The organism is Photorhabdus cinerea (assembly GCF_011189575.1).
In the GTDB taxonomy this organism is placed as follows: Bacteria; Pseudomonadota; Gammaproteobacteria; order Enterobacterales; family Enterobacteriaceae; genus Photorhabdus; species Photorhabdus cinerea.
Genome location: NZ_PUJW01000005.1, coordinates 173015 through 230685, shown reverse-complemented (window position 1 = coordinate 230685; position 57671 = coordinate 173015). Strand labels below are relative to the sequence as shown.

Annotated in this window: 54 protein-coding genes (2 of these 54 running past the window's edge); 41 read left to right on the top strand and 13 right to left on the bottom strand. The window is 40.8% G+C overall.

Features of this window, described 5'->3' with window-relative positions; all coding sequences use genetic code 11:
- Positions 1–361, top strand: partial view of an MFS transporter gene (locus tag C5469_RS06875; protein ID WP_339413863.1) — the end only. The gene continues 890 nt to the left of window position 1, outside the view; the window shows 361 of its 1251 coding nt (coding positions 891–1251); the start codon falls outside the window, past its left edge; the stop codon is at positions 359–361.
- 145 nt (positions 362–506) lie between these two features.
- On the opposite strand, the gene C5469_RS06870 is transcribed toward C5469_RS06875, so the two are convergent.
- The 3 genes from C5469_RS06870 to C5469_RS23505 all read right to left on the bottom strand — a co-directional run bounded on the left by C5469_RS06870 (position 507) and on the right by C5469_RS23505 (position 1549).
- The gene (locus C5469_RS06870; protein WP_166304171.1) at positions 507–1019 is read right to left on the bottom strand and encodes a GNAT family N-acetyltransferase; all 513 of its coding nucleotides are present in this window, start codon (positions 1017–1019) and stop codon (positions 507–509) included.
- Positions 1016–1297, bottom strand: a complete 282-nt coding sequence (locus C5469_RS06865) for a type II toxin-antitoxin system TacA family antitoxin (RefSeq protein WP_166304168.1) — start codon at positions 1295–1297, stop codon at positions 1016–1018. The genes C5469_RS06870 and C5469_RS06865 overlap by 4 nt, the downstream gene beginning before the upstream one ends.
- 108 nt (positions 1298–1405) lie before the next feature.
- A complete protein-coding gene (locus tag C5469_RS23505; protein WP_242689409.1) occupies positions 1406–1549 on the bottom strand; it encodes a hypothetical protein in 144 nt (47 codons plus the stop codon).
- Positions 1550–2146: 597 nt separating this feature from the next.
- Here C5469_RS23505 and C5469_RS06855 point away from each other — a divergent pair.
- The gene (locus tag C5469_RS06855; protein ID WP_166304165.1) at positions 2147–2746 is read left to right on the top strand and encodes a lytic polysaccharide monooxygenase; all 600 of its coding nucleotides are present in this window, start codon (positions 2147–2149) and stop codon (positions 2744–2746) included.
- A gap of 75 nt (positions 2747–2821) precedes the next feature.
- On the opposite strand, the gene C5469_RS06850 is transcribed toward C5469_RS06855, so the two are convergent.
- Both C5469_RS06850 and C5469_RS06845 read right to left on the bottom strand, forming a co-directional pair.
- Positions 2822–3412 (bottom strand): LysE/ArgO family amino acid transporter, encoded by a 591-nt coding sequence (locus tag C5469_RS06850; protein WP_242689408.1) that lies wholly within the window; start codon positions 3410–3412, stop codon positions 2822–2824.
- Positions 3413–3422: 10 nt separating this feature from the next.
- Positions 3423–4136, bottom strand: coding sequence for a 4Fe-4S cluster-binding domain-containing protein (locus tag C5469_RS06845; RefSeq protein WP_242689407.1), 714 nt, complete (start codon positions 4134–4136; stop codon positions 3423–3425).
- A 595-nt stretch (positions 4137–4731) separates the two neighbouring features.
- Between C5469_RS06845 and C5469_RS06840 the strand changes: the two genes are divergently transcribed.
- Together C5469_RS06840 and tus are read left to right on the top strand one after the other, a co-directional pair.
- Positions 4732–5838: a hypothetical protein gene (locus C5469_RS06840; protein ID WP_242689406.1), complete on the top strand. Its 1107-nt coding sequence runs from the start codon at positions 4732–4734 to the stop codon at positions 5836–5838.
- A gap of 557 nt (positions 5839–6395) precedes the next feature.
- On the top strand, positions 6396–7322 hold the full coding sequence (tus, locus tag C5469_RS06835; RefSeq protein WP_166304160.1) for a DNA replication terminus site-binding protein: 927 nt from the start codon (positions 6396–6398) through the stop codon (positions 7320–7322).
- An 88-nt stretch (positions 7323–7410) separates the two neighbouring features.
- On the opposite strand, the gene C5469_RS06830 is transcribed toward tus, so the two are convergent.
- Entirely contained in the window at positions 7411–7782 is a 372-nt protein-coding gene (locus C5469_RS06830; protein ID WP_166304157.1) for a VOC family protein, read from the bottom strand.
- Between the two features lie 307 nt (positions 7783–8089).
- Between C5469_RS06830 and parS the strand changes: the two genes are divergently transcribed.
- A complete protein-coding gene (parS, locus tag C5469_RS06825) occupies positions 8090–8539 on the top strand; it encodes a type II RES/Xre toxin-antitoxin system antitoxin (protein ID WP_166304154.1) in 450 nt (149 codons plus the stop codon).
- Positions 8536–9006, top strand: coding sequence for a type II RES/Xre toxin-antitoxin system toxin (locus C5469_RS06820; RefSeq protein WP_166304151.1), 471 nt, complete (start codon positions 8536–8538; stop codon positions 9004–9006). Before parS ends, C5469_RS06820 begins: the two co-directional genes overlap by 4 nt.
- Before the next feature lie 72 nt (positions 9007–9078).
- Here the strand turns inward: C5469_RS06820 and fumC are convergent, their stop codons facing one another.
- Positions 9079–10473 (bottom strand): class II fumarate hydratase, encoded by a 1395-nt coding sequence (gene fumC / locus C5469_RS06815; RefSeq protein ID WP_166304148.1) that lies wholly within the window; start codon positions 10471–10473, stop codon positions 9079–9081.
- 232 nt (positions 10474–10705) lie between these two features.
- Here fumC and manA point away from each other — a divergent pair, with 232 nt between their 5' ends.
- The 3 genes from manA (at position 10706) to add (ending at position 14646) form a co-directional block, all read left to right on the top strand.
- Positions 10706–11881, top strand: coding sequence for a mannose-6-phosphate isomerase (gene manA, locus C5469_RS06810; protein ID WP_166304145.1), 1176 nt, complete (start codon positions 10706–10708; stop codon positions 11879–11881).
- Between the two features lie 135 nt (positions 11882–12016).
- Positions 12017–13567: a YdgA family protein gene (locus tag C5469_RS06805; protein WP_166304142.1), complete on the top strand. Its 1551-nt coding sequence runs from the start codon at positions 12017–12019 to the stop codon at positions 13565–13567.
- 77 nt (positions 13568–13644) lie between these two features.
- On the top strand, positions 13645–14646 hold the full coding sequence (gene add / locus C5469_RS06800) for an adenosine deaminase (protein ID WP_166304140.1): 1002 nt from the start codon (positions 13645–13647) through the stop codon (positions 14644–14646).
- Between the two features lie 58 nt (positions 14647–14704).
- Here the strand turns inward: add and C5469_RS06795 are convergent, their stop codons facing one another.
- Positions 14705–14977, bottom strand: a complete 273-nt coding sequence (locus tag C5469_RS06795) for a hypothetical protein (RefSeq protein ID WP_278249748.1) — start codon at positions 14975–14977, stop codon at positions 14705–14707.
- A gap of 79 nt (positions 14978–15056) precedes the next feature.
- Here C5469_RS06795 and C5469_RS06790 point away from each other — a divergent pair, with 79 nt between their 5' ends.
- The 3 genes from C5469_RS06790 to C5469_RS06780 all read left to right on the top strand — a co-directional run bounded on the left by C5469_RS06790 (position 15057) and on the right by C5469_RS06780 (position 16324).
- Entirely contained in the window at positions 15057–15278 is a 222-nt protein-coding gene (locus tag C5469_RS06790) for a bacterioferritin-associated ferredoxin (protein WP_242689405.1), read from the top strand.
- A gap of 178 nt (positions 15279–15456) precedes the next feature.
- Positions 15457–15777: a hypothetical protein gene (locus C5469_RS06785; RefSeq protein ID WP_166304137.1), complete on the top strand. Its 321-nt coding sequence runs from the start codon at positions 15457–15459 to the stop codon at positions 15775–15777.
- Positions 15778–15922: 145 nt separating this feature from the next.
- Positions 15923–16324, top strand: coding sequence for a hypothetical protein (locus C5469_RS06780; RefSeq protein WP_166304134.1), 402 nt, complete (start codon positions 15923–15925; stop codon positions 16322–16324).
- A gap of 74 nt (positions 16325–16398) precedes the next feature.
- On the opposite strand, the gene C5469_RS06775 is transcribed toward C5469_RS06780, so the two are convergent.
- From C5469_RS06775 to C5469_RS06765, 3 genes are all read right to left on the bottom strand, one after another.
- Positions 16399–16683 (bottom strand): hypothetical protein, encoded by a 285-nt coding sequence (locus C5469_RS06775; protein ID WP_166304131.1) that lies wholly within the window; start codon positions 16681–16683, stop codon positions 16399–16401.
- A gap of 298 nt (positions 16684–16981) precedes the next feature.
- Positions 16982–17959: a bile acid:sodium symporter family protein gene (locus C5469_RS06770; protein WP_166304128.1), complete on the bottom strand. Its 978-nt coding sequence runs from the start codon at positions 17957–17959 to the stop codon at positions 16982–16984.
- A gap of 70 nt (positions 17960–18029) precedes the next feature.
- Positions 18030–19067 (bottom strand): oxidoreductase, encoded by a 1038-nt coding sequence (locus C5469_RS06765; protein ID WP_166304125.1) that lies wholly within the window; start codon positions 19065–19067, stop codon positions 18030–18032.
- A gap of 186 nt (positions 19068–19253) precedes the next feature.
- On the opposite strand from C5469_RS06765, the gene C5469_RS06760 reads away from it, so the two are divergent.
- The 8 genes from C5469_RS06760 to nth all read left to right on the top strand — a co-directional run bounded on the left by C5469_RS06760 (position 19254) and on the right by nth (position 26204).
- Complete coding sequence (locus C5469_RS06760) at positions 19254–19694, top strand: DUF2569 domain-containing protein (RefSeq protein WP_166304122.1); 441 nt, start codon at positions 19254–19256, stop codon at positions 19692–19694.
- A 108-nt stretch (positions 19695–19802) separates the two neighbouring features.
- Entirely contained in the window at positions 19803–20384 is a 582-nt protein-coding gene (gene rsxA, locus C5469_RS06755) for an electron transport complex subunit RsxA (RefSeq protein ID WP_015834256.1), read from the top strand.
- Positions 20384–21016: an electron transport complex subunit RsxB gene (gene rsxB, locus C5469_RS06750; protein ID WP_166304119.1), complete on the top strand. Its 633-nt coding sequence runs from the start codon at positions 20384–20386 to the stop codon at positions 21014–21016. The genes rsxA and rsxB overlap by 1 nt, the downstream gene beginning before the upstream one ends.
- Complete coding sequence (rsxC, locus tag C5469_RS06745; RefSeq protein ID WP_166304116.1) at positions 21009–23141, top strand: electron transport complex subunit RsxC; 2133 nt, start codon at positions 21009–21011, stop codon at positions 23139–23141. The genes rsxB and rsxC overlap by 8 nt, the downstream gene beginning before the upstream one ends.
- Before the next feature lie 12 nt (positions 23142–23153).
- The gene (gene rsxD / locus C5469_RS06740; protein WP_166304113.1) at positions 23154–24233 is read left to right on the top strand and encodes an electron transport complex subunit RsxD; all 1080 of its coding nucleotides are present in this window, start codon (positions 23154–23156) and stop codon (positions 24231–24233) included.
- 9 nt (positions 24234–24242) lie between these two features.
- Positions 24243–24872 (top strand): electron transport complex subunit RsxG, encoded by a 630-nt coding sequence (rsxG, locus tag C5469_RS06735; protein ID WP_166304110.1) that lies wholly within the window; start codon positions 24243–24245, stop codon positions 24870–24872.
- The gene (locus C5469_RS06730) at positions 24869–25567 is read left to right on the top strand and encodes an electron transport complex subunit E (protein WP_166304107.1); all 699 of its coding nucleotides are present in this window, start codon (positions 24869–24871) and stop codon (positions 25565–25567) included. Before rsxG ends, C5469_RS06730 begins: the two co-directional genes overlap by 4 nt.
- Position 25568: 1 nt before the next feature.
- Positions 25569–26204, top strand: a complete 636-nt coding sequence (gene nth, locus C5469_RS06725; RefSeq protein ID WP_166304104.1) for an endonuclease III — start codon at positions 25569–25571, stop codon at positions 26202–26204.
- Between the two features lie 428 nt (positions 26205–26632).
- Here the strand turns inward: nth and C5469_RS23220 are convergent, their stop codons facing one another.
- Complete coding sequence (locus tag C5469_RS23220) at positions 26633–26830, bottom strand: hypothetical protein (protein WP_207628803.1); 198 nt, start codon at positions 26828–26830, stop codon at positions 26633–26635.
- 304 nt (positions 26831–27134) lie between these two features.
- Here C5469_RS23220 and C5469_RS06720 point away from each other — a divergent pair, with 304 nt between their 5' ends.
- Complete coding sequence (locus C5469_RS06720) at positions 27135–29078, top strand: exoribonuclease II (protein ID WP_166304225.1); 1944 nt, start codon at positions 27135–27137, stop codon at positions 29076–29078.
- Positions 29079–29164: 86 nt separating this feature from the next.
- Here the strand turns inward: C5469_RS06720 and C5469_RS06715 are convergent, their stop codons facing one another.
- Positions 29165–31162, bottom strand: coding sequence for an alkyl/aryl-sulfatase (locus C5469_RS06715; RefSeq protein ID WP_166304101.1), 1998 nt, complete (start codon positions 31160–31162; stop codon positions 29165–29167).
- A gap of 639 nt (positions 31163–31801) precedes the next feature.
- Between C5469_RS06715 and C5469_RS06710 the strand changes: the two genes are divergently transcribed.
- The 20 genes from C5469_RS06710 to C5469_RS06615 all read left to right on the top strand — a co-directional run.
- Positions 31802–32251: a phage tail protein gene (locus C5469_RS06710; protein WP_166304098.1), complete on the top strand. Its 450-nt coding sequence runs from the start codon at positions 31802–31804 to the stop codon at positions 32249–32251.
- 136 nt (positions 32252–32387) lie between these two features.
- The gene (locus tag C5469_RS06705) at positions 32388–33458 is read left to right on the top strand and encodes a phage tail sheath family protein (protein WP_166304095.1); all 1071 of its coding nucleotides are present in this window, start codon (positions 32388–32390) and stop codon (positions 33456–33458) included.
- Between the two features lie 56 nt (positions 33459–33514).
- Positions 33515–34810 (top strand): phage tail sheath family protein, encoded by a 1296-nt coding sequence (locus C5469_RS06700; RefSeq protein WP_166304092.1) that lies wholly within the window; start codon positions 33515–33517, stop codon positions 34808–34810.
- 64 nt (positions 34811–34874) lie between these two features.
- Positions 34875–36056, top strand: coding sequence for a phage tail sheath family protein (locus tag C5469_RS06695; protein WP_166304035.1), 1182 nt, complete (start codon positions 34875–34877; stop codon positions 36054–36056).
- An 18-nt stretch (positions 36057–36074) separates the two neighbouring features.
- Positions 36075–36533 (top strand): phage tail protein, encoded by a 459-nt coding sequence (locus C5469_RS06690; RefSeq protein ID WP_166304031.1) that lies wholly within the window; start codon positions 36075–36077, stop codon positions 36531–36533.
- Positions 36530–36709 (top strand): DUF5908 family protein, encoded by a 180-nt coding sequence (locus tag C5469_RS06685; protein WP_166304028.1) that lies wholly within the window; start codon positions 36530–36532, stop codon positions 36707–36709. Before C5469_RS06690 ends, C5469_RS06685 begins: the two co-directional genes overlap by 4 nt.
- Positions 36696–37379 carry a CIS tube protein gene (locus C5469_RS06680; RefSeq protein WP_166304025.1) on the top strand — a complete coding sequence of 228 codons (684 nt, stop codon included), beginning with the start codon at positions 36696–36698 and terminating at the stop codon, positions 37377–37379. Before C5469_RS06685 ends, C5469_RS06680 begins: the two co-directional genes overlap by 14 nt.
- Entirely contained in the window at positions 37376–38980 is a 1605-nt protein-coding gene (locus tag C5469_RS06675) for a phage baseplate assembly protein V (protein ID WP_166304022.1), read from the top strand. The genes C5469_RS06680 and C5469_RS06675 overlap by 4 nt, the downstream gene beginning before the upstream one ends.
- Positions 38981–38992: 12 nt before the next feature.
- Entirely contained in the window at positions 38993–39415 is a 423-nt protein-coding gene (locus tag C5469_RS06670) for a GPW/gp25 family protein (protein ID WP_166304020.1), read from the top strand.
- Positions 39412–39828: a hypothetical protein gene (locus C5469_RS06665; protein WP_166304017.1), complete on the top strand. Its 417-nt coding sequence runs from the start codon at positions 39412–39414 to the stop codon at positions 39826–39828. Before C5469_RS06670 ends, C5469_RS06665 begins: the two co-directional genes overlap by 4 nt.
- An 84-nt stretch (positions 39829–39912) precedes the next feature.
- Positions 39913–43980 (top strand): hypothetical protein, encoded by a 4068-nt coding sequence (locus tag C5469_RS06660; protein ID WP_166304015.1) that lies wholly within the window; start codon positions 39913–39915, stop codon positions 43978–43980.
- A 27-nt stretch (positions 43981–44007) separates the two neighbouring features.
- Positions 44008–47043 (top strand): hypothetical protein, encoded by a 3036-nt coding sequence (locus tag C5469_RS06655; RefSeq protein ID WP_166304012.1) that lies wholly within the window; start codon positions 44008–44010, stop codon positions 47041–47043.
- A 95-nt stretch (positions 47044–47138) separates the two neighbouring features.
- Positions 47139–48560 (top strand): contractile injection system tape measure protein, encoded by a 1422-nt coding sequence (locus tag C5469_RS06650; protein WP_166304010.1) that lies wholly within the window; start codon positions 47139–47141, stop codon positions 48558–48560.
- Between the two features lie 18 nt (positions 48561–48578).
- Complete coding sequence (locus C5469_RS06645) at positions 48579–50648, top strand: ATP-binding protein (RefSeq protein WP_166304007.1); 2070 nt, start codon at positions 48579–48581, stop codon at positions 50646–50648.
- 24 nt (positions 50649–50672) lie between these two features.
- Positions 50673–51569 (top strand): Pvc16 family protein, encoded by an 897-nt coding sequence (locus C5469_RS06640; RefSeq protein ID WP_166304005.1) that lies wholly within the window; start codon positions 50673–50675, stop codon positions 51567–51569.
- A gap of 176 nt (positions 51570–51745) precedes the next feature.
- Entirely contained in the window at positions 51746–53374 is a 1629-nt protein-coding gene (locus C5469_RS06635; RefSeq protein WP_166304002.1) for a membrane-targeted effector domain-containing toxin, read from the top strand.
- Positions 53375–53427: 53 nt separating this feature from the next.
- Entirely contained in the window at positions 53428–54342 is a 915-nt protein-coding gene (locus C5469_RS06630) for a hypothetical protein (protein WP_166303999.1), read from the top strand.
- 290 nt (positions 54343–54632) lie between these two features.
- Positions 54633–55583 carry a hypothetical protein gene (locus C5469_RS06625; RefSeq protein ID WP_166303997.1) on the top strand — a complete coding sequence of 317 codons (951 nt, stop codon included), beginning with the start codon at positions 54633–54635 and terminating at the stop codon, positions 55581–55583.
- A gap of 94 nt (positions 55584–55677) precedes the next feature.
- On the top strand, positions 55678–56652 hold the full coding sequence (locus C5469_RS06620; RefSeq protein WP_166303994.1) for a YopT-type cysteine protease domain-containing protein: 975 nt from the start codon (positions 55678–55680) through the stop codon (positions 56650–56652).
- Positions 56653–57074: 422 nt separating this feature from the next.
- A protein-coding gene (locus tag C5469_RS06615; RefSeq protein ID WP_166303991.1) for a carbon-nitrogen hydrolase family protein crosses the window boundary here: on the top strand, positions 57075–57671 show its 5' portion. 453 nt of this gene lie beyond the right edge of the window; 597 of the gene's 1050 nt are visible here — the first part of the coding sequence; the start codon lies at positions 57075–57077; the stop codon falls past the right edge of the window.

The window sequence follows — 57671 nt, the reverse complement described above, 5'->3', positions numbered from 1 at the left end:
ACTTGGAAAAGTTTTGATAGCTACGATTAGTATGATACTGGTTGGTATTCTTATTACTATGCTATCGTCTGCAGTGATGATTATGATTGGCATAACAGTATTAACCTCCGGTTTCTTTGCAGCACATGCTGTCGCTAGCAGTTGGGTTGGACGTCGTGCTCGCCGGGCTAAAGCACAAGCTTCTTCTCTTTATCTCTTTTGCTACTATGCTGGCTCAAGTGTAGCAGGTACCCTTGGTGGTATATTCTGGCTTCAATTAGGTTGGAATGGGGTTGTGTTATTTATTACCACTCTTACCCTTTTAGCCTTATTTTTAGGGTTTAAACTCATTAGGTTACCTGATGCAAAAATAACATATTAGGAAATATAACCACACAATTTTGGTATTGCTGAACTGCACCAATGTAGCAATACCGTTATTCATGGATATTGAACAACAGGCCGGGTATGGGTATAAAGCTCTCCTACTTCAGCATTTGACAGTCGTTGGATGTCTTTATAATTGCTCACAGTAAGGTACTGGCAACTTCTATACAGGTTTTAATGGGCAGCCACATCCCAAGACATGAAGGGTCGTCTGGCTCGACGGGTAAAAAATCATACTGCCGATAAAACGAAATGACCTCTGGGGTCATAGGATCAACAAATAGTCCGATAGCTGATATTTGTTGTGCGACCAACACGGTGCGATAGATGGCATCAATCAATAACTTTTCGCCTAATCGTTTCCCCTGGCACGAATGATCCACCGCAAGACGGGCTAGTTTTACTGCATTAAGTGGATGAGGATACTTTTTATAGTCTTTATGGGCGGGCGGCGTTGTTACTGAATACCCAGTCAGCGTGTGATAACCGATGATAATTTTGGGTGTCGAATCCCAGCAGGCCACGTAAGTTTTTGATATGTGCTTTATGGTTTTCTGCCGGGCTTGTTGTTGTAAGAACTTATTTAATTCATTGACGCGGCAATCAAACACTTTGCGATTATGTTGATGGGTTATTTCTTCAATGGTTATCAATTCACTGCATCCTTGTAGCCCAGCGCTGCTTTAAGTAGCTTCTTGCTTGCTTTTGGAGGATTTTCCAGCGCAGCAAACAATGCATCCGCACCGGCCATCGACAAATGTAATGTTTCAGTTCGTTCAATCACGTTACGGGCCTTATCCATTGCCGACTCAATAAGGAATTGTGAAAGGGTTGCACCGGAGTAATCAGCCGCCCTTTGAATAATTTCTTGTATCTCTGCGGATGTTCGTGCAACCAAGCGAGTTTCTTTACGTTCTGCATTAGTGGTCATAATTTTACCTATTGTCATCAGTATTAATAAATTCCATCAGGTATCATTATGGCACACGAAAATAATGTATGCCACAATGACACACAAAAATAGCAATAAACTCCATTTTTAATCCATCATATAAGGTTCAGCTAACTTGATACGTTCAAGCGAATCAAGAGCGGTAGATGTTTTAGATGATGCGCCAACGACAGAGTTGTGGGTAGCAGCCTGTGCTTTTTGTACCTGTTCAGTTGTTTTAACAAGGTCCACTTGATTCTCAAGCTGAGACACTTTTTCTTTAGCTTCTTGCACAGTGCGGCGGTGGGCAACTTCAACTTTCTTGAAAGCTTCAAACTGTGATTACTCTGTTTCCAATTCACCACGCAGGCCAGCAACTTTCTGAGCACATTAAATAGTAGAACATTTAAAAGTAACCCACCTCGATTTTGAGCTATTAGAACTGAGGTTAGAGTTAATTTGCCCGCCAAATATCATGCTCGGTGCTATTGTTTGGACGACTTAGTTCACATTTCGCACCTGGCCTCGAATGTCCTTAGTAAAACAGGCTGACAGTGACAAATCACTATAACTATAAATGGGTATTTTTTGAGTTAGTAGACGCCCCTAAAACCACAAAAATTGTCTTTTGTATCAGCCATGTAGAATAAATTATGAAAATCTTATCCTTTTATATTATAAAAAATAATAACAGGCACTTTTAGGGAAAAATTTCAATACCTTAATGTAATTAGTCTACTAATCAATTTATGAAATGGATAATCATATTATATTCATCTAGGATAATAATTAAGTCCCGGGGCTTTCGTTGTCATAGACTAATTATCCTGTCTAATGGAGGGCACGATTATGTACAAACATAAAGTGAGAGTTATGACTTTAGCCACTACTGTAATCGCAGCTTTATTTAATGGAGCATGGGCTCATGGTTATATTGATAGTCCAGGAAGTCGGGCATTCCTTTGTTCTGCACAGGGAAATAAACAAAATATAGATTGTGGGTTGGTAGAATATGAACCTCAATCTCTTGAAGCTAAAAAAGGCTTCCCGCAAGCTGGCCCAGAAGACGGTCATATTGCCAGTGCGGGTATTGGTCATTTTGGCGCGTTGGATGTTCAAACAACAGAACGTTGGAAAAAAATTCCAATTATTTCCGGTGATATTGAATTCAAATGGGAAATTGTTATCCAGCACAAAACTTCAAGCTGGGAATATTTTATTACTAAATTAGACTGGGACCCTAATAAGCCTTTAACCAGAGAGCAATTTAATAGTACACCTTTCTGCTTTGAGGATTACCAGGAAAAAATGCCGGGGAATAAAGTTATTAATAAATGTACTTTGCCAGAAGGTTATCAAGGTTATCATGTTATATTGGGTGTCTGGACAGTTGCAGATACTCTGAATGCATTTTACCAAGTGATTGATACAACAATTAACCCTGCTTGATATCCAGTAGATGTTGTAAGGGACCATAATTATTGGGAACAGCATAACGCTGTTCCTTTTTAGTCTCAATTTAACTTAAATGATGAAAGTACGCTGTACTAACCAGCAGGCCGTAATAAACAGAGTGACTGCGGCAATGCATTCTATAATACGGTACTGCCATGGTTGCGATATGAAGGCCGAGAACTTGCGAGAACTATAGGCCAGACCGTAGAACCAAACAGACGAGGCCGCAAGTGCACCAGCCATGAACAAAATTCGATGACTGGCAGGATAAGGTGCTGCCGTTGATCCCAGGATGACAACGGTTTCCAGTAGAGCTAAAGGGTTCAGGAACGAGAGAACTAGTCCGCGTTTCACCATGTTAAAAGGTCTGGTATTTTGTTTTTCACTGAGGGTAATAGTCGCCCCACTCTCACTTATAGACCGACGCCCTGCCTGGAACGCCAGGAATAGAAGGAACACTATGGTAAATGACATCAAAACCATAGTTATTTCTCGATTCAACGCAATGATACTTCCAACACCTAAGGCACCTATGGTAATCAGGATTGCATCACAAGCCACAAACACTGAAGCAAGCAGAATTGCACGATCGTTCAGCAGACCGACCCGAAGGATTTCTATATTCTGAGGACCAATCGAAATTACCAGCCCTAAGCACAAAATAAAACCATTAATTAACGCCAACATAATCTTTCCAAAGCATTATTTTGATATCACCCGGTATACGTACTCCGGCGGATGCAAGGAGCCTTAATTTTTCATCGCTCTTAAAAACCTGCGGGAAGTAGCTAATGGTCTTTGTGTGGATTCGGATTGATTTAACTTGTGCATAGGATTTTATTGCAGAAATAATGCCTTGCAATGATTCCATGGGCAGTGTCATAGGATCACCACCGGATAAAATCACTTCTTGTATATCAGGATGCGTACTGAGGTAGGTATCCAATTCCAATATCGACTTATTAAGAGCTGCTTTTCCAGTTTCGTGTTGTTCGGAAAGGACATCTTGGCGAAAGCAATATTGGCAATGAGATACACATGTGGAAGTAGGCATAAATAGCATCCGATTCCGGTATTTCTGGATAATATTGCCGGAAGCGTCTTCAGGCATATTTTCGCGATCATCTACAAAATCAGCCACTTCACCAGGGGCACGCACCAATAAACGTTCTTTTGTCGGATAAACCATCCGATGAAGCGGGCCTTCAGTGTGGCCTAATGCAGCGACTTCCTCGTTAATTTTCTGCTGAAAGAACCTTGTCACCTTAATCGGTAAAAGATGATCGCGAGCATTCAGCAATCTGAACGCTTCATTAATTTTTAACTGTTGCGTTGGGTTTGTTCGTAAATGCTCAGTGTCCTCTTTGATCATTAAATTGTTCATAATATCGACCTCAAAATAACATTGACACAGTAAATTAACTTGCAGGTAAGTCGCGGTGATACCTCTAAGACCTCTAAGCATAGGATAAGGCATGTTATTGCACTATTAACATCATCACAATTATTAATTAAATTTATGTTTTTGTGAGAATATTCAAGAGTAAACCTTAGAATACAACTTCTCTTTTCCTGACTAAAATTTTTTTACCTACATTTTACTCTGTTCTGATTGAAATATCAGGAATACTATCAGTCGGGATTATAATCATTCTAACTATGCACTATATTGAGTATTCTATAATTAATATCTTTATGAAGTTTAATATAAAAATCAGAACTGAATTAAATTCCCAAGGGTTCAAATAATAAGTCTTGCTTATCAATCAAATATTGAAAAATAAAATTCCATTCCATCAAATGGTCGTCTAATATAATTACAAACAAGAATGTATTTTATAACCAAAAATAAGGTAACTAAAATGACAATATCATTGAGAAATAATATAGATGCACAAGAAAATAATATTAAATTACACCTTTTGACTTTAGAAGCGTTAGATATGATTAAAAAGAAAAATTTTAATTAGTCAGATTCTGTGTCTCCACAAGGTGTTGTATCCAGTGTATTAAGTATTTTATTAAAACTGACGTACAAAAAACTGACAGAACCTAAAGAAGTCGATGTCATTGGAATTATTCAAGATACATTAATTAAATATACCAGTGAATGGTTAGAAGCAGAGTATCAAGCCGTAAGAAAAGATGCGGAAAGTTTACAAGATGCCATCTCATCTTATCAAAAAAATCCCACAGATGAAGCAAGACAATTAATTGTAGTTCGTAATGAAATCGCGATAGCGGATATGCGTCGCTTGTGTATTCTCAGCATTAGTACAGCGAAAAAGAACAGTATTCCTCTCTTATCCAGCATTTGTGCCCTTTCCTGTTTATTATATTTCTTTACATTAAGAGATACCTTGGTTAATGGATCGGAATGGGGTTATTCACTTTATGATCTTCAAAAATACAGCAAAGCAATAGCCGAACAAGCAGATATTATGTTTAACGATATTCTAATTGCCGCTCTTAATAACTATAACAGTGAAGATTTTTATGAGCCGGAGACACAGGCAAAGCGCTCAATGATATATTGGACAAGTGACTATACTAATATTCAATCCCATTTAACTTTTGGCGCACAACGAAAATCTTCACGTGTCTGTTTAAATCCAAGTGATACGGATAATTTATTTATCGACCATAACTATAATAATATTTTTCTCGGCGATGTATTTTTGAATGGCGGTAAATCATCTGAAAACGGTGGCTATAATTATCTTTCAGCAACAGAACCGAGAATGTATAGGAGTGGCCCGACTCAAATTACCTTACAAGTTAAATCGGCAGGACGGTATCGTTTACGAATGTATTATGCCTATATGTCAGATTCATTCAATTTTGATTCGGCAGTCCAAATGAAGCTAGAACAATCAAACAGCACTATTTTCGATCAAAATATCAAATTCTTTATCGAAAAAGTTTTAACACCTTATAAATCAGGTTCAAACTACGGGCCGGTTGTATATCGGACAACTGAGGTTGATTTAAAGGCTGGGCCGCTATTGTTAACATTACATGAAGAAGAAGGTAAACGTCTATCTGGTTATGGGTTAATTCAGCATATTGAATTTTTAGGGCTATAATATTGCAGGAGATTGTTACCGAGACCTTGGTAACAATCTCCTTTATTTCTTGCTGCTTTTGCCAAATAGCATACAGTATAGACATTTAGAATGGGGTAGCTGGCCACTATCCCAAGTTGTCGGCTTGGCACTGGGCGTTCCTACTGCCCTCATTTCGGCCTTTTGCATAGTAACTCTTTGCCCGTTGAACAACGCCGGACAGCAACAAAACTTGTTTTTGTTGCTGTCCGGCGTTATCTATTCAGGATGAGTCTGATAAACTGAGTACATGGGGATAAACTTCCGGAGTGAGATCCGTTGCCATTCTTGATCTTCCCCCCAGCCTGTTAATCAGGCTGACTACATCAGCCCATTTTGTGCCGGAGCAACCGTACCGATCTCAGTCTGCCACGTTCACAGTGTCCCATGCACGTTTCTTAACTCTCTGTATTTTCTTCCTTTCAAGTTCTAAATGAATTAGTTACTTGGTTACTATCTCAGAATACTACTGAGGAGCTTGAATTTTGCACTTTTTATTCTATAATTAAAAGTATGTTGTAACTAATTTTGTTATTCATATGAGTAAATATTTATCAATTGAAGATTTGAATCGTTGTTTTCAAAAGCAAGAGAATAAATTGAGGCAACTGCATGAACTCCTTCACAGCTACTCTTTATTGGCCGCCCATGTGTTTGTTCTGCCAGATGTAGAAAAAGGCAGTGAACATGATCCAATAACAGAAATAACGGTTAATAAAACGACAGATAATGAAGCATTAGATTTAGGTTTAAGCCATTATCTGAAGCTATTTATCCATCACAATAATCAAAATATCAGCAGTAAAGCGGCTGTTCGCCTTCCTGGTGTATTATGTTTTTCTGTGAACCAACCACAATATCACTCTGCTTTACTTTTGATTGAAGAAATTAATAAGTTAAAAGCAGAGCTTGAACATATCGTAACCATTCAATCTGGTGTGAATAAAGAGCAACGATTTGAGTTTGTTCATAATCAATTACATGGGTTGATTACACTAAACGCCTATAGAACCATCACTCCCCTTCTCAATCCTGATTCCGTTCGTTTTGGTTGGGCAAATAAAAACATCATCAATAAAGTCACAAAAAATCAAATCCTGCAACGTTTGGAGAAAAGTTATCACTCTGGTCGTGCAATTTCCCCTTATTCCCGGGAACAATGGGCAGAATTAGTTGCCAGAGAAATCACCGATATAAAAAAATTGTCCGATGATGTGGTTTTAAAAATAAAACGCCCAGTAAAAGTGCAACCTATCGCACGAGTCTGGTATGCCGATCAACAAAAGCAAGTGCAATATGCTTGTCCTCTACCAATAATTGCGTTTTATGTTAACTATGGTGATAATAAACCAAAGATAGGTGAACTTAGTGATTACGATGTTAATACAATAGTGCATCGCTATAAACCCAAGGCTAAACCACTGGAACTGATTATTTCCAGACTACATTTATATCGTGAAATTTAAATGAAAGGCAACCAGCAGTCATTGCAGGGCAATTTACTTGCCCTGCAAAAGAATAATTTCTTTAGAAGAAATTAGCCTGGAAGTAATCCTAATCCAAAGGGCATACCCGAATAATATGACCATCGGGATCTTCTGCAAGGAAAGTACGACCAAAAACTTCAGTGTAAGGTTCCTGCACAATCTTGATGTCGGGGTTCTTCTGCCATTCCGCAAATAGGCGATTTACATCTTCGCCGGATGGCAACATAATACCGATCTCAGAGAACCGCGGGACAGCAACATCTGGCTTGGTTCCACCCGACCAAATAGCAAACAATGCTTCGCCGCCAGCAGAAAATGCCACATAACGGGGACTCGAAAACACCGGTTCAGAATTGAACAGTATCTGGTAGAAGGCCGTCGAACGTTCAATATCAGATACGTAGACAAGTTGAAGGTTAGGTTTAGAGGATATTGTCATTATGTAATTCTCATGTAAGTTTGACTTATGTGACTGCTCCCCGCCGTAAAAAACGGCGAGGCTTCCCACTTCTCAGGCCGCAACCGTCTTTATGGCGGATTTACACTGGCTTCCGTGGGCAAAAACGACGAGTCCCGCCGCCTGTAATGCTGTTATGCCCTTGCACATCAGCCCCTTCATTTTAAGATAAATATAACTGTATGTATATACATGCAACTACTATAATTGGCCCCTCAAATCACTTGTTATTTGACCTAATCAGGTCATCTGTCTATCATAAAATTGACAGATGACCAACGAGGTGCTTATGCAAGTTTTTACACCAAGCCATAAAGTCCAAAGTCCTCCCCCACTTTGGCAAACAGTGGGTTTCCCTTCAAGCAGTGGGCCACATTTGAATGCAGTATTAAACGAAGGGTTACCCGTAACGATAGTTGAGAAAATACAAAATTGGTCAACATTTGGTAAAGGAGATATTCTGCGGATTGCTGGTATTCAAATACGCAGCTATTCAAGACGCTGTTCAAGTAAAGGTAAATTCACGGCTGATGAAAGCCAGCGGATTGCCCGATTCGTTCGTGTAATGGACCACGCTGTAGATTTGTTTAACGGTGACAAAGATAAAGCAACTCAATGGATGAAGCGCCCGATCCGTGGTTTAGGATACGTAACACCTGAATCAATGCTCAATACAGAAAGTGGAGCACTAGATGTAATAAATCTCATAGGCAGAATTGAGCACGGGATTGTATCGTGATCCTATACCGACTTACCCGTTCAAAGTATGTCGAATCAGCCTGGAGCGGTACAGGGGCAAAACTGTATGGTGGCCGCTGGCACAATATAGGAAGACCAGCGGTCTATGTCGCCACTTCTATTTCTCTTGCTGTGCTGGAAGTCCTTGTCCATGTAGGAGACGATGAGCTTCTCGCTAATTTTTCGCTGTTAAGTATCGATATCCCTGAAAACCAAATTGATATTTTAAACATTGATACATTACCGCTTGATTGGAATGATCCCATACCTCCTGCTTGTACAATGGAAATAGGCAGTGAATGGTTCGAAGTTAGTCATTCCATTGGTCTGATGGTTCCCTCTGCCATCGTCCCCTACGAAAATAATGTCATGTTGAATCCCATGGCAAAAGATTTTCATAAGTATATCAATACGGTTAAACACCTTGATTTCGGCATTGATTCTCGATTAGTAAAAGCAAAAAAATAATCTGAGATGAGATAGTAAAACAAAAAACCGGAGCACCCGCCTCCGGTTAGTTTTTCATAGTAAAAGCAGCAATTATTTCAAGCTGCCAACCATATCTTCAGGACGAACCCACTCGTCAAACTCAGCTTCTGTCAGATAACCCAGTTTCATGGCTGATTGTTTCAGTGTCAGCCCTTCTTTATGCGCTTTCTTAGCAATTTCGGCTGCTTTGTCATAACCGATATGCGTATTCAGCGCGGTTACCAGCATCAGAGATTCATTCAGCAATTGAGTGATACGCTCACGGTTAGGCTCGATACCTACAGCACAATGCTCATTGAAGCTACGCATACCATCAGCCAGTAAGCGGATAGATTGCAGGAAGTTATCAATAACCATCGGGCGGAACACGTTCAGTTCAAAATTACCAGATGCACCACCAATATTAATAGCAACATCATTACCCATCACTTGGGCACAAAGCATAGTGACTGCTTCACACTGAGTCGGGTTAACTTTACCCGGCATGATTGAGCTGCCTGGTTCGTTTTCAGGAATTGAAATTTCACCGATACCACAGCGTGGCCCGGAAGCTAGCCAGCGAACATCGTTGGCAATTTTCATCATTGAAGCCGCCAGACCTTTCAGTGCACCATGTGAATGAACTAATGCATCACAGGTAGCCAGAGCCTCAAATTTATTTGGTGCAGTCACAAACGGATGGTGAGTTAATTCAGCCAGCTTCTTAGCAACACGAACAGCATATTCAGGATGTGTATTCAGACCTGTACCTACAGCAGTTCCCCCCAGCGCCAGTTCGCAAACATGAGGAATACTGTCTTCAATGTGCTTCAGGTTATGAGTCAGCATGGCTGCCCAGCCGGAAATTTCCTGACCAAGTGTTAGTGGCGTCGCATCTTGCAAATGAGTACGCCCAATTTTGACGATACCCTTGTAAGCGTCAGCTTTATCAGCCAGTGTTTTTTGTAATACTTTCAGCTCAGGGATAAGGTGATCACGCAGCGCGATAACTGCGGCAACATGCATTGCGGTTGGGAAAACGTCGTTAGAACTCTGGCTCTTATTGACATCATCGTTAGGATGGATAAGACGTTCGCTCCCTCGTATCCCGCCAAGGATCTCGCTCCCCCGGTTCGCCAACACTTCGTTCATATTCATGTTACTTTGTGTTCCGGAACCGGTCTGCCAGATAGCAAGCGGAAATTCTGTTGGATGTTTACCTTCCAGCACTTCTTTTGCGGCAGCAATAATTGCTTCACCCCGTTCTTTCGGCAAAAGGCCCAAACCCATATTTACACTGGCCGCAGCCTGTTTGGTTAATGCCAGAGCGTGGATCAATGCAACCGGCATTTTCTCCTGCGAAATGCGGAAATGCTCCAGCGAGCGTTGAGTTTGCGCTCCCCATAATTGGTCAGCAGGTACTTCGATAGGCCCCATTGAGTCTTTTTCAATGCGAGTGGCTGCCATTACTATCTCTCCTTAACACACAGAATAATCGAATATACCTATCCCCTTCATCTTTCAAGTTGTTGCTTTGTTGGCTGCGTTCACTTACCGCCGCGCTGCAAATTGAAATCTATTGGGTATAGCATTCTGTTATTATGCCATATATTAGTTCCTGATTATGCCGACCAAGTCGTGTTTATCGTATTGTAGTCGCAAGGAAATAGATTGATTTTAAAAAAAGAGAGTAACGGTCATGTTTAAGATGATAAATCAGATCCAACACTATTCCTGGGGAAGCCAAACCTCCCTCACCGATATTTATGGTGTTGAAAATCCAGATAATCTGCCAATGGCTGAATTATGGATGGGCGCTCATCCTAAAAGCAGTTCGATTGTAGTCAATCCTGAAACGGGGAAACCAGTTGCCCTAAATGAATTAATAGCCAGTGATCCAGAAAAATATTTGGGGAAAGAGGTTGCAGATCAATTTCACCGCTTACCTTTCTTATTTAAAATTTTGTGTGCAGCACAACCGCTCTCTATTCAGGTTCATCCTGATAAAAAATCCGCAGAAGAGGGTTTTGCCAAAGAGAATGCCGTGGGTATTCCACTGGATTCACCTGAAAGAAATTACAAAGATGATAACCATAAGCCCGAGTTGGTTTATGCCCTGACCTCTTTCCGGGCAATCAATGGATTTCGGCCATTAAACGAAATCGTACAATTACTGGAATTTGTTACTGCAGCGCATCCCAAGATTCGATTTTTTATCCAAAAACCGGATGAACAAAATCTTGCTTTTTTATTTTGCCAATTACTCAATATGAGCGGCAAACAAAAACAGCTGGCTCTTGGCGTATTAAAGTCAGCATTAAACAGCCGCATCGGAGAACCCTGGGATACCATAAAAAAAATGGCGGAGTTTTATCCTGACGACAATGGTCTGTTTACCCCACTTTTACTAAATGTTATTGAACTTGAGCCAGGTCAAGCAATGTTTTTATACGCTCGTACACCTCACGCTTATCTGGAAGGTGTTGCTCTTGAAGTCATGGCAAACTCAGATAATGTCTTGCGGGCTGGATTGACCAATAAACACATAGACATTCCAGAGTTAATGGCAAATCTTGATTTTGTATCAAAACCAGTAAACACATTATTAACCTTACCAAAACAGCAAAAAACAGCGCAAACCTTCCCTGTTCCCATCAATGATTTTGCATTTTCCATTTATCCTTTATCAGAACAGCCAATTACTCTTGAGAACAATTCAGCATCGATTGTTTTTTGTATTGAAGGTCAAACAGTTATACAATCTGGCGAACACCAATTAAGGATTTCCCCAGGTGAATCAGCATTTATATCTGCTGCCGAGAAAATTGTGATTATTCACGGTTATGGTTTGACTGCTCGGATTTTTAATCAATAATACGCTAATCTGGGTTTAAAGCTTATTCACAGGCTGTTAAATGCGACTTAAATTTCAAGCTATGTTAACAGCCATTTTTATACTAGAAGAGTACCTATTATTTGCAAATATGTACTAAAAGGATGGATTTCCATTATGAAAAAATCGTTAGTGGCAGTAGGCGTTATTGTTGCCTTGGGTGCAATCTGGACCGGGGCTTCGTGGTATACCGGTAAAAAAATCGAGCAACACATCGACCAATCCGTTGCCCACGCAAATGCGGAGCTGGAAAAAGCATTCCCTGAAACTGGTTTAGTATTACAGAGTAAAGATTTCCATCGTGGAGTGTTTAGTTCTGATGTACGTCTTGTCCTGACGGTTAAAGAAGGTATTAAAAACGCAGAAATCAAGCCGGGTGATGGGATTGAAATTAAATCTGTGATTGATCATGGCCCTTTCCCGCTGGCACAAATAAAGAAATTTGTCCTTATTCCTAGCATGGCTTCCGTTCATTCCAAATTGGAAAATAATGAAGCTCTAAAACCATTATTTGAAGTCACGAAAGGAAAATCCCTGTTCACGGCTGATTCTCGTGTCAGCTATAGTGGCTCTGTTATTTCTGATGTTGATATCATCCCCGTCGATTTTGCAAAAGATGGCGTTAAATTCAATTTTTCTGGCGCCAAACTGACTTCAGATCTCAGCCGCGAGCTGAAAGATATCTCACTGACAATAAAAAGTGACCAACTGACCATCAACAAAAATGATGAAAACTTCGTTGTTAAAGGTGTTGATTTAGACCTGTCCAATAAAAAGGGCAAATTTGATATCTATGTGGGTGATCAAAACATTAAAATTCAGGAAATCATTCTGAAAGGTATCAGCAACCAAGATATCGTTCTCTCTGGCCTTAAAATGGGTTCAAATATCAGTGAAGACGAAACGAACCTGAAAGGGAAAATCACGTATAGCTTAGATGGTTTCAAACTAAAAAATATTGATTTTGGTTCAGGGACATTTGCTATTACAGCGGATCGTCTGGATGGTGAAGCAGTGCGTAAATTTACCCAAGCATATAATGATGCCTCAGTCAAATCTCTCACTTCTGACTATCGCTCTCCCGATGCTGTAAACGCAGAGATTATTGATGCTGTCTTTTCTAATCTGCCTATCCTGCTGAAAAATAATCCGCAATTTGGTATCGAGCCATTAACCTGGAAGAATACCAAAGGTGAAAGCACCATTAATTACAAAGTGAATCTGAAGGACTTACCGAAAGATAAAAACAACTTATCTTCAATGAAAACAGAGGAAGCTATCCGCACTTTGATTCAGGATATGTCTCTGAATGTTACATTACCAAAACCAATGATACTTGAATTCGCCACTCAAGCATCATTGGTCAATGGTCTGGATAAAAACAGGGCTGAAGAAAACGCGGAGCAACAGGTAGAACAATTGGAACAACTGGGGAAATTGTTTAAAATCACCACTGTTGATAATAACGCCATTAGCATCAAGTTTAACTATGCAGACGGTAATATAGAAATGAACGGTGAGAAAATGTCCTTACCTAAGTTCTTGTCTGAATATGGTTTATCCGAATCTTCTGATGATGACGAAGTACCAGAGCAAACGATGCCAGAAGATGATACCCACAGCAGTGGAAATATACAGGCAGAAGGCAATGTGCAGTCTGCACAATAAAACAACCATAAACGCTTTTGTTAAAAAGCCAGTCAACGAATTTGACTGGCTTTTTTATATAAAAAAGGACCCGGAATATGATTGATATACAGCTCCCATTGACAGATTTACACCGCCATCTTGACGGCAATATCCGGCCAGCAACCATTTTAGATCTTGCCCACCAGCATAATATTCAACTTCCTGCTAATAACCTGGAATTACTGCGCCCTCATGTACAGGTTATTGGAAATGAACCCGATCTCGTTAGCTTTTTACAAAAACTGGATTGGGGTGTGGCAGTACTGGCTGATTTAGATGCTTGTCGTCGAGTTGCTATCGAGAATGTTGAAGATGCCGTAAATGCTGGTCTGGATTATGCAGAATTACGTTTTTCCCCATATTACATGGCAATGAAACATCAATTACCTATTGAAGGGGTTGTTGAAGCCGTTATTGATGGTATCCATTCCGCCCGCCAAAATAATGATATCGATATTCGCCTTATCGGTATTCTAAGCAGGACTTTTGGTGAAAAAGCTTGTACTCAGGAATTGGCTGGCTTGCTGGCTCACCACCAGCATATTACTGCACTGGATCTGGCGGGTGATGAATTAGGTTTCCCCGGTCATCTTTTCCAATCTCATTTTACTAAAGCTCGTGATACTGGCTGGCAAATAACTGTCCATGCCGGCGAAGCGGCGGGCGCTGAAAGTATTTGGCAAGCCATTCGTGAGTTAGGTGCAACTCGTATTGGTCACGGTGTAAAAGCGATTACTGATCCAACCCTGATGGATTATTTGGTTGAACAGCGTATTAGTATTGAAACCTGTTTAACTTCAAACCTTCAAACCAGCACCGTGAATTCTTTATTGGAGCATCCACTAAAAAGATTTCTGGAAAAAGGAATTCTAGCTTCCATTAATACAGACGATCCGGCAGTTGAAGGTATCGAAATTCGCCATGAATATGAAGTTGCCGCCCCTGCCGCAGGTTTATCCGCCGCTCAAATCCGTCAGGCTCAAATAAATGGGCTGGAAACCGCTTTTATCAGTGATGCAGAAAAACAAGCATTGCGGGTGAAAGTAGCAAACCGTTAAACATTAAACAGTTCAGGAATGGGAACCCCATTCCTGATTATAGTTATTTATTTGGAATTTAATCCTCATCTTCCGTTGGTAAAACTGCCTTGGGTATTCCCCAATAGAAAGCGATTAAAGATATCACCGCTACTGCAACGATATCCCAAGGTGCAGGAATAATGCCTTTATCCCCAAAGGTGCCTAAATAGGACAAAATGATCATAGCACTGTAAAAACCGATCAACCACAAGGCAGAAGTTATCTGTTGACGCAGACTCACTTTACCTACAGGAACTCTGTTTTTGAATAACAGGTAAATAAAGAACAAAACAATCTGTAATCCGAGCAACCAAGAAACCGTTTCCCAACCAGACCAATAAACAATGAAAGCAGAAATAATAAAAGAGAGCGGGCCAATAAGCGCAAAAATGGCAACACGGTGCGGTATGGGGGCTTGTCAGGGAAAAATCTGCTCTGCCATTCTCCACGATATCAAACATTGGGCACATCCCCTCATATCCCACTATCGCCTGTTAGTCTTGAAATGCTGGCAGCGGAAATCCCACTTCAAGAAGGACACGAAGCAAGACACAGAGAAACTTGGGACAGGTGCATGTGATGAAAATGGTCATCTTATCAATCTCAGTTAGATGTTATGCTGATTTAGCGAACTAAAAACGCTAATTATCGCTTTTTATATTTCTAGTAGGGCATTAGTAGTTCTTCCTTGCTGATTTCCAGCGTGACGAGTACACTTCCAGTATCTCGTACTACCCCGTAATACAAAACGGGAGTTATATACAATCCCCCAAATTTGAGCACGACAGAATGAAAAAACAGAAAATAAAGAAAATGAAACAGATGTTAGAAGAATTGGGTTATTTAGAGAATGAACCTGATGTTGTTGGCCACGTCCTTTTTCATACCAAAAAACGAGCCTTTGTAGCCCTTTTCCCCGAGCATTCCGCCAATATTATTGCCTACACAGGTAATGTTGAAGAGGCTTATATTGCTGATACGAGACTCGAGGCATTGACGGAAATAAGTCATCTCCCTGTGCCAGACGCTTATGAATTATCCATCGTTCCTCTAATTAATAATCCTCTTTTGGGCTTATCCGTAAAACCAGGATTTTTAGATAAAAAATAACAGTGAACCCAGTAACTCCTCCACGGACGTTACAACAAAACAAGATGAGCGGTTTCCTGATCACTTTTAAGGTGATACTGGCAGCCGCCATGTACCAGTAGCCTTACAAACCTGAGCAACCATCCAATATGACAGGATCAAAATTATGAAAAATTTATTTGTTATTATGATACTTCTCTCCGCAATAGCAGGATGTTCTGATAAAAATAGTCGAAACAGGCTAGCTCAATCAGAAGAGGGGTTAAAATTTGAATTTTCATCCGGTGACAAATTTCTCTTAACCCAAGCCTGTACAGAGCAAATCGATTATTTAGGAGCACATGATGGAATGGATAATGAGTTGTCAGTAGTCATGAAAAAAGATAAACAATGTTTTCCCAAATTTAATGTTCTCATCAATAAAAATATCGGAACCCAAATGACAGTATCATTCAAAGGTGTTAATGTGGTTACAACGACTATTCAAACCTATTTAGTTCCTTCATTTAGAATGGGTGCAAAAGATAAAGAACAAGCCATGAGTATTGTAAACACATTAAAAAATTAAATAGATTGCCCTAAATAATTCTCAAAATAAAGGTAGTAACCGGGTAGCTGGTCACTCCCCGCCATTAGCCAAATTCAATTTAAAGGATATATCCAATGATCACTATCCTCAACATCTCTACCGTAACCAGTAATATCTTTATCATGAATAACAATGTTGCTATTTGATAAAACAAAATATGGCTTTGACTCCGCCTCACCTTCCCGTATTATTGACATTACAAAACCGCGACCATCAGTGCGATCCCAACCCTCTACCATACCCGGATTAATATTAAAATACCCTGTGCCACCTTTTTTCCCCCATTTATTAATTGCAACTAGAACCAGCTTATTTGAAGCATTCTTGACATAAATCATATTACCCCCCCATTATATCGACGTAGATTTATATAGATCTAATTCAACAACACCCTAATATGTACAACAATGAAATTAAGTTAAGTATAGATGAAAAAAAACCAACACAACGACTATTTGTGTGGCTCTTATCAAATTTTTAGACCTGGAAAAGAAAATATCTAAGATATTAAATTACATTAATTGGATTAATGATAATATTTGCGATCTAAATTTAGCAACTCAACATTATATTGTTGTAAATATAATAATTGTCATTAATATATATTTACAAAAATTTCCTATCATAGATTTATATCTATTCCCGTTTTAATCTCCGCGCATAACGTTGCGCTAATACCGCGCACACCATCAATTGAATTTGATGAAAAATCATCAACGGCAACAACATCACACCAACCGTCGCAGCCGGGAATAAAACATTCGCCATTGGTACGCCATTAGCCAAGCTCTTTTTCGAGCCACAAAAGACAATGGTAATTTCATCTTCTTTACTAAAACCCAACCAACGAGCAGTATAAGTATTAATAATCAACACAATCGCCAACAAGATACAACAAACAACCCCAATCATCAGAAGTGAATAACCATCAATCTTGTGCCAGATACCTTCTACCACCGCCTCACTGAAAGCCACATAAACCACCAAAAGAATTGATGACCGGTCCGTCATATTAACCAGTTTTTTATGCCGCTCTACCCAGCGAGCAATCAATGGCCGTGACAAATGCCCGACAATAAAAGGAACCATCAATTGAAGAATAATGGATTTTATTGCTTCCAGCGTATCAGAGCTACCTTCTCCCTGTGTATGGATCATTAGCCCGACGAGTATTGGCGATAAAAATACCCCCAAAATACTGGATGCCGAAGCGCTACAAATGGCAGCCGCAATATTACCACCAGCAACAGAAGTAAAAGCAATAGCCGACTGAACCGTGGCCGGTAATGCACAAAGATAAAGAAATCCCCAATAAGCCGTTGATGACATTATCTCAGGTACCAACAGACCCAACCCTAACCCTAGAATTGGAAACAAAACAAAAGTACTGAGAAAAACGACCAAATGAAGCCGCCAATGCCCCATACCCGCAATAATGGCTTGACGAGATAATTTAGCGCCATGCATAAAGAACAGCAGAGCAATCGCCGCTGTAGTTAACCGTTGAAACCAAACTTTAATCTCACCCTCGCAAGGAAAGAATGTTGCAATGACGACCACCGTCACTAATACCACCAAAAAAGGATCTACTTTTAATCTTTGCCACCAAGTCATGAATTATTTTCCTTGCTTTGCAAATCAAATAATTAGCCCGGTAAACCGGACTAATCAATAAAAGTCATGATTAAACTGCCACTGAACTTTGTTGTTTTGCAGACTGAATACCTGCTTCAATTAATTTCATAATTTGAATGGCTTCATTTGCCGTTACTGGATTAGGTTTACCTAACGTAATAGCATCACGGATCGCCGCATAATAAGCAGTATAATTACCGGGCAAAGTTGGCACATGTTCGGTCACTAATTCCTCTCCATGTGACAATGTCACAATCCCATCACGAATATCATATCCCCAATCAGCATGCAGTGGCTTTTCCCCTGCCTTCAATCGTTCTTCCTGAGGATCAAGACCATATTTCACATAGCTGCCTTCCATACCATGCAATGTATAAACAGCAGATTCAGCCGCTGCCACTGTTGTTGCATGAAGAACCACTTTAATATCCGGATAATTCAACAACACATGGAAATAATCCGCCGCTTCGGCTTGTGGACGAATCATCCCCAAATCAGCCGTAATAGATTGCGGTTTACCAAACAATTGAACAGCCTGATCAAGCAAATGAGGACCTAAATCATACCAAATACCACTTCCTTCCCCTGCCGTTTCACGCCATCTTTGACGTATAACTGGACGATAGCGATCAAAATGAGATTCAAAATATTTCAATTTGCCCAGACGATTTTCTTTAATTAAAGATTTTATGGTCAGAAAACCAGAATCCCAACGACGGTTATGAAATACAGAAAGGAGTAACTCAGCTTCTGCAGCTTGTTGCTTTAAAGATTCAGCTTGTTCAACTGTAATAGTAAATGGTTTATCCACTACAACATGTTTACCCGCTGCCAGCGCCTTCTGAGCCAGTGGGTAATGAGTATCATTAGGTGTTGGAATAACGATTAAATCAATGTCAGGATCATTAAAAAGATCTTCAGGGCTGGATACCACCGGAATATTTGGCCAATCTGATTTAACTTTCTCTGCATCACTGCTAGAAATTGCTGTCAATTTAACACCGGTAGTCCCAGCAATTAATGGTGCATGGAACGTTTTACTGGCATAACCATAACCTACCAACCCAACCTTTAACAAATCACTCATGACAGCCCCTCAAATTTATTCTTAATAATAACTGCAATGTTATATCAGTAAAAAATATCACCATCGATAGCCGTCTCACACATTCATCTCTGAACCCAGCTCTGAAGATCTTTCAATCAATCTATTTCCTAACCCAACAGAATCGCCTATTATTCTTCCTCCGTATAGCTCCAGGTGGAATGACTTATGTATCAAACCCATGACTACCACAGAATTAATGGCTGGATTCTGGCTCCGGCAGCTTACCTGATCATGACATTTCTCAGCGCCAGTGTCATGCTTGCCTTATACATTATGACTTTTTTCAGTCAAAACAATATATTGAGTACCGGAAGTCATCACTTTACTCTAATGTGGTTTCTTTCCGTCGCCATTACTGCGGTAATGTGGTGCTTCACCCTATGGATACTAAAACTGCTTTTTATTCGGTCAAAAAGATTCCCTCAAACTTTTATTATTTGGCTTATTGTTACCGTATTAATTGCATTGAAAACTTTCACCTTTTCCCCTATTTCTGATCAAATGGCTCTACGTGCATTAGCATGGCCACTACTAGCAGCCGCTATTTTTGTCCCCTATATTAAACGTTCTCATCGGGTCAAAATGACTTTCACACAAGATCGATAACCGCAACTTTCTTTGATTGTTATCATAACAATAGATTGCCCCTCAGTAAGATGAGGGCATATTTATAATTTTATAAAAAGTAAACAAACTTCATTTTCAGGCACAGCAATGACTGACTATTTTCTTTTATTTGTTGGAACCGTATTGGTTAACAATTTTGTCTTGGTGAAATTTCTCGGCTTATGTCCTTTTATGGGCGTCTCTAAAAAGCTGGAAACTGCCATCGGGATGGGATTTGCAACAACATTCGTTATGACACTAGCCTCAGTGTGTTCATGGCTCGTGAATACGTTTATTTTGTTACCACTGGACTTAATCTATTTGCGTACCCTGAGTTTTATTCTTGTCATTGCGGTTGTAGTGCAATTCACAGAGCTTGTTGTACGCAAAACCAGCCCGACGTTATACCGGCTGTTGGGTATTTTCCTGCCGTTGATTACAACTAACTGTGCCGTACTCGGTGTAGCGCTGCTGAATATCAACCAATCACACGATTTTCTACAATCTGCCATTTATGGATTTGGTGCTGCCGCAGGCTTCTCTCTGGTTATGGTACTGTTTGCCGCTATTCGTGAACGCCTGGCCGTTGCTGATGTACCAGCACCTTTCCGGGGTTCATCTATCGGTCTTATCACCGCAGGTTTAATGTCCCTGGCTTTTATGGGCTTTAGTGGTTTGGTGAAGTTCTGATGATATCGTTATGGATTGCTATTGGTGCACTAAGTGCACTAGGGTTAATTTTTGGTTTAATCCTGGGTTTTGCTGCCCGCCGTTTTCAAGTGGAAGAAGATCCTATTGTTGAAAACATCGACAATATTCTGCCTCAAAGTCAATGTGGGCAATGTGGTTATCCTGGCTGCCGCCCTTATGCTGAAGCCATAGCGAATAATGGTGAAATGATTAACAAATGTGCGCCCGGTGGTGAACAAGCAATGCTGAAAATCTCAGAATTACTTGGTGTCGATCCACAATCACTAGAGGGAGATGAAAGCGTACAAAATCCTGTCCGTAAAGTCGCATTTATTGATGAAGAGAATTGTATTGGTTGTACCAAATGTATTCAGGCATGCCCTGTAGACGCTATCATCGGCGCAACCCGTGCTATGCATACCGTTGTTGAAGATTTATGTACTGGATGCGACCTATGCGTTGCCCCCTGTCCTACAGATTGTATTGCCATGATCCCGGTAGCAACGACCACTGCCAACTGGAAATGGGATTTGAAAACCATTCCGGTAAAAAATATCCCAGTTCAGCCATCTCAAGCTGTTTTCGTTAAAAACATTCCTGTTAACAATATTGAGGCTGAACACCATGTTTAATTTGTTCAATTTACTCCATAAAAACAAAATATGGGATTTTGACGGTGGAATTCATCCACCTGAAATGAAACTGCAATCTAGTCAGACACCATTGCGCATTGCACCACTACCGGAAGAATTAATTATCCCATTACAACAACATTTGGGAACGGAAGGCGAATTACTGGTTAAAGCCAGTGATAAGGTGCTGAAAGGCCAGCCTTTGACATTTGGCTCTGGTCGTACCGTACCGGTTCATGCATCGACTTCCGGTACAATCATTGCCATTGAACCTTGTATTACGGCGCATCCATCTGGGTTGAAAGAATTGTGTGTTCGTCTACGCCCAGATGGTGAAGATCAATGGTGTGAACGCATTCAGGCACCTGATTATCAATCACTTGATGCAGACACTATTCTTAATCGAATCCATCAGGCAGGTATCGCGGGTTTAGGTGGAGCTGGTTTTCCTACTGCCGCCAAACTTCAAAGTAGCCGTTCTGGTATTAAGACGCTGATTATTAACGCCGCAGAATGCGAACCTTATATTACCGCTGATGACCGCCTTATGCAGGAACATGCAGACGAATTAATTGAAGGAATTCGTATTCTGGAACATCTGCTTAAACCTGAACAAATACTGATTGGTATCGAAGATAATAAACCAGAAGCAATAAAAGAACTGAAAACCGCACTAAAAGGCGATAAAACTATCATCGTCCGGGTTATCCCGACCAAATACCCCTCCGGTGGTGCAAAACAACTGACCAAAATCCTGACAGGTAAAGAAGTGCCATCCGGTGGCCGTTCCTCAACTATTGGTGTTCTGATGCAGAACGTCGGCACAGTGGTTGCTATCAAAAGAGCCATTATTGATGGAGAACCCTTAATTCAGCGTGTGGTTACCATCACTGGTGACGCTGTAACCTTTCCCGGTAATTTCTGGGCACGGCTCGGTACTCCAGTTCAATTTCTTCTCCAGTTAGCCGGTTTTGAACCCCAATCAGAGCAGATGGTGATAATGGGTGGTCCTCTAATGGGGTTCACTCTACCCGATCTGAATGTACCTGTTATCAAAATCAGTAACTGTATTCTGGCACCCTCTCATCAAGAAATGGATGCAAATACTGTAGAAGAAGCTTGTATCCGTTGTGGATTATGTGTGGAGGCTTGTCCCGCTAGTTTATTGCCACAACAACTCTACTGGTTCAGCCGTGGTCAAGAGCATGAAAAAGCTCGTGATCACAACTTATTCGACTGTATTGAATGTGGTGCCTGTGCTTATGTCTGCCCAAGCAACATTCCTCTGGTGCAATATTATCGTCAAGAAAAAGCTGAAATTAATATATTGGATCAGGAAAACCGCCGCTCAGCAGAAGCCAAAATTCGTTTTGAAGCTAAGCAAGCTCGTATGGAACGGGAAAAACAGGCGCGTGAGGAAAGGCACAAAAAAGCGGCTGTTCAAATTGATCATCAAGATAAAAATACGGTACAAGCTGCACTCTCCCGTGCAAGGGAAAAACAGGCTGACGCAGGCAAAATTGTTACCATAGAACCGGGACAAGTACCAGATAATTCAGCAGTAATAACTGCTCGGCAGGCAAGAAAAGAGCAACTTCGTGCTCGCCAGGCGGAAAAACAAGCGACTGAAAATATTAATACTGCGACATCTGAACAAACAGGATCAGAAGACCCACGCAAAGCCGCATTAGCCGCCGCCATTGCCAGAGCTAAGGCTAAGAAAGCAGCTCAGAGTCAAAAGGTGACAACGTCACCTGAAATAGCAGGATCAGAATCTACAACCGGTGAAAAGCCAGATCCCCGTAAAGATGCGGTCGCTGCCGCGATTGCCCGTGTTAAAGCTAAAAAAACTGCGCAAACGCAGCAAGTCACTGAAGCTCAGACCGAGGTTACACCTGCACCCGTGGAAGAAACCGATCCTCGCAAAGCCGCGGTGGCTGCCGCTATTGCCCGTGTTAAAGCTAAAAAAACCGCGCAAACACAGCAAGTCACTGAAGCTCAGACTGAGGTTCTACCTGCACCCGTGGAAGAAATCGATCCGCGCAAAGCTGCGGTGGCTGCCGCTATTGCCAGAGTTAAGGCTAAGAAAGCAGCTCAGGAACAACAGAAAATTTCAACAGAATAGTGATTGTTATAAATGAAATTCAGACCCGTTCAAACTGATAATAAAAAGCTAAAAGTCGCCAGTTCGCCTTTTACACACAACCAGCAAAGCACCAGCCGTATTATGCTGTGGGTCGTGCTGGCAGCTATACCCGGTATGGCTGTACAAACTTACTTCTTTAGTTACGGGACATTGTTCCAGCTCCTGCTTGCAGTGATTACTGCCCTGCTTGCGGAATCACTTGCCTTGTCTCTACGTAAACAGGCAATTATCACGCGCTTGAAAGATAATTCTGCTCTACTGACAGGCTTACTTTTGGGGATCAGCCTTCCGCCGCTCGCTCCCTGGTGGCTGATTGTATTGGGAACAGTTTTCGCGGTGATTATTGCTAAACATCTATATGGCGGTCTTGGACAAAACCCATTTAACCCAGCAATGGTAGGTTATGTGGTGCTGCTAATATCGTTTCCTGTCCAAATGACCAGTTGGTTGCCTCCCATGGATTTACTGGCAACTCAAATTACACCACTAGACAGCCTGATGGTGATCTTCACCGGCCACACTCCCAATGGCGCGACATTACAACAGTTGCAACAGGGTTTCGACGGAATAAGTCAAGCCACACCCCTGGATAGTTTCAAAACCGGTTTACTCACTCATAATATTGATGACGTTCTGTATCAACCAATATTACAAGGCTCTCTGGCAGGTATTGGCTGGCAATGGGTCAACATCGCCTATCTTATTGGTGGACTTATTCTGCTGAACAGAAAGGTTATCAGTTGGCAAATTCCGGTAGCATTTATTCTGGCATTAGGTCTGTGTGCACTCGCAAGCTGGCTGGTTGATCCAACTCGTTATTCCCCGCCATTGCTGCAATTGCTTTCAGGCGCAACCATGCTGGGCGCATTCTTTATTGCCACTGATCCCGTTAGTGCCTCCACAACCCCTAAAGGCCGTCTCATTTTTGGCGCTATGATTGGCTTGCTAGTCTGGGTCATCCGTGTTTATGGTGGTTATCCTGATGCAATCGCATTTGCCGTCTTACTGGCAAATATCACCGTGCCACTCATTGACCATTACACCCAACCCCGTGCTTACGGGCATAAATAAGGAGCCGTTATGTTAGAAACCATGCGACGTCACGGCATCACACTAGCTATCTTTGCTGCATTTACCACCGGACTGACGGCAGTAGTGAACTCATTAACTCAAAATACTATCGCTGAGCAAGCCGCATTACAGCACAAGTCATTGCTTGATCAGGTAATTCCTCCCGAACTGTATGACAACGATATACAAAACGAATGCTATCTGGTAAGTGCTAATGCTCTGGGAAATAACTTACCTCATCGTCTCTATCTGGCACGCAAAAATGGCCAGCCAGTGGCAGCTGCGCTGGAAAGTACAGCACCGGATGGCTATTCAGGTGCCATTCAGTTGCTGGTTGGTGCAGATTTTTCAGGAAAAGTGTTCGGTGTGCGAGTAACAGAACATCATGAAACCCCCGGTTTAGGAGATAAAATCGAAACCCGGATTTCTGACTGGATCAAGGTATTCTCAGGGAAAATCATAAAATCAGATCATGACCAACATTGGGCAGTGAAGAAAGATGGCGGTGAGTTTGATCAATTTACCGGTGCCACTATTACCCCGCGTGCTGTGGTAAACTCTGTCAAACGGACCACACTTTATTTAAAAACCCTACCTGAGCATCTCTCTTCTCTGGAACCCTGTGGAGAAAAATCATGAGTGAAACCAAAAACTTATTTACCCAAGGACTGTGGAAAAATAACTCTGCTTTAGTACAGCTGCTGGGATTATGTCCACTGCTGGCAGTGTCTTCTACTGCAACCAACGCCCTTGGTTTAGGGCTGGCAACCACACTGGTTCTGGTCTGTACCAACATTGCGGTTTCCAGCCTGCGTCGTTGGGTTCCCAATGAAATCCGTATCCCGATTTATGTTATGATAATCGCTTCGGTTGTCAGTACCGTACAGATGCTGATTAACGCCTACGCTTTTGGCCTGTATGAATCACTGGGGATTTTCATTCCGCTGATTGTTACTAACTGTATTGTTATTGGTCGCGCGGAAGCCTATGCTGCCAAAAATCCGGTCATGCCTTCTGCCATTGATGGCTTGGCAATGGGATTAGGCGCTACTTTTGCGCTGTTTGTTCTCGGTGCCATGAGGGAAATTCTCGGCAACGGAACCTTATTTGATGGCGCTGATCTGCTGCTGGGCAATTGGGCTAAAGCATTACGGATAGAAATCGTCCATATGGATTCCCCTTTCTTGCTAGCCATCCTACCGCCCGGTGCTTTTATTGGCCTTGGATTAATGCTGGCAGCGAAATACCTTATTGATGAAAAAATGAAAACCAGAGCAATAAAAGAAAAAAGCAATGCAGTAGCAATGTCATCAGGACCAGAGAGTTCCATTTAATATGAACAAACAAAAACGGATCGAAATTTTAACGCGTTTACGCGATAACAACCCAAAACCAACGACTGAGTTGGTTTTTACAACACCATTCGAACTACTTATTTCAGTATTGCTTTCAGCCCAAGCTACCGATGTGAGTGTTAACAAAGCCACAGCAAAGCTCTATCCCGTTGCCAACACCCCTCAGGCAATACTTAATCTGGGTGTAGATGGGCTGAAAGAGTACATAAAAACCATCGGCCTGTATAACACGAAAGCGGAAAACACCATTAAAACCTGCCGGATCTTACTGGAAAAACATGCTGGCGAAGTTCCTGAAGATCGCGCAGCGTTAGAAGCATTGCCGGGTGTTGGCCGCAAAACAGCCAATGTGGTATTAAACACCGCTTTTGGCTGGCCAACGATTGCTGTCGATACACATATCTTCCGGGTTTGTAATCGCACCCACTTCGCTCCCGGTAAGAATGTCAATGAAGTCGAAAATAAATTACTGCAAGTCGTTCCGGCTGAATTTAAAGTGGATTGTCATCACTGGCTTATTTTACATGGTCGTTATACTTGTATAGCCCGTAAACCTCGCTGTGGTTCTTGCATTATTGAAGATTTATGCGAGTACGATTGCAAACAAGATCTATAAAGGGCTAAGGGCCGTTGCGGTGAGACGAATGATCGGGAAAAAGATGATTGCACTCACCCTCCCCTTACACCCAATTAGAACCAGAAATTCTGCACGCTATCAAGAATATTCAATTTCCAGTTAGCTTATTTCTCATGCTGTCAGTCTTCGGCAGATATAATCTTCACATCAAATATTTGCTCGACAACCATCTTTGATGATGTCGATAAAGACCAAACAGAAAAGTACAATACACCTGTCAAAAGAACAAAGAACAAAGAACAAATGACAATGAACCAGCAGCACCTTTGATGTTTTTGTTTAAAATCCTTAATGAACTGAATTTTTTGGCGTTTATAGACAGAATAGGAAATTATCCCATGGATATCATCATCCGAGTCTACCAACAGTTCATAGATATAATTATATTCTTTAGCCACAACACCACACTAACCTTTAGGATGCCTAACAGACTGAGAAGCAGAGCGCCATGCCGCTTTCAGCTCTTCACCAGATTTCTTCAGAGCATGATTACTAAACCCATAAACAGTACTGGCACGATTTGAAAGTTCCACTTGGCGCCTTAAAACACCTCGCGCAGCACGCTTTACTGCCATCGAGGTAAAGTTTGAATTTACTTTGTTCATAAGCCACTCCAACGAAAAATTGTACCGTATTACCACATAATGGTAGTCCTCCTGAATGCCAGATTGTAAAAATTTAGACTGTCAGGTGATTTATTTGGCAAATGCGATTTTCAACTTTGACTATGTTATATTTGCTTTTAAGCTTAAAGAAAAAATTTACCCAGAGTAACTATTATAATTTTCATTGCAAAATCCATACTGTTTTATGCTATTTTGCAGATGTTGCTTGCTCGACACCGCTGATTCGCGTAAAAATGTTGTTCCAAAACTATCTGATAATAACCCTCAACTTTCTCCGGATATTATGTTTCAAAACAACCCGCTGCTTGCGCAGCTAAAACAGCAACTTCATTCTCAAACTCTTCGTGTGGAAGGTTTGGTTAAAGGCACCGAAAAAGGTTTCGGCTTTCTGGAAGTCGACGGGCAGAAAAGCTATTTCATTCCTCCTCCACAAATGAAAAAAGTTATGCATGGCGATCGGGTTACGGCTGCTATTCATACTGATAAAGAAAGAGAGATCGCTGAACCAGAATCATTGATCGAACCATTTCTAAATCGCTTCGTCGGCCGTATCCAGAAAAAAGAAAATGACAATCGACTGTGGATCATTCCTGACCACCCGCTGATAAAAGATACTATCCCTTGCCGCCCAACCAATCAGGTTACTCATTCGTTTCAGAATGGTGACTGGGCCGTTGCTGAAATGCGCCACCATCCATTAAAAGGAAGTCGTGGCTTTCATGCAGAAGTTACCGGCTACATTACTGAAAGCAACGATCATTATGCTCCGTGGTGGGTAACACTCACCCGCCATAATCTGGAACGCAATGCTCCAGCCATGACGGCTGATTGCCAGATGAATGATGGAACTCTTGAGCGTATAGACTTAACTTCTCTGGATTTTGTCACTATCGACAGTGCAACCACAGAAGACATGGATGATGCTTTGCATGTTGCTAAGCAAGACGACGGTAGCCTGAAACTCAGCATCGCTATCGCTGACCCAACAGCTTATATCGCCGTTGACAGCGAACTAGATAAGATCGCCCACCAGCGGGCTTTCACTAACTATCTGCCAGGTTTCAACATTCCAATGTTACCGCGCGATCTGTCAGAAAATCTATGTTCGTTGCGCCCCAATCTTCGCCGCCCGGCACTGGTTTGTCAGGTTTCCATTCTCGAAGACGGGCAACTTGGTGATGATATTGCGTTTTTCTCCACCTGGGTTGAATCAAAAGCGAAGCTGGTTTACGACGAAGTTTCTGACTGGCTGGAAGAAAAAGGTAACTGGAAACCTTCTTCTGAATCCATTGCCACTCAAATTACTCTTCTGAAAGAAGTGAGCGATCGCCGTAATCAATGGCGCCATCAGCATGCACTTATTTTCAAAGATCGCCCTGATTACCGTTTTGTCCTTGACGAAAATGGTTATGTACTGGATATCGTTGTAGAACAACGTCGGGCAGCCAACCGCATTGTCGAAGAAGCCATGATCACAGCCAACCTATGCGCAGCAAAAATACTATGTGATAAGTTTGGTTTCGGTATCTACAATGTTCATACAGGTTTTGAACCACTCCAAATTGAACAAGTGATTGAATTACTAAAAGAAAACAATATTGATGCAAATGCAGAAGAATTATTGACACTGGATGGCTTCTGCAAATTACGTCGTGAATTAGATAGACAACCAACCCAATTCCTTGATAGCCGTATTCGCCGTTTCCAAACTTTTGCAGAAATTAAACCTGAGCCTGGTCCTCATTTTGGCCTTGGTTTTGATGCTTACGCCACCTGGACATCCCCAATCCGTAAATACAGCGACATGATTAACCATCGTTTACTGAAAGCAATTATTCAAAAAACGGATGCAGGAAAACCAGCAGAAGAAACCTGTCTACAACTGGCAGAACGCCGCCGATTGAACCGGATGGCTGAACGTGATGTAGGAGATTGGTTGTATGCACGTTTCCTGCAACCACATGCAGGAACAGAGCAACAATTTACCGCAGAAGTCATTGATATTACCCGTGGCGGTTTACGTGTCCGTTTGGTAGATAACGGTGCAGTCGCCTTCATACCTGCCCCATTCTTGCATGCCGTGCGTGATGAACTACAATGTAGTCAAGAAACCGGTACCGTGCTTATCAAAGGTGAAGCTATTTACCGATTAAATGACATTATCAGTGTCCGTATTGAAGAGGTAAGAATGGAAACCCGCAATATTGTTGCTCGCCCCGTTGCCTGATTTCTCTCATAGAATCTATCTATATCAAACTACAGCATGATCGCTGTAGTTTGTATTTAAAAAAATCTTTCATCAGATGTCAGAAATTACATCATATTCTGCTCTGAACGGGGTGTCACAATGTTGAACCAGAATGGAAAATTATCCAGCATACCAAGGAACTCATTAAACTTAGCACGCTCTCCCTTAATTTTCACATTCCGTTTTTTTACCTCATTATCAAATTCTTCTTCACCCAAGTGAATTTTATCCAGAATAGCTTTGGTTAACGTCAATGTAACATCGGCCTGTGCCACATGCTTATCCGTATAATTCAGCACCCCATTTTCCACAGTCAGCGTATAACGCTTATTGAGATCGGTGAGATTAATGTTCATCACCAATTTCTTACCAGCAGCCTTAGGTCCATTCAACCGCACTGCTAGATAATCAAATAACATCTCCGGTGATATGGCACGAATAGTATCCGGGCTACTACTATTCAGGCCGCCAGATTTAGGGACGCCATGACGCAATTCCGCTGCGCCCTGCAAATAGATCGAACGCCAAGAGTTCGATTCAGATTGATAACCTAATTGCTCATAAGTTTTAGCCAACAAGGCTTTTCCCGCTACACTATCGGGGTTAGCAAAAACAACATGCTTAAGTACTTGCGCTACCCAACGGTATTCTCCTTTATCAAAATCAGCCTGCGCACGTTTGATCAATGCATCTTCACCTCCCATATATTCCACATATTTAATCGCAGCAGGTTTCGGAGGCAGGTTATTTAAATCAGAAGGATTTCCGCTGTACCACCCCATATAGAACTGATAAACCGCACGAACGTTATGACTTAGTGCGCCATGATAGCCACGGTTTGGAAAATAATATGCAAGCTCTGATGGCAATCTGAGCATCTCAGAAATTTCTTCACCCGTGTAACCTTTATTCATAAGATTCACTGTCTGGTCGTGAATATATTTGTATAAATCGCGTTGCTTTTTGAAATAATCTACCACCCGCGCTTTACCCCACATCGGCCATTGGTGGCTCTGAAATTTTATCTCTACCTGATCTCTGTATAATTCAATAACTTGATCAATATATTTCGACCAAGCTAAAGCATTGCGTACCTGAACACCACGCAACGACAAAATATTATGCATGGTATTGGTGGTATTTTCCGCCATCCACATCGCTTTCCACTGTGGAAACCAGGTATTCATCTCAGCGGGCGCTTCCGTGCCAGGTGTCACCTGGAATACCATATCCACACCATCAACCGTCATTTTTTCACCCGTGAGTTTGATAGTACGTGTTGGCGGGATTAACGTTACTGTTCCAGTCGCAGATTCTGCGCTTAAACCTGTCCCTACATGCCCCTCTGGAGTACGCGGCAATAAAGTACCAAACATATAAACAGCCCGACGGCTCATGGCATTACCGGCAATCACCTTCTCACTCGCTGCCTGTTCCATAAAACCCTCTGGCGCAATAATTTGCACTTTTCCGGCTTTAACATCGTCCTCGTTAACAATACCGCGCACACCACCGTAATGATCAACGTGAGAATGGCTATAAATCACACTCACCACCGGCTTTTTACCCAAGTGTTTACTGACCAGATCGTAAGCCGCTTTTGCCGTTTCCGTAGATGTAGCCGGATCTAAAACAATCCACCCGGTATTTCCTGCAACAAAAGTAATATTAGCCAGATCATAACCACGCACTTGATAAATATGATCGTTCACTTTATAAAGCCCATATTCCATATTAAGTTGCGCATTACGCCACAAGCTAGGGTTAACAGTGTCCGGAGCCGGCATTTGATCGGTAATAAACTCACGATACCTATCGAGATCTAATATAACCTTGCCTTCATCATTACGAATGATTACAGAATCGGGTCTGGCAATAAGACCTCGTTTTGCATCATCAAAATCAGATTTATCATTGAATGGTAAAGTTGCTGCCATCGTGGCATTAACTTGTTTAGTGATTTCTGTAGCAGGAAGAGAAAGTTTATCGTGACTCAATGATGAAGGACTAAAAATGGCAAACGATATTGCAGTTGAAATGGTTAATAAGCATTTGTAATTCATAAGATAATATTCCTTTAGACAGATTAGGTTATTAAAACCAGAAATAACTTTATCCATAAAAACCAAAACAATATAAACCATAGCCTGACAATAATAGATAGTAATATAAAAATAAGTAAAGAAAATAAATCCAGATTATCTCTGTTAACATTACAACAAAAAATATTTTCTATTATATAAAAACTATAAATAACAACATTAATCTCTATTCTTCGTTATTAAAACTTAATAATCTGACATATTAAACCCGATAAAAAAATCACACATAACCTTATGTTAACAAATCAGATTTTATGAAATTCGTCATCATTTATATATCAAAATTTATAACACATTATTTATTCATCCTTTCATAGAAAAATATAACAATGTGATTACAAAATGATTTATACTGAAATTGTTTTATTGATTGATAATTTTAAATATTAATAATTGATATTTTAAATTGATTTTAGTTGACTATAATCCAACGTGATCATCAATGTGATCTAAAATTCACCGAGTCATGTTTTTATATAAAGAGTAGCCAAGAAAAACCAGGTTAGTGCGGTAGCTATTGTCTATAGCTACCGCACTAATAAAAGCAAAGCGATAATCGCTTTTAATTCGCAATATAAATGAAAAATAAAGGAAATAATTATGACCATAACTACAGAACAAATTGCTGTTGAATATCCAATACCTACCTATCGATTTGTTGTCTCCGTTGGTGATGAACAAATCCCTTTCAACAGCGTTTCAGGACTGGATATTACTTATGATGTCATTGAGTATAAAGATGGCACTGGTAATTATTATAAAATGCCGGGTCAACGTCAGTTGATCAATATTACGCTGCGTAAAGGTGTATTCCCTGGCGATACTAAACTTTTTGATTGGCTTAATTCTATTCAGCTGAATCAGGTTGAGAAAAAAGACGTTGCAATTAACCTGACCAATGAAGCCGGTACCGAGATTTTAATGACCTGGAGTGTGGCAAATGCGTTCCCAACTTCATTAACTTCCCCTTCTTTTGATGCCACCAGCAATGATATTGCGGTTCAAGAAATAAAACTTACCGCGGATCGGGTAACCATTCAGGCAGCTTAAAGTGCCAAGCCAAAATAGCTGATGACGATATCAGTCAAGATAAAATAATTATCAAAAATTGGATAGATGCCACCAGTCTAGCTGAATTCATCATCCTGTAGTTTACTCAACATATCGCTTAATAATTGGAGGCAATATGCCAACAACAACAACTTATCCCGGCGTTTATATTGAAGAAGACGCTTCACTGTCACTCTCTGTTCGTTCCAGTGCAACGGCAGTGCCTGTTTTTGCCGTGGCAGATAGCAACTCATTTATAAATGACTATGCCCGTATTAATAGCTGGCTGGAATATTTGAAATTAAAAGAAGAGGAATTTGCTCCTTCCAATAAGCTTGATGTTTCATTACGTGCCTATTTTATTAACGGCGGCGGATATACCTATCTCGTAAAAACGAGTGAATTAACAAATCAAGTTCCAAAGCTTGACGATGTAACATTACTGGTTGCTGCTGGAGAAAATATTACCACTGCCGCAGCTGAACTTTGTATATCAGGCAAAGGATTATTTGCTATTTTCGATGGCCCAACAGTTCAGATAACCTCAGACAAAAGTATACTCACACCTTATCCTTCTACCCACCATGGCGCAGTTTATTACCCTTGGCTAACCGCCGAATGGGGAGAAAATAAAACCCCCGTTGATATTCCGCCTAGCGCAGTGATAGCCGGTATTTATGCCAGTGTCGATAACAGTCGTGGCGTTTGGAAAGCACCGGCTAACATCCCTATTCAAGGCGGATTACAACCTAAATACCCGGTGACTGATGATTTGCAAGGGGAATATAACAAAGGTAAAGCACTAAATATGATCCGTACCTTTCCTAAGAGCGGCACGTTGGTTTGGGGAGCCAGAACACTTGAAGATAGCGATAACTGGCGTTATATCCCGGTTCGCCGTCTATTCAACAGCGCGGAGCGGGATATTAAAAATGCCATGAGTTTCGCAGTATTTGAACCCAACAGCCAACCCACCTGGAAAGCCGTCCATCGGGCTATCGATAACTATCTCTATGCCCTCTGGCAACAAGGAGGACTGGCCGGCAACAAAGCTGAACAGGCTTACTTTGTTCAAATCGGTAAAGGCACCACCATGACCGAAGACGATATCAAACAGGGAAGAATGATCGTCAAAGTGGGTATGGCGGCAGTTCGTCCGGCTGAATTCATTATTCTGCAATTTACCCAAAACGTTGCCCAGTCTTAATGGAGCGGTAACTGACTCAGGATCACCGCATATTTACCCTATTTAAGGAAAACCTCATGGCTTCTGCAACCTATGCCACACCGGGCGTCTATATTGATGAAGATGCCTCGCTATCACTATCAATTAACTCCAGCCCAACAGCGATTCCCGTTTTTATTGGTAAGTTTTTCAAAAAAAACGGGAGCCAACTGGAAAAAGGGAGCTGTATTAGAATCGCTAACTGGTTGGATTTTATCTCACAGTTTTCACTTTCACCTACCGTATCAGTGAAGGCTACAAGTGATGAAAATTCCCCAAAAACCTATACCGCCACCGTCACAGCCACTTCTCTCAGTGCCTTTGCTGTACAGCACTATTTTAGTAATGGTGGTGGAGCCTGTTATCTGTTGCCGTTGGTAGAAACTGAGTCAAATGCTGTGACAGCAGAATTAGCAACGCTGCCAGACCTGATTGAAAAACAACAGGAGATTACCTTACTAGTCTGTCCTGAAACGGATACAGCATTAAAACAGCAAGCTTACGAAGCAGTGAACTTGCTATTACAAAACAAAGTGGGTTACTTCCTAATTGCTGATAGTGAAGACGGAACAAATAAGCCAAGTACCCAAAAGGATAAAACCGCTGTCTATTACCCTAATCTAGAGACCTCTTTTACTTATAGCCGACCTGCGGATGCTGACATTGCGCTGAACGGTTATGAAGGTTCGACTAATCTGGCAAAGCTGAAAGAGTCTTCACCAGAGGAATATGCTAAAGCTAAAAAAACTGTCGATGATGCATTAAAAGCCGCTAAAATTACCTTACCCCCAAGTGCCGCAGTTGCGGGTGCCTATGCAGCAACTGATGCCAGCCGTGGTGTCTGGAAAGCTCCCGCTAACCTGGCATTGAATAATGCTAAACCATCTGTAGCAATCACAGATACCGCTCAAGGAGCCATGAATAATGCGGGTATTAATGTCATCCGTGCCTTTACCGGCAAAGGCACGCTAATTTGGGGCGCCCGCACATTAGATCAAACGGACAATTGGCGCTACATCCCGGTTCGACGTTTATTTAATGCAGCGGAACGGGATATCAAAAAGGCAATGCAATTTGCCGTCTTTGAACCTAACAGCCAACCCACCTGGAAAGCCGTACACCGAGCTATTGATAACTATCTCTACGCCCTTTGGCTACAAGGGGCACTAGCGGGAAATAAACCGCAAGAAGCCTACTTTGTCCAGATTGATAAAGATATCACCATGTCCGACACTGACATTCAGCAAGGCAAAATGATTGTCAAAGTGGGTATGGCCGCAGTACGCCCGGCTGAATTTATCATCCTTCAATTTTCACAAAACGTAGCACAGTAATCGTACTGAGGCGCGGTTTAACGCCGCGTCCATTCAGTCCAGAGTTGAATAAGAGGAGACAATAATGATAACGGAGATGAAACAACCGGGCGTCACAATAACGGAAAATTCGATATCCCTGAAATCAGATAATGAATTTATCGGCGTACCCGTTTTTATTGGCTATACCGAAAAAAATTCAAGCAATAAAACGGCTGTAAAACTAAATAGCTTGATGGACTTTACCCAAGCTTTCGGTGAATCAGGATTAACGCATTATTCAATACGCCACTTCTTTGAAAACGGCGGACAACAAGCTTATATATTGTCACTGGGAACCAATGAACAGCTAAAAGATTTTCAATCATTGATTACCGCCCTGCAATGGAACTGGGTGAAACAAGCCGTTTCCGCAGAAAACGAAATCACACTGATTGTTGCGCCTGATATTGCCCGTTTTTATGATCCCAGTGCTCAAAAAGACCTTTGGCTACAATTCTGGCAATCAGTTCTCAATCTTTGCAAAAGTCGACGCGGAATTATGGGATTACTGGATGCTCCGGACGATCCGACATTAGCAACTGAGTATTTAAAACAATTCTCTTCCACTGATCGTCAATGGGGTGCCGTATACTGGCCAGGATTGAAAAGCACATACCAAGAAAATGGTAAACATATCATCCTTTCGCCTACTGCTGCGGTCGCCGCTGTTATACAACGCAATGACAACCAAAAAGGCGTATGGACAGCCCCTGCCAATGTCGCTTTAGCCAAAGTGATCAGCCCGGTACGCTCTTACATTGAAGCAGGTGCCCTCCTTAATCTTAACCAAGAAGGCACTTCGCTGAATCTGGTTCGCAGCTTCCCGGGCAAGGGGATTAAAATCTGGGGATGCCGCACGCTAGACAATACGCCGGGTTCCCCTTGGTGCTATATCCAAATTCGCCGACTGGTTTCCTATATCGAAACCCACATGACCCAACTTGGCCGAGCCTTTGTCTTTGAACCCAATAACGCCATTACCTGGATGAAATTTAAAGGTCAGGCCCACAACTGGTTACGTCAGTTATGGTTAAAAGGTGGATTGCGCGGCACTCAGGAAGATCAAGCATTTGAGGTGTTACTGGGTGTTAATGAATCAATGAGTGAAACCGATATCTTGGCCGGAAAAATGATCATGAAAATCAGGCTGGCCCTATTAATTCCGGCGGAATTTATTGAGCTAAGTCTGACATTTGATATCCATAACAATACCGTACCTAGCTAATCTCAACAGGGGAAAAACATGCACAACTTATACACCCCGTCAGTATCACACCGTTTTATCGCCAGTTTTCTGTTTAACAACATTCCCAGCCCACTTGATATCGCCTTTCAGCGTATATCTGGCCTGAGCCGGGAGATGCAAACCACCCAACACAGCCAAGGTGGAGAAAACGCCAGAAACGTCTGGCTGACCGAGAAGATCCAACATGGCAGCCTGACGCTGGAGCGTGGTGTCATGACCATCACCCCACTTACTTTGATATTTGATCGCGTGCTGCGTGGTGAGAAAGCGGTGTATGCCGATGTCGTCATCATGCTGCTGAACGAAAATACGTTACCCGTGGCGAGTTGGACGGTCAGTAACGCACTCCCCGTTCGTTGGTCCACCAGCGACTTTGATGCTAATAGCAACACCGTGCTGGTGAGCTCACTAGAACTACGTTATCAGGATATGCGCTGGTTAGGAGTAAAAGCATGACTGTCGAAATTAAGGAACTGATTATTCAGGCGAAAGTCACCGATCCAACGAGTGATCAACTCGCCCCACGAACATTAGCTCAGGAAAAACTGGATAACGCCCGTTTGATTGACATGGTGAAACGGGAGGTATTAGAGGCATTACGTGAAACAGGAGGCGATTATGAGCTTAATTGAACGCGGTTTATCCAGACTCACCCTTTCCGCCTTCAAAGACCGGGAAGGAAAAGTTTCCGTGGGTAGCTTACAAGCCATGTATAACCCCGATACGATCCAGCTTGATTACCAAACCCGTTACCAACAGGATGAAAGTGTTAATCGTGCCAGCCAAAGCAGCCGTTATGTATTATCTCAGCCCGCCGGATTATCCTTAGTCCTGCTGTTTGATGCCTCGATGCCCGGCAATAACACACCGATAGAAACGCAGCTTGCGACCCTGAAATCCCTGTGTGCTGTTGACGCCAGCACCAAAGTGCCCCACTTCCTCAAAATCAAATGGGGCAAAATGCGCTGGGAAAACAAAGGTTATTTCGCTTGCCGAGCCAGTAGTCTGACCGTCAACTATACCTTGTTTGACCGGGATGCCACGCCACTGCGGGCCAGCGCCACACTATCTCTGGTAGCGGACGAAAGCTTTATTATTCAAGCTACCGAGCGGCAGTTAAAATCACCGCCAGCTACTGCGGTTAGCGTAACTGATATGCTTTCCCTACCCTTGATTGCTTTAGGTGCTGGAGCGTCTCTGGCCGGTGGTATCGATTATCTCTTGCTGGCCTGGCAAAACGATCTGGATAATCTTGATGACTTTACCCCCGGACAAACCCTACAAGCTCGGGGGGATTCATGAAAATACCCACAGTAACCATCAAAATAGGTGGTAAGACCCTTAATCAATTTACCGTAATCAGCTTGACAACCAACCATCACATCAATGGCATCCCTTCGGCCAATATCACTTTGGGTATCGCCGGTGATGCCAACCATATTTTTGACACCAAGACACAGGCTGAATTGGCAAGCTGCCGCCCGAACCATGAAGTTATCGTGCAAATGCAAAAAAACGTGTTGTTTAAGGGGGTCATCATTCGGCAAACACTAGGGCTTAAAGGTCAGGACAGCATCATTACCCTGACAGCAAAACATCACCTGCAAAAATTAACCCATAGCTTTCACTCACAGCTATTCAATAAACAGAGTGATGAGGCAATTATCAAAAAACTATTCAATCAGAATGGTATCCAAACGACAATAAAGCAGGCACCTCAACTCAAAACCGTTCATGAACAAATGGTGCAATTTCGTTGTAATGATTGGGCATTCTTAAAAAGCCGATTGACTGCCACTAACACCTGGCTGCTGCCCGGCAATGAGTCAGTTACCTTGATAACACCCAAGGCCCTAAATCAATCAACGGTACATACCCTTCATCGGCATACCAGTAGTGCTCAAGATATTGTGCTATTTGAAGCGGATCTCCAATGGAATAACCAATACAGCCCTAAGACAGTGAGTGTCCGTGCCTGGGATATTGCTCAACAAAAGCTTTCTCAGGCAATCAATACCCAAAACAGCAGGCTTGGCGGTAATAAATTGGCGGTGGACAATATCACCGCACTAACTGATAAAAACTGGCAATGGGTTTACAGCTATCCACTGGATAATGAACAAGCCAAACACCTTGCTCAAGGCATTATGGATAACCTACGCAGTCATAATATATCCGGTAGTTTTGAAATCGAAGGCAATCACCGTTATCAACCTGGGGATGTTCTGGCGTTAAATGGCTTTGGTCAGGGGATGGATGGTCAAGGGATTATCACCGGAGTAAGTCAAATAGTTAATCAGCGGCAAGGCTGGCGTACCCGATTAACCTTAGGCAGCCTACCCGATGTGGAACCTCCGGTGCCTCAGGTGAAAGAGTTGCATATCGGTATCGTGGAAAAATACCAGCAAGACAGCCAATCGCTGGGGCGTATCCCGGTCAAAATACCCGCATTAAACCTGACCAAAGGTGTCCTTTTTGCCCGGCTAGGTAAACCTTATGCCAGTCATGAAAGCGGATTTTGCTTTTATCCAGAACCGGGAGATGAAGTAATTATCGGATTCTTTGAATGTGATCCCCGTTTTCCAGTGATATTAGGTTCCATGCATAATCCGAAAAATAAACCACCATTAGAACCCAGTGAAAAAAATCCGGTGAAAACCTTAGTGATCAAACAAGGAGATAAACAACAGGCATTAATATTCGATAATAAAGAAAATACAGTGGCACTTAATAGCGGAGAAAATAAAGTCTCTCTGCAACAGGATAAAGATATTACGCTCAATTCAACTAAAAATCTCATCACTCAGGCCCAGGAAATTAACCTACAAGCGGAAAAATCTCTGTCGGCCACAGGAAAATCCGGCGTCGATATTAAAGGCGCGAAAATCAACTTAACACAGTAATGAGGTATTGAAATGACAAGCCAAATATTAGCCGATATTTATGGTTGCGGTTGGAAATTTCCGCCACAGTTTTCTCTTGAGACTGGAATAGCAATGGCCGAAGGCGCCGAAAATGTTCGCCAAAGTATGAAAATCCTTTTTTTAACTGAACCCGGTGAACGGATTATGCGTGAGGATTATGGCTGTGGTCTGAATGATTATATGTTTGAAAATATCAGTGATGAATTATTGTCGGAGATTCAAACCCGCATTGAAGAACGCGTATTGCGCTATGAACCCCGCGCAGAAATCACCGATATTCAGGTAACTCAGAAAACAGATTCACCGAATACCTTACATATTCAAGTAACCTATGCCCTAAGAGGCAGTGAAATTAGTCAACAGCTTGAAGGCATTCTTGAAGTTAACGAGGGGCAGGCAAAGGTGAGTTTATGAGCAAACAATTGATCGTCGATGGCGATAGTCTGCTATTTGAACCATTCTTCGGCAACCGACAGGTCACCATTTTGGGATTAGCGACCATCAGAGGCAGCGGACATGCGCAAATTCAAGGTAAAAAGATCGCCATTTTGGGTGATGAAAAAAAGGTACAACTTCAAGCGCAATATATTACTCCAAGCCACCCGGTACCCGGCATGGGGATGGTCACCATTGCTCAATTGGATGCCAGTCAACAAATAAACTTTTGCCGCAGCCCCGCCACGGTGATTATTGTCGGGCAGCAATTTACCGCCCGTTTTACCCCATCACAACCGGCAGTTAATCCATCAACCGGGCCAGATGTCACAACACCAAGCATGGGAAAAGGCCGTTTTATTGCCAGTCAATATACTGTCAGTGCCGGATAAATCACGTCTCAAAATTCATTATTAAATAACGTTTCAATTCCGCAATAGCTATCAGCCATATATTTAAATAACAGGTGGTATAATATGGGACTCACCGAATTAAAAAACAAACTCGCCGCTATCGTACCAGAGACAGATTTTAAACTTGATGAAAGAAGTACGCTGGATATTTTAAACTGGCTACAAGAATACGCTAAAAACATCCCTTTCGATCAAGAAAAAAAACAATTCTGGGATAGTTTCTATTTTATTCAGGAAAATAATCCTGAGAAATTAGCCGATCTTTACCAAAATGTTAATAAAGCAGATGGCCGTTTACCGGCCCATCAAGCTTTTGTTTTAGCTTTTTTAAAACTCTTAGAAACCTCCAAAGTTTTATTTAATACTTTTCCAGCACGACATCGTGATCTTTATTATCGGGAATTATTAGGTCTAAAACCCAGAAATGCTCAAGCAGATAGCGTGGCTCTAGGCATTACCTTAAATACAGATAATGCAGAATATCTTATCCCTAAAGGAACCTTGTTTGATGCCGGGCAGGATAGCGCTGGAAATCCATTACAATATGCATCAGATGCTGATCTACTGGCGAATCAAGGAAAATTGACCGATCTGCGTTGGTGTCGGAAAGATAACGATAGCTGGCAATCGGCAATACTACTAAACCACTCAGATAATATTGAATTACCTGAAAACGGTATTCGACTTTTTAGCCCAACACCTAATGATGCTCCGGTTTTATCCGGTTATCTGATTACCTCGCCTTTATTTGCTATGTCAAAAGGAGAGCGCGTAATTAAAATCACACTGGCAAACGAGTGGACAGGTAATCCTGATCACATCACCGCTAAAATCAGTTCAGGAGATCATTGGCTTTCACTATCAGCAAAAAAAGAAAGTGCTGAGAGTATCCATTATCTTAAACTTTATTTATCAACCAATGATGATCCCATCAGCCCGCCTGACAACCTTGATAATATGATGTTTGATGTACCGGTATTAAAGATGGGTACCATTCAGGGACCGGTACTACCCAAGATTACGGATATTGAAATTAGCATTAACGGCAACAGTAATGTACGTTATTCCTCTGATAGCAGTATTGAAAAAACAGATGCAACGAGTTTTCCCTTTGGGCAATCACCGTCGTCAGGTTCTGGTTTTAACTTGATTGCCCCTGAATGGTATGGAACAGAAAGCGCCAAACTAACTATTACTCCTCAATGGACTGGATTACCCAAAGAGGGATTTAAAAAGTGGTACCAAGAGTATAGTTCTCCACCCGAAAATAATGCATTTAAAGTGCAGGCTTATTTAATCACACCTCAAAAAAGAGAAAAATTTAATGAGGCTCAATCATTATTTAATGAAAGTAAAAGCAATGAACTACAAGGAAAAAGCCTAACTTTTACCTTACCTACAATGGATTATTCCGTTGCAGACAGCCCATCGTCTAATAACTGGCCTGCATCAATACGCCTGGAACTGACCGAGCAGGATTTTATGCATGCTCAATATTGGCAAAATCCTACCGGTAAAAATCAGCCCTACACCCCGAAAATTAGTGCATTACAGATTCAGTTCAGTGCCAAAGTTAAACCCGAACAATTTTCCGTTTACCCTCTCACGCCTTTTGGTTGGGGAAAAGCAGGAGAAAATAGAACATCATTAACTCACCACACATTCTATTTAGGTTTTACCGATGTATTACCAGGACAAACTTTATCCCTGTACTGGCAGTTAGAAGGTTCTAGAAAACTCCCTTTATCCTGGTTTTACCTCAATAAAAACAACAATTGGAGTCCACTGGATAAGTTGATTGACGATAAAACTCGTAACCTGTTTGACCGAGGAACCTGGCGTACCTTGTTACCCCATGATGCTTCAAATCAAACCTCTCAAATGCCAAAGGGGCGATACTGGTTGAAAGCACAAACGCCACCAATAAGACATTTACTAGCGAAGACGAATAAGGGAAAACTGACTGATCTGTACTGGTATCGGAAAGATAATGGTAGTTGGCAATCGGCAATGCCTCTTAACTTGTCCAATGGCATTAAATTACCCGCAAATGGTATTCAGATTTTTAGTCCAACCTCTAATGATGCCTCGGTTTTATCCGGCTATCTGATTACCGCGTCTTTATTTGCTATGCCGGCAGGAGAACGCACAATTAAAGCCACATTAGAGAGCGAGTGGACAGGTGATCTTGCACACATCACCGCTCAAATTAGCTCAGGAGATCGCTGGCTTTCACTATCAGTAAAAAAAGAAAAGGTCGATAATACCCATTATCTTACATTTTTCTTATCCGCTAATGATGATCCCATTAGCCCCCCTGATGCCTTGGATAATATGGCATTTGATGACCCCGTATTGAAACTAACCACCATTCAAGGGTCGATTCTACCTAAGATTACAGGTATTGAGAGCAACATTAACTGCAATCACAATATACTCTATGCCTCTGAAAGCCTTGATAAACAAATTGAGCCAATAGATACAACTCTTTTTCCCTTTGGTCAGTCACCATCTATTGGTGCCAGTTTTAACCTGGCTGTTCCAAAATGGTATGGCTCTGAAAACACGGCTCTAACAATTACCCCTCAATGGATTAATTTGCCTACAGAGAATTTTTCAACATGGTATGAAAAATATAGTCCTAAACCTGAAAATAATAGCGCATTTAAAGTGAAGGGCTATTTATCTGATTCCTACTCGGAGTCCAAACTAAATGAGGGTAACGCTCAAGCACTATTCGATGGAGACGAAAGACCACAAGGAAAAAACCTAAATTTTACCTTGCCTGAAATTGACTATGACTATGGCTATTATGACAACGCATCAGTGCGTATAGAATTGGTCGAACAAGATTTTATGCACACCCAATATAAACAAGACGCCACTAGCAAAAATCCACCTTATACGCCACAAATTAGCGCACTACAGGTTCAATTCAACGCTAAAGTTAAAGCCGAGCACTTCTCTATCTATCCTCTGACCCCTTTTGGCTGGGGTTATGCAGATTCAGAAATATCCTCATTAACCAATGAAGCATTTTATTTGGGTTTTACTGGCATATCACCAGAGGATACTTTATCCCTGTACTGGCAGTTGAAAGGTACTAAAAAACCCGCTTTGTCTTGGTCTTATTTATCTCACAGTAATACCTGGGAGCCACTAACTGAACTACCCCAAAGTTTATCTAATCAAGAAGTCTGGAGCACTTTACTACCGTGGCAAGCATCAAGTACAAAATCTCAAATGCCAAAAGGACGTTATTGGCTAAAAGCAGAACTAAACGAGGAACAAGAAGTACCAATAAAGATAATCAATAAAATTGAACCTCTGGATTATCCCCAAATTAAGGACTTGTTATATAACGCCACGACCGCAACCTTAATCAACAAAGAAACCGTCGAACAGGATCATTTTATCAACGGCTTGACCGCCAATAACATTAAACAACCAGTCAACGCATCTGTTGCCATCAATGACGTAACTCAACCCTGGACCTCCTGGAATGGTCGCCCGAAAGAAACTGAGCAAGGATTCCTGACACGGGTTTCTACCCGCTTATCCCATCGTAATCGCGTGTTGAGCTGGAAAGATATTGTCACTTTACTAAAAGAAAATTTTATTAACTTATTTGATGTCAAATACCCCTCTGCCAGTGAATTAACCAAAATTCCAGCACCAGAAAAACGACAATTAATCATCATCCCTGACAACCGCTATAAAGATAATGATGATTCACTACGCCCAGTATTGAACCAAGCCCGGTTGAGCGAAATGGTCGAATGGTCAGATCGATTAAGCAGCCCCTGGACAACCATTGAAATTAAAAATCCCACATATGTTAACGTTCTGATCCACTATGAACTGATATTTTCCTCGGATGTTAATCCCGATTATGGCCTTCATCAGCTAAAACAGGAACTAAGTCGAAAATATATGCCATGGGGAGAAAATACGGCTATTGGCGTAACACCAGGTAATCGTATTGACTACTTCCAATTATTAGCCACGATTCAGCAATCACCTCTGGTTGAACGGGTCACCAACTTAACTTTAACAAAAGACAACCAACCTACCGTAAATGAAAGTATAGAAGCCGCCGATGATGAAGTATTGATTTTAGTCTGGTCATAAACACGTCCCCAACTAAGGAATTAACAAATGAATAATCGAGATATGCTGTTTCCCATTATTAAAGACGATATTGCCTTTGATACCTTACTTACCCAGGCAAAAACCGTTATTGAGCAACAATCCGGTCAATATTGGAATGATATGGGCGAAAATGATCCCGGAATTACTTTATTAGAAGCTTGTTGTTATGGTACATCTGATTTAGCTTACCGCCATTCATTACCTCTGAAAGATCTTCTTACACCTAAACAAGAAGAACGGGCACCCGATGACGGTATTTTCCCTAAGGAGTTTGGCCCACAAAAAATATTGACCTGTGGCCCCATCAACGAAGAGGATTATCGCCGGGCTTTATTGGATTTACATAGCAACGACGAAAGTGACGGTTATTTTTTCTTTAACGATATACAGCTTATTCGTGAACCTGAAAATCAACGCTATACCTATTGGTACGATAAAAAGAAACGTGAATACAGTTTTACCCAATCCTCAGAAACAGGATCAAGCAGCGAACAGTTAACATTGAGAGGAAATTACTGGCTTTATTTTCTCCCTGATCGGAAAACGATAGAAACGGAAGCAAATAAAAATCAAGCCCAAAAAAACCTAGAGGACTTCCTGAAAAACAACCGCAATTTGGGGGAATCTGTCAGTAAAATTATTTGGTTGGAACCTGTCGATCTGCCATTAAGGATTGATATTCAACTTGATAATGATGTCAAAGATATCGCTGACATCTTTGCCCAAATCTATATAACAACGGAACGAGCGATTGCAGAAAAACCGCTACGTTATACCACCCAAGAGATGAAAGAAATGGGTTACAGTCATGAAGAAATTTTTGATGGACCTTATTTGCATCACGGCTGGATACCAGCACTCCCTCCGGTTAAAGATTATAACGACCCTATGGTATTAAATCTAAGCCCTCTGGTTAACCAATTATTGGCAATCAAAGGTGTTCAAAGCGTTACCCGATTCACGTTAGATGATAATAATGAAAAAATTTCTAAACTACCAAATGATAATTGGTCCTGGAAAATCGATCAGGGGTGCTACCCCAGACTATGGGGCAACGATCCATTAGCATTAATTACCTCACAAGCAAGCCCAATCATTATTACCGCCAAGGGCGGAATTAAAACTACCGTAACTAAACAACAGCTAGCAGAAAAAATAATTTCAGAACCTCTGATTAATACACAACCTGAACTACTAAATTGGGGTAAACATCGTAAGGTTCTGAATTACTATCCGGTAAGCAATAAATTACCTGCTTGCTATGGATTACAAACTCATACTCAACAGCAGATACAGTTACATCAATTTATGCTGCCTTTTGAACAAGTGCTAGCTAATGGTTGCGCTGAACTCGACCTGTTACCAAAATTATTGGCATTTAAACAACGAGAAAATACTGTACGTGGTATTCAATGGCCTTTTAAAGAAAATACTGTCAGTCATAATATTCACCAAAGCATAAAATCTGACTTAATTAATAAGGTAAATAATGAGGTGAAATTTGATAACAATGATAAAAACTACGCTAAGGAATTGGTAATTCTAGATTATCTGTTGAGATATTTCGGAGCTCAATGTGCAACCCCTCTCCTACTGTCAAATTCACAACAATCAGAATTAGAGAAATCTCAAGATAAAGATTTTCTATCCACCCAGCGCGAATATTTATCTCAACAACCTGATCTAGCCTATCAGCGTAATAATATTCGTATTGATAAAGTGTCAGCACTGCAAAAACGTATCGCTGCCCGGTTAGGTCTGGGAGGAGAATGTTTTAAAGAAACACCAAAGCTGGATGAACTCCCTTTTTATTTAATTGAACATCGGCAACTCTTACCAATAAAACCTAATAAAAAATTCAATAGCAACCAAACTCCTGATAATATAGAACTTCAAGATGACCAAATTAAGATCACACAGAATAATACAGCAGGCCACCTAAAACAAGGTCAGGTTATTAATCTGGAATTTAGTGAAGACGATAATTTTAATATAGTTAGATTGATGAACCTAATGATCACTGAAGTGACAGAAAATACATTCACTATAAACGCTAATAATAGCAGCGAGTTAAAAATCAATCTGGAAAAAATAAAAAATGCATTTAAAAAACCTAATAATCTGCACTGGAAAAATAGCTCAGTGTGGATGGAAGATATAGATTATCAACTGGTTTATACCGATAAAATTCCATCAAGTGATGCAGAAAATAAACGCTGGATTACTGTCAGTGACGAAAACCACTTCCCTGCAATGATAGCAAAGGATAATGAAATCACACTAAAAATTAAGTCCGATTACGAATTTAAAGTACACATAGCAGCATCTGATAGAGGTAAAAAACGGATATTACTTAGAAAAGATGAAAATTCAAAAGATGATTTTCCACCAAAGGAAATGGCATCACGCTATTGCTGGTATTTATCAAATTACGATATAGAATATAAACTGGTTTATGCCAGTGATGTTTCACCAGACGATCCACAAAATGAACGCTGGATTACCGTAGACAGTAACAGCGATGCCCTTTTTCTGCATAATCATTTTAGTGCAGGAACCGAAATCACACTCAAAACTAATCCTGATTACGAATTTAAAGCTCATGTGGTAGAATTTGATCATATTAAGAAACATATATTAATTGAGAAAGATACAACCTCAACAGATAAATTTCCACAAGATTCATCACCTTGGTACTGGTATTTCTCTGGTGAAAAACATGCCAAAACTGACTATTTTTCATTTGTGGTCAGCGTAGTACTAAATCGCGAACTTATTGGGAGTGGCGAAGTCGATCTTTACAAACTGGAGTCCTGGGTGAAAGCTGAGATTTTAGCTGAGTTACCCGCTCATATTTCACTTGTTATTCACTGGCTGTCACCAAAGTATTTCAAGAACTTTGCCAATATCTATAAGCATTGGCAAAACAGTGGGGCTCCCTTAGGGGACACAGCATACGAAATTTTAAAAACGCTAACACTAGGAAAATTACCTTCCACTTCATCAAAAGAGGAATCTCAATTCATTGTTAAGGCAGTATAATAATAAAAAATTTTCACCGAAAATCAACGTATTGAGGTAATTATTAAATATTTATATTAATAATTATATTTATCAATCAAAAAGGAAATATAAATATGGTCTCGGAGCCAAATCTATTAAATCAGATTATCATTACTATTGACGCTAATAACACACAGGCAGCTAAAAAAGTATTGCATGGCTCCCTGCTTAATCAATCCAGTATAAACAAACTCTTTAATTCATATTTTAACCAATATGCTGTTAATCAGAATATCTACCTGGAGACACTCACCCTGAATCTTGGCGAAATAATATTAGATGATTTTAATTCACTGTTTTCTGTTCGGCTTAATGCTACTCTAAGTCAAGCATTGAGCCAATATCAGGTAAACAATCAATCTGATATTGAGAAATTTATTCATTACTTATATCGGAAAGATTCCATATTAAACCCAACAGAGGAAATAAATAATCGTGAAATTGCTGATATCTATATTAATAAATTAATTAACCAATTACCCCAGATACAAAACAATTGGACACTATTATTAGCAAAAAGCTGTTTATCCGAACATAGCCTGCAAAAACTTCTAGCTATCAGAGAACCCACTTTATTAACTGCCATTAATCGTAAATTATCTGAAAATATAAATATATCACCATACCAAGAAGAGCCTGTCTCCTCTTGGCAACTGATACTGAATGCATTAAAATATATCCAGCGGCATAATAGACAGGAAATAACTGAACCCGATGCAAAGGTCATATCACTTATTACAACTGAACTCAATGACAATGCTATTAATACAGCGCCTATTATTGCATTATTTCGCCAAGTTATCGCTAATAATTCTCCACTAAATAAGTGGCTGGAACAACTGTGGCAAACCAAGCTAATTTCACAATGCTGTAAAAAACATCTATCAATTGAAGAATACCAACATTTATCGGAACGCTTTATTGCCAAACGCGGGGATAACAATAAATCTGATAACAAATCATCCATGACTTCTGAACCGGTGTTATTACCTGAACACCCGCCTCCCCGTCAGATCAATAATGCTGGAATATTGGTTTTATGGCCGATGTTACCTACTCTATTTAACCAACTCGGCCTGTTTAAAAAACAAAAATTTATTCATCGTCAAGCTCAGTTTAGTGCTGTTGATCTGCTTGATTATCTCATTTGGGGAAACGAAGAAGCACAGACAGAACGAAAAATACTGAACCGCGTTCTGTGTGGGCTAATTGCCGATGAGGACACAGAATCAATCCCTATTGAGCCAGAAAAACAGTTGGTAACAGAACAATGGCTAGATGCGGTTATCAGTCAACTTCCTGCCTGGAAAAAATTAAGCCGCAATGATACCCGACAATTGTTTTTACAACGACCGGGGGAATTGCTGACAAATGAGCAAGAAATCAAAATCACGGTGCAACCTCAACCATTCGATGCACTGTTAAACAACTGGCCCTGGCCATTAAATATCGCCAAACTTCCCTGGCTGGATCGCCCTTTATTAATCAACTGGTAAAACATTGACAAGGTTTATATGAAAGAACATCAATATAGAATAGCCGATCTACGCTGGATTTATCCCCATCTGGAGCGTATCGATCTACTGTTACAACGTCACTATTACCAAAAGAGAAGCAGATACGATTCATTGCCAGAAAGTTTTTTACTTGAAGAAAACGAATTAGAACAACGTTTGGAAAAACCGTTAGGTATTCCTCATTGGCTAACAGAGAATATCGTCGTTGCTGATGCCGAAACAGAAGGTCATTCTGCCTCCGGTGCATTATCGCTATTGGTCACTCGTTTTAAACTCACGGAATTTGAACGTGATGCCTTATTGTTAGGTTTATTGCCGCATTTTGACAACCGTTATCATGCGCTATTTGCTGCTCTGCACGGTAACAGTAAAAAACAGTGGCCCAGTTTCGCTTTAGCGATTGAATTATTTAGTCAGCCCCAAAGTGACTGGCCATTATTTCAAAACCACTTTTTACCGCAAGCTCCATTAATCAGTAACCATTTATTACGGCTCAACAACCAAGAGGAACCCATTTGGCTACAAACGCAATTTTTAACTCACAATGCAGTCTGGTATTTTTTATCCGGTCAGCGAGTCATTTTACCTCCCTTGATATCCTGCGCTTACTGGCATACTCCAACCTCACAGACTTGGTATCCACAAACCCTTTGTCATTCATTTAAAAAGATATTGTTAAATGAAATAGATGAAGTACGCCCACTAGTGCTCCTCAAAGGAAAACAGGACAGCGCCAGAGAATTAGCAGTCAGCAATATTATGGCATCTCATAATATCAGTACCTTAATTCTCGATTTAGCCCATCTACCGGACGAAGAGAATACCAACACTAAATCTGGCCTGTTAACAGACGCAATACGGGAAGCCCAGCTACACGATGCCTGCTTATTAATCCGTAATTTTTCTTTACTTGCAGGGGAAAAGAAAATATGGCAAAGCGAATTATCTACCCTGTTAAATCAACCCAAATTACGTGTAGTCTGTCTGGTAGAACCGGGAGATTCATTCGTATGGATTCAACACTTGCCAATGGTACAAATTGAGATGCCTATAGCCACGCTGGCAGAGAAAAAATCGATGCTGATAGAAAATCTGCCAGATAATGCCGATCGTGACATTAATCTTACTCAGTTATGTCAGCGCTTTTCATTTACTCCCGAAACGTTACCGTTAATTCTTAAAGAAGCTAGTCAATATCAAATACTCCGTCAACCGGAAGGCCAATTGAAGGAGATAGATTTGCGTAAAGCATTAAGTTTCCGTGCTCAACAGAATTTCGGTAAATTAGCCCAACGGATAACACCCAAACGCAGTTTTAATGATTTAGTCATTTCAGACACATTAACTCAACAACTGAGAGAAATTATTGCCGCTATTAATTACCGTGACCAAATATTAAACGCGGGTTTTCAGGAAAAAATAGGTTATGGTACCGGTATTAGCGCCCTATTTTACGGTGAATCAGGGACCGGAAAAACGATGGCCGCAGAAGTGATTGCCGGGCATCTTGGCGTAGATCTGATTAAAGTCGATCTCTCTACCGTGGTGAACAAATATATCGGTGAAACGGAAAAAAATATTTCCCGTATTTTCGATCTAGCCGAAGCAGATTCCGGGGTGTTGTTTTTTGATGAAGCCGATGCACTGTTCGGCAAACGCAGTGAAACCAAAGACGCTCAAGACAGACATGCCAATATTGAAGTTTCTTACTTATTACAGCGATTAGAAAATTATCCGGGATTGGTGATTTTAGCTACCAACAATCGCAGCCATTTGGATAGTGCATTTAATCGCCGTTTTACCTTTATTACCCGCTTTACTTACCCCGATGAAGTATTACGCAAAGCAATGTGGCAAGCTATTTGGCCTGAACAGCTTAATTTATCAGATAAACTTGATTTTGCGCATTTGGCTAAACAGAAAAATCTAACCGGTGCTAATATCAGAAATATTGCCTTATTATCATCAATATTAGCCGCGGATGATAATGGTAATCAAATTGAAAATAAACACATAGAGCGAGCAGTGATACTTGAATTAAATAAAACTGGTCGATTGGTTTTCTAAATATTTAATAGAATTGGAGTTAATATGACAAATATCATTAATCCTAATAATGCTATTGTTGAAGTTAATAACGCATTAAATGAAATTTTATCTCAGCATTTAAATGATATTGATATCCGCTTTGATCTACCCGAAATGGATTCAACCCCATCAGACCCTACAGTCAGTGTATTTCTTTATGATATACATGAAGACCTACAATTACGCTCTGCTGAACCAAAGAGCTATAATCCTACCAATGGCTTCTTATTGTCTGGATGGGTAAATATTAGTTACAACTATTTAATTACTTATTGGCATTCATGTAAACCAGGGGGCAGCGATTGCCCTGACAGTAAGCCAGATAATCAAGCTGCACAAGTCATGACAACTATTTTAAATGCATTGGTTAACAACCGACAATTACCTAAAATTCCTGGAGCCTATACCAGAGTGATCCCACCACAAGAAAATTTAAATAGCCTAGGTAACTTTTGGCAAGCGCTTGGTAATCGCCCTCGCCTCTCTTTATTATATTCAATTACCGCACCGGTAAAACTGCAAGATATTAAAGAGACCATAAAACCCGTTAGTCAAATTTCCACTTCTGTAGATCAAAAATCAAATCTGGATAATTCGCAAATCAACCAAGCCTTATTTAGCAAATTGTGTGCCGATTTAGGTGGCACAGAAGATGTCCGCCTTGCCCTTGCAAAAGTGAATCTGACAACCAAGCCTGCTAAGGAAAATAATGAAGATCAGAATAATCAAAACGTCATTCTTGAAGTTTCTGGTATTACCCATTCGGATTATTTACCCAAAATAAAGGATATTCTTTCAAGATGGAAAAATAGCCATAGTGCTGTTGTCACGATAAATAATATAGGTATTACTGTCCCAGAAGATAAATCTGACAAACTAACAGGAGTTCAAAATCTTTAATTTATATTTATATAAAAACAACCATTTCAACACCAATTAATATTATTTCATACAATCACTTTATTTATATATTAAAATATACTTAACTTTATTTTTAAAAAATAAAATGACAATAGTCAATCCATATAGTATTTATTTCCAAACATACCTCTTACCGAAAATTAACAGGTGATAATATGGTATTTGAGCACGATAAAACCGTCGAAAGAAAAAGAAAACCGTCGATACAATTAGACAATGATAAAGAGAAATCATCTGAACAGGCACTAGAATTGCCTCAAAGTAAGCAGAATAATCCATTACTCCATAACCTCATCACCAGCAATAATTTACGTAAAGAGGCTGCTGTCTTTGCCAAACGGATTGGTCCCTCCTATCAGGGAATTCTGGATGGACTTGAGCATCTCCATAATCTGAGTGGAAATGAACAATTCACGGCAAGTTTCGAATTGCATCGACGCATTACCCGTTATCTTGAGGAACATCCTGATTCTAAACGTAATACTGCCCTAAGAAGAACACAAACACAGTTGGAAGACTTGATGTTTACCGGTGCTTTGCAGGAAGTACGCAACCCGTTGTTGGAAATGGCGGAAACCCGTCCTGCAATGGCATCACAGATCTACCAGATTGCCCGTGATGAGACCAAAGGTAATACACCTGGGCTGACCGATCTGATGGTACGCTGGGTGAAAGAAGATCCCTATCTTGCGGCCAAAACAGGCTATCAGGGAAAAATTCCCAACAATCTGCCTTTTGAACCTAAATTCCACGTGGAGCTAGGCGATCAATTTGATGACTTCAAAAAGTGGTTGGATATTGCCCAGAGTCAAGGGTTACTGACTCATACCCGGCTTGATGAACAGAATAAACAGGCCCATCTTGGCTACAGCTATAACGAGCTGCTGGATATGGCCGGAGGAGTTGAAAGCGTGAAGATGGCGGTCTATTTCCTTAAGGAAGCAGCCAAGCAAGCCGAACCAGGTTCTGCTAAATCACAAGAGACCATTTTACTTAACCGGTTTGCTAATCCTGCCTATCTGACCCAACTGGAACAAGGCAGATTGGCACAAATGGAAGCAATATATCACAGCTCGCATAACACGGATGTGGCTGCCTGGGATAAGCAATTTTCCTCAGATACACTGACGCAATTTAATCATCAACTGAATAACAGCGTGGATCTGAACAGCCAGTTGTCTCTCTTACTTAAAGATCGTCAAGGGCTACTGATCGGTGAAAATCATGGCTCAGATTTAAACGGGTTACGTTTTGTCGAAGAGCAGATGGATGTATTAAAAGCGCATGGCGTGACGGTCATTGGCCTGGAACACTTACGCTCAGATTTAACTCAACCGTTGATAGATAAATTCCTGACAAGTGGGAATGAACCCATGCCTGCTGAGCTGGCTGCAATGCTTAAGACCAAACATTTATCTACGAATTTGTTTGGACAGGCCAGAAGCAAGCAGATGAAAATCATTGCACTAGATAACAACAGCACAACTCGCCCTACCGAAGGAAAGCATGGCCTGATGTATCGTGCCGGTGCGGCTAATAATGTAGCAGTTGAGCGTTTACGACAATTACCTGCGGGAGAGAAGTTCGTTGCCATCTATGGTAATGCTCATCTGCAATCCCATGAAGGTATTGATCACTTTTTGCCCGGCATTACCCATCGTCTTGGTTTGCCAGCTCTCAAGGTAGATGAAAATAATCGTTTTACAGCTCAGGCCGACGATATCAACCAACGCAAACGTTATGATGATGTGGTTGAAGTACCCCGTATTCAATTAACATCTTAGCTACAATACAATCGCTAATATAACAAAACCAAAAAAACTTATAGGTGATAATTATGGTGTACGAATACGATAAAACCGATGATAGAAAAAGAAAATGCTCAACACAGCCAGATAATTATGGAAAAAAATCATTTTCACCCGTATTAGATTTACCCAGAAACAATCAAAATACGCCTGATATGGAAGATGAATATGAAACACCGAAGGATTTTATTAATAGAACGGGTCGAGAAAAACTATTCCGTGCAATTCGTATGATAGCCTCGGATAAACAAGATCCCATTACAAAATATCAAGTATCAGTTCCACCGGATGGTAATCTATTTACGGAACTTAAAGATAAACATTTGAATAGAGCAGATGAATATAAGAAATTAAAAGAATGGCCGACACATGCTTCAATTATAGCAACCTCTCCCAGTGCTAATATCCCTATTGCACAACATGTTTCCGGTGATAATATATTAAGCCCTTATATCTCTACAGGTGACGAACTAGGAGCCGCGCAGAATACTGTAAGAAGTTGGAATCAGGCTGGACCCGCATCAGAAAGAAGGATAAGACCAGAAAAAGATTGGTCGCCAATAATAGAGATCGACGTGAATAAGCTGCCTGATACGACTAAAATCTTCGATCTGAATAAACCGAGTAATATCTTCTTTAGTACCGAAAATAGCGACATTTCTCAAAACGCTTTTTCCGATAAAGAAGTGTTAATTTCACCAGAAATTCCAGGCCACGCTATCACACGCGTAATTAATGATCCAAAAGAGATCAAACAGATTGCTAATCTTAATCCAAGCCAATCGCCTATAGAGAAAAAAAACACCATTCCTGAAGAAAAAATAATTTTTGAAGAAAAAAAATCTGTTCCTATGCATGACAGTGACGCCGACATACCGCCATCATCATTTACCTTTCCAAAACGCAAGAAACCGAGAAATATAAGAGCTCGTACTGATAGTTGATAAAAGCAAATAACCACATTCAATAATTGGAAAATTAAAATTAATTTTCCAATTATAGTTTAAAAACACAAACACTTATTACAATGACCTCAAAACATAATAAAATCAGATTTTAGTCATTATATACCCAATGGATTTCAAGATGGATCGCGACGGCAAGGGAGCAAATCCCCGGGAACATAGATAACTCTGTGACTGGGGTGAGTGAGTGCAGCCAACAAAGAGGCAATTTGAAAGATAACGGGTATAAATCCGAATAACTAACAGATAGCTAATATAAAGGTGATAATATGGAACGTGAATATAATGAGAAAGAAAAACAGAGAAAGTCAGCCATTAAGTTTAATGATGCCATTGGAAATAATGAGAAAAATATGGATATGACTAGCCCATTGGAATTGACTCCTAAAATAACCCATTATAACCAAGAAAATGGTGACCTATTTTATGGTCTTGCCGCTAAAAGGGGACGCTATATAAGAAGCGCTAATCCTGATTTTGATTCAAAAGATGCTAATAGTGTTCCAATGATTATAGATGTTTATAATAATAGTATTTCTAAGAATGTTTGGGATAGGCATTCAGGGAAAAATCCAGACGATAATAATAAAAAATTAGAAAAATTATTTGATGATCCAAAAAAATATTCCAGAAATATTAAGGTATCAAAGAAATTACAGAATGACGTTATTTCAGATGAAAGGGGATGGTATCCTCTATGGAATGATTATTTTAATACTGGAAAGGAAAATCCTAAATTTAGTCTTTCTAAGATATATGAAAAAACAGCCAGTAAGTATGATTCTGATTACTATCACTCATGGGCTCTTTCCTCATTAGCACCTAAATTGCTTTGGAAAAGAGGCAGCAAATTAGGTATAGAAATGGCCGCCAAGAATGGAAAAACAAAGATACATTTTGTTCTTGATGGTCTGAATATCGAACAAGTTGTTAATAAAACAAAAGGTTCTGATTCTTTTGAAGCCGGCCCCGGTGAGTCAATTACCGCTTCTGAATTACGTTATGCTTATCGAAATAGAGAAAGGCTCGGAGATAGAGTTCATTTTTACAAGGACGATAAAGAAACTATTGCACCGTGGGATGAAGATCCAGAGCTATGGCAGAATTATGCTCCTAAGAGTAATAAAAGAAACGTAGCTACTCAAAGAAATAGTGAAAGACTATCTAGATTAAATACATTCTTCGGGAGAATATTTTCTTCTTCAAAGAAAAGAAGCTGATTATATTTTCTGAGATTTTTATATGAGAATTATAATTATTTATAAAAAAGTAAATTTAAATTATTAGCAAAGAATTAACTTAAAGGTAATATATATGGAACACGAATACAGTAAAAAAGAAAAACAAAAAAAATGCCCAATACAACTAAGGGATTCTATTGAACATGATCAGGAGGATATAAATACCACGACTCCATTGGAACTTAATTCTCAAAACACTAACAGAAAAAGGCCCGGGCTACGTGAGCGTTTCTCAGACACTTTGCAACGCAACCTGCCAGGCCATTCTATGCTCGATCGTGAGCTAACTACCGATGGCAAAAAAAACCAAGAAAGTCGATTTTCTCCCGGCATGATAATGGACAGAATGATGCATTTCGGGGTCAGAACCAGATTAGGCAAAGTTCGAAATTCTGCAAGTAAGTACGGTGGTCAAGTCACCTTCAAATTTGCCCAAACCAAAGGTACCTTCCTGGACCAAATCATGAAACACAAAGACACCTCAGGCGGCGTCTGTGAGTCTATATCTGCTCACTGGATAAGCGCCCATGCCAAAGATGAAAACCTCTTTGACCAACTCTATGTCGGGGGCCAAAAAGGAAAATTTCATATCGACACTTTATTTTCCATTAAGCAATTACAGATGGATGGCTATCTGGATGATGAACAAAGTACAATGACCGAGTACTGGCTTGGTACACAAGGCATTCAACCAAGCATGCAAGAAAACGACGACATGGGCGAACACTCATCCAAGATAATGGGTCAAACCGGTGCCAGAGGTACAAAAGACCTATTACACGCTATTCTGGATACAGGTGATAAAGGATCAGGCTACAAGAAGATCAGTTTTCTCGGAAAAATGGCTGGACATACTGTAGCTGCCTATGTAGATGACCAGAAAGGTGTCATTTTTTTCGATCCCAACTTCGGCGAGTTCAGCTTCCCGAACACAACTTCATTTTCTCACTGGTTCACTGACGATTTCTGGCCAAAATCCTGGTACAACCTAGAAATCGGTCTGGGACAACAATTTGAAGTCTTCAACTACGAACCTAAAGAACCATAAAGCTGATCGGTTGATTATCAGGCCCCCTGAATGGACCAGAACTCAGAAAGCAAGAACGAATCTCCATTAATCAAACATAAAAATAGTACTTTATAAAAAAATCTCTGGCAAATATTGTCAGGGATTTTCCTGATTTCAATGAGCATAAAAACATCATTACAATCCCGATTCAGTTCGATATGTGATCGACATCAAACCAACATTAACAGATCGATACGTTAAACTTCATATATAAATAAGTTTTTTATATGAATAAATGACAATTATTACACAGAAAAATAGCATAATATAAAACAAAGGTATTTTTTGCTAAAAAAATGTGGCCACAGTTATATATTCTAAAATAAAGCGCAAATCCTATACTATTTGGTTTAAAATCCACATTATGATAGTTGTCCCTATACCAAAGAGAAAAACTAATCATGTCAACAAATACAACATATCGTGTCGCCGCCGTTCAAGCGGCACCTGTTTTTCTTGATCTTGAAGCTACCGTTGCAAAAACTATCACATTAATTGAATCAGCAGCCAATAATGGTGCTAAGTTGATTGCTTTCTCTGAAACCTGGATACCGGGCTATCCGTGGTTTATCTGGTTGGATTCCCCTCTCTGGAGCATGCAATTCCTTAAACAGTATCACAACAATTCATTGGTTATAGATAGCAAGCAATACCAACGCATTGAACAGGCAGCAGCAGATAATAATATTATGGTGGTACTTGGTTTCAGTGAAAGAGATAAAGGCAGTCTTTACATGTCTCAATCTATCATCGATCAGACTGGTAACACATTGTTAACAAGAAGAAAATTAAAGCCTACTCATGTAGAAAGAACAATTTTTGGGGAGGGTGATGGCAGCGATCTGAGCATTGTTGAGACGCCTCTTGGTAAGGTTGGCGCTCTAAATTGCTGGGAACATATTCAACCTTTATCAAAATACGCTATGTTTGCTCAGGATGAACAAGTACATGTTGGTGCCTGGCCAAGCTTTTCAATTTATAAAGGGAAAGTTCATGGC

What these genes read in the sequence shown, in the direction of transcription:
- C5469_RS06640 (WP_166304005.1), top strand. Translation starts at nt 50,673, where the DNA reads ATGACAAATATCATTAATCCTAATAATGCTATTGTTGAAGTTAATAAC.
- C5469_RS06790 (WP_242689405.1), top strand. Translation starts at nt 15,057, where the DNA reads ATGGCAACACGGTGCGGTATGGGGGCTTGTCAGGGAAAAATCTGCTCT.
- manA (WP_166304145.1), top strand. Translation starts at nt 10,706, where the DNA reads ATGTTTAAGATGATAAATCAGATCCAACACTATTCCTGGGGAAGCCAA.
- nth (WP_166304104.1), top strand. Translation starts at nt 25,569, where the DNA reads ATGAACAAACAAAAACGGATCGAAATTTTAACGCGTTTACGCGATAAC.
- parS (WP_166304154.1), top strand. Translation starts at nt 8,090, where the DNA reads ATGCAAGTTTTTACACCAAGCCATAAAGTCCAAAGTCCTCCCCCACTT.
- C5469_RS06665 (WP_166304017.1), top strand. Translation starts at nt 39,412, where the DNA reads ATGAGCAAACAATTGATCGTCGATGGCGATAGTCTGCTATTTGAACCA.
- C5469_RS06705 (WP_166304095.1), top strand. Translation starts at nt 32,388, where the DNA reads ATGCCAACAACAACAACTTATCCCGGCGTTTATATTGAAGAAGACGCT.
- C5469_RS06865 (WP_166304168.1), bottom strand. Translation starts at nt 1,297, where the DNA reads ATGACCACTAATGCAGAACGTAAAGAAACTCGCTTGGTTGCACGAACA.
- C5469_RS06720 (WP_166304225.1), top strand. Translation starts at nt 27,135, where the DNA reads ATGTTTCAAAACAACCCGCTGCTTGCGCAGCTAAAACAGCAACTTCAT.
- C5469_RS06670 (WP_166304020.1), top strand. Translation starts at nt 38,993, where the DNA reads ATGACAAGCCAAATATTAGCCGATATTTATGGTTGCGGTTGGAAATTT.
- C5469_RS06660 (WP_166304015.1), top strand. Translation starts at nt 39,913, where the DNA reads ATGGGACTCACCGAATTAAAAAACAAACTCGCCGCTATCGTACCAGAG.
- rsxD (WP_166304113.1), top strand. Translation starts at nt 23,154, where the DNA reads ATGAAATTCAGACCCGTTCAAACTGATAATAAAAAGCTAAAAGTCGCC.
- C5469_RS23220 (WP_207628803.1), bottom strand. Translation starts at nt 26,830, where the DNA reads ATGAACAAAGTAAATTCAAACTTTACCTCGATGGCAGTAAAGCGTGCT.
- C5469_RS06695 (WP_166304035.1), top strand. Translation starts at nt 34,875, where the DNA reads ATGATAACGGAGATGAAACAACCGGGCGTCACAATAACGGAAAATTCG.
- C5469_RS06625 (WP_166303997.1), top strand. Translation starts at nt 54,633, where the DNA reads ATGGAACGTGAATATAATGAGAAAGAAAAACAGAGAAAGTCAGCCATT.
- C5469_RS06620 (WP_166303994.1), top strand. Translation starts at nt 55,678, where the DNA reads ATGGAACACGAATACAGTAAAAAAGAAAAACAAAAAAAATGCCCAATA.
- C5469_RS06710 (WP_166304098.1), top strand. Translation starts at nt 31,802, where the DNA reads ATGACCATAACTACAGAACAAATTGCTGTTGAATATCCAATACCTACC.
- C5469_RS06770 (WP_166304128.1), bottom strand. Translation starts at nt 17,959, where the DNA reads ATGACTTGGTGGCAAAGATTAAAAGTAGATCCTTTTTTGGTGGTATTA.
- C5469_RS06675 (WP_166304022.1), top strand. Translation starts at nt 37,376, where the DNA reads ATGAAAATACCCACAGTAACCATCAAAATAGGTGGTAAGACCCTTAAT.
- rsxB (WP_166304119.1), top strand. Translation starts at nt 20,384, where the DNA reads ATGATATCGTTATGGATTGCTATTGGTGCACTAAGTGCACTAGGGTTA.
- C5469_RS06765 (WP_166304125.1), bottom strand. Translation starts at nt 19,067, where the DNA reads ATGAGTGATTTGTTAAAGGTTGGGTTGGTAGGTTATGGTTATGCCAGT.
- rsxA (WP_015834256.1), top strand. Translation starts at nt 19,803, where the DNA reads ATGACTGACTATTTTCTTTTATTTGTTGGAACCGTATTGGTTAACAAT.
- C5469_RS06780 (WP_166304134.1), top strand. Translation starts at nt 15,923, where the DNA reads ATGAAAAATTTATTTGTTATTATGATACTTCTCTCCGCAATAGCAGGA.
- C5469_RS06830 (WP_166304157.1), bottom strand. Translation starts at nt 7,782, where the DNA reads ATGACAATATCCTCTAAACCTAACCTTCAACTTGTCTACGTATCTGAT.
- fumC (WP_166304148.1), bottom strand. Translation starts at nt 10,473, where the DNA reads ATGGCAGCCACTCGCATTGAAAAAGACTCAATGGGGCCTATCGAAGTA.
- tus (WP_166304160.1), top strand. Translation starts at nt 6,396, where the DNA reads ATGAGTAAATATTTATCAATTGAAGATTTGAATCGTTGTTTTCAAAAG.
- C5469_RS06680 (WP_166304025.1), top strand. Translation starts at nt 36,696, where the DNA reads ATGAGCTTAATTGAACGCGGTTTATCCAGACTCACCCTTTCCGCCTTC.
- C5469_RS06650 (WP_166304010.1), top strand. Translation starts at nt 47,139, where the DNA reads ATGGTCTCGGAGCCAAATCTATTAAATCAGATTATCATTACTATTGAC.
- C5469_RS06635 (WP_166304002.1), top strand. Translation starts at nt 51,746, where the DNA reads ATGGTATTTGAGCACGATAAAACCGTCGAAAGAAAAAGAAAACCGTCG.
- C5469_RS06730 (WP_166304107.1), top strand. Translation starts at nt 24,869, where the DNA reads ATGAGTGAAACCAAAAACTTATTTACCCAAGGACTGTGGAAAAATAAC.
- C5469_RS06775 (WP_166304131.1), bottom strand. Translation starts at nt 16,683, where the DNA reads ATGATTTATGTCAAGAATGCTTCAAATAAGCTGGTTCTAGTTGCAATT.
- C5469_RS06690 (WP_166304031.1), top strand. Translation starts at nt 36,075, where the DNA reads ATGCACAACTTATACACCCCGTCAGTATCACACCGTTTTATCGCCAGT.
- C5469_RS06630 (WP_166303999.1), top strand. Translation starts at nt 53,428, where the DNA reads ATGGTGTACGAATACGATAAAACCGATGATAGAAAAAGAAAATGCTCA.
- add (WP_166304140.1), top strand. Translation starts at nt 13,645, where the DNA reads ATGATTGATATACAGCTCCCATTGACAGATTTACACCGCCATCTTGAC.
- C5469_RS06785 (WP_166304137.1), top strand. Translation starts at nt 15,457, where the DNA reads ATGAAAAAACAGAAAATAAAGAAAATGAAACAGATGTTAGAAGAATTG.
- C5469_RS06700 (WP_166304092.1), top strand. Translation starts at nt 33,515, where the DNA reads ATGGCTTCTGCAACCTATGCCACACCGGGCGTCTATATTGATGAAGAT.
- C5469_RS06685 (WP_166304028.1), top strand. Translation starts at nt 36,530, where the DNA reads ATGACTGTCGAAATTAAGGAACTGATTATTCAGGCGAAAGTCACCGAT.
- C5469_RS06645 (WP_166304007.1), top strand. Translation starts at nt 48,579, where the DNA reads ATGAAAGAACATCAATATAGAATAGCCGATCTACGCTGGATTTATCCC.
- C5469_RS06805 (WP_166304142.1), top strand. Translation starts at nt 12,017, where the DNA reads ATGAAAAAATCGTTAGTGGCAGTAGGCGTTATTGTTGCCTTGGGTGCA.
- rsxG (WP_166304110.1), top strand. Translation starts at nt 24,243, where the DNA reads ATGTTAGAAACCATGCGACGTCACGGCATCACACTAGCTATCTTTGCT.
- C5469_RS06845 (WP_242689407.1), bottom strand. Translation starts at nt 4,136, where the DNA reads ATGAACAATTTAATGATCAAAGAGGACACTGAGCATTTACGAACAAAC.
- C5469_RS06760 (WP_166304122.1), top strand. Translation starts at nt 19,254, where the DNA reads ATGTATCAAACCCATGACTACCACAGAATTAATGGCTGGATTCTGGCT.
- C5469_RS06715 (WP_166304101.1), bottom strand. Translation starts at nt 31,162, where the DNA reads ATGAATTACAAATGCTTATTAACCATTTCAACTGCAATATCGTTTGCC.
- C5469_RS06855 (WP_166304165.1), top strand. Translation starts at nt 2,147, where the DNA reads ATGTACAAACATAAAGTGAGAGTTATGACTTTAGCCACTACTGTAATC.
- rsxC (WP_166304116.1), top strand. Translation starts at nt 21,009, where the DNA reads ATGTTTAATTTGTTCAATTTACTCCATAAAAACAAAATATGGGATTTT.
- C5469_RS06655 (WP_166304012.1), top strand. Translation starts at nt 44,008, where the DNA reads ATGAATAATCGAGATATGCTGTTTCCCATTATTAAAGACGATATTGCC.